This window comes from Hymenobacter sp. M1-2 (genome assembly GCF_057808495.1).
In genome coordinates this window covers 57,672-113,844 of record NZ_JBTYZO010000008.1, presented here as the reverse complement: position 1 = coordinate 113,844, position 56,173 = coordinate 57,672, and the positions used below count along the sequence as shown (strand labels likewise).

The following is a 56,173-nucleotide window of genomic DNA, read 5'->3' as shown; positions in this document are numbered from 1 at the left end:
CAACTCCGGATTTCGGGAGCTGGACGGCAGCGGCTACGTGGGCCTCAATAAGAGCTGGGGCTTTTCTCATCTCACCGTCAGCAGTTTCAACCAGCAGCTCGGCTTGATTGAGGGCGAGCGGGACTCGCTCACGGGCCGCTTCGTGAAGCCAGCTTTGTCTATCAGTAACGGCTTGGGTGAGCAGCTTGTCACCGATGAAGACCTGCGCGGCTACGACTTGGCCGTGCCGCAGCAGCAGATCAATCACCTGCGCATTGGCACCGACAACAACTTTATTCTGGGCCAGCACCGCCTCACGCTGAACGTGGGCTGGCAGCAGAACATGCGCCGCGAGTTCGGCAACCCCTTCGACGCCGACGAAACCTCGCTCTTCTTCCAGCTGCGCACCGTAGATTACGCCGTACGCTGGTTTCTGCCCGAAATGGCTGGCTGGAACACCACGCTGGGCGTGAGCGGGATGCAGCAGCAAAACCGCAACAAGGGCGTTGAATTCCTGATTCCGGCTTACTCGCTGCTCGATGGCGGCGTATTTGGCGTCACGAAGAAAAGCTTCGGCAAGCTGGACCTGAGCGGCGGGCTGCGCTACGATTTGCGCCACATTGAAGCCGATGCGCTGTACCTGAACGAAGAAGACCAGCCCGTACCGAACAACCAGGGGGAAGTCAAATTTCCGGGGTTCGAAAGCACGTTTCGGAACGTGAGCGGCAGCGTAGGTGGGGCATACAACCTGAGCGAGAAGTGGCTGCTGAAGGCCAACGTGGCGCGTGGATTCCGAGCCCCCAACATTGCCGAGCTGGGCTCCAACGGCAAGCACGAAGGCACGGTGCGCTACGAAATCGGGGAGCCGGACCTGAAGGCTGAAACCAGCTTGCAGCTCGATGGCGGCCTAAGCTTCACCTCCGAGCACGTGAGCCTCTCGGCCGACGTATTCCGCAACCAAATCAGCAACTACATCTTCCCGCGCAGCCTCGCCACGCCCGCCGGCACCGATTCACTTTCCGAGGAAGGCGACCGGGTGTTCCGCTACGGCCAGGGCGACGCCCGCCTCGCCGGTGGCGAAATCAGCCTCGACCTGCACCCCCACCCGCTCGACTGGCTGCACTTCGAAAACTCTTTCTCGATGGTGCGGGCCATCGAATTCGACCAGCCGGCCGGCCAGCGCAATCTGCCCTTTATCCCCGCCGACCGGCTACAGTCGGAGCTGCGGGTGAACTTGCGGCAGCTGGGAACTTCGCGCTTGCACAACTTCTACGCCCGCGGCACGGTGGAGCACAACTTCGCCCAGAACCGCATTTTCTCTGCCTTCGACACCGAAACCAGCACGCCCGGCTACACGCTCGTCAACCTCGGCCTGGGTTCCGACTTGACGAACAGTAAAAACGCAACCCTGTTTTCACTCTATTTAACTCTAAACAATGTGTTTGACGTGGCGTATCAAAACCACCTGAGCCGCCTCAAGTATACCGCCGTAAACTACGCCACCGGCCGCACCGGCGTCTACAACATGGGCCGCAACCTAAGTGTGAAATTGATTGTCCCACTTTCCTTTAAATGAATAAAGAATTGAGAATGAGGAATTATTATGAGTGGTTTCCCTATTCTTTGAATGCGGGTTCTGTTCATTGCTGAAGACCTTTCACTCTCGTTCTGCCCTGCGCATTCTCAACTCTTCATTCCTAATTCCTCATTGGCAATGTCTCACGACCATGCGCACCACCATCACCACGGCCCGCCGGCTGATGGTCATTTTGGACGGGCGTTTGGCTGGGGCATTGCGCTGAACCTGCTGTTCGTAGCGGGCGAAGTGGCAGGCGGGCTGTGGGCCAATTCCTCGGCACTGCTTTCCGATGCGGGGCATAATTTGAGTGATGTGCTGAGTCTGGCCTTGGCTTGGGGCGCGGCATTGCTGGCGCGGCGGCGGGCTACGGAGCGTTACACTTACGGCTACAAAGGCGCCACTATTCAAGCAGCATTACTGAACGCGGCGCTGCTGTATCTGGCGCTGGGCTTCATTCTCTGGGACACCATCGACCATCTGCGCCACCCGGCCCCCGTCAATGGCCCCGTGGTAATGGCGCTGGCCGGCCTCGGCATCCTTGTGAATGGCTTTACGGCCTGGCTGTTTCGGCGCGGGCAGAAGGGCGACTTGAACGTGCGCGGCGCCTACCTGCACATGCTGACCGATGCGCTGGTGTCGGTGGGCGTGGTGGTGGGCGGCGCGCTGGTATACTACACCGGCTGGCAGTGGCTCGATCCGGTCATTGGTTTCGCTATTCTGATGGTGGTGGCCGTGGGCTCCTGGGGCTTGCTGCGCGAAACGGTGCAGCTCAGCCTGCAAGCCGCGCCAGAAAGCATTGATGTCAGCGCTGTGCGGCAGTTTCTATTGGCCCGCCCCGGCGTCACGCAGGTCCACGACCTGCACGTGTGGCCCCTCAGCACCCGCGATACGGCCCTTACCGCCCACCTCGTCAGGCCCGGCCTGCTCGGCGACAATACCTTCCTACAAACTCTCCAGCACGACTTAGAACACCAATTTGGCATCGGCCACTGCACCATTCAGGTAGAAAACGACACGCCCGTAATGGGCGCCCACGGGTGCTGCGACCAAGCACAGGTAGCTTAGGCTGCCGCTTGAATTGAGAGCGAGTAGATAGATGCTGATTGGAGAGTAAGAGTATTCCGGGTGCTGTGTCGCACAAGCTGTAGCTTCTGCTACATTAGTGGCTCACCATTCTGCTCCTCATGTTCGCCTCTACTTCCCCTCCCAAAACCACTGGTTTGTTCAGCGCCATCGTCGTTGTGGCGGCGCTGGGCTATTTCGTCGATATCTACGACCTGATTCTGTTCAGCATCGTGCGAGTGGACAGCCTGAACACGCTCGGCATCACGGCCAAAGATGCCGTAACCAATGAAGGTCTCTACCTCATCAATATGCAGATGGGCGGCATGCTGCTCGGCGGCATCCTGTGGGGCATTCTGGGCGATAAGCGGGGTCGGCTCTCGGTGCTGTTCGGCTCGATTCTACTGTATTCGCTGGCTAACATTGCGAATGGCTTCGTGCAAACCGTGGAGCAGTATGCCTGGCTGCGGCTGGTGGCAGGCATTGGCCTTGCTGGCGAGCTGGGCGCGGGCATCACGCTGGTTTCGGAAACGCTACCCAAAGAAAAGCGCGGCTATGGCACCATGATAGTGGCCACCGTAGGCGTATCGGGGGCCATGCTGGCGTATTGGGTAGGCGAGGCGCTGGGCTGGCGCAACGCCTATTTCGTGGGTGGCGGCCTGGGCCTGGCCTTGCTAGCGTTGCGCGTGGGCGTGTACGAGTCGGGGATGTTCGAGCAAACCAAGAAGAGCGACGTGCAGCGCGGCAACTTTCTGGCGCTGTTCACTGATACCGCGCGGCTGGCTCGCTACGCCAAGTGTCTGCTCATTGGCGTGCCGCTGTGGTTCGTGGTGGGTATCCTTATCACGCTGGCCCCCGAGTTTGGTGCCGAGCTTGGTATTACGGGGCCGGTTACGGCTGGTCTGGGTGTGTTCTGGTGCTATTTCGGGCTGGTGTTCGGCGACTTCGCCAGCGGCACCCTGAGCCAACTGCTGCGCAGCCGCAACCGCGCCTTGCAAGTATTTCTAATTTTCTGCGGCGTGATGGTGGCCGTGTATCTGTTTGCGGTGCGCGGGGCCACGCCCACTGTTTTCTACGTGGTGTGCTTCGTGTTGGGCATTTCGGTGGGTTTCTGGGCATTGTTCGTGACGGTAGCGGCCGAGCAGTTTGGCACCAACCTGCGGGCCACGGTAGCCACCACGGCGCCCAACTTCGCGCGCGGCTCGGTGGTGCTATTGGTGCCGCTGTTTAAAGCTATGCGCGAGCCACTGGGCATTATTGGCAGCGCGGCGGTACTCGGCGCAGTGTCGCTGCTGATTGCTTTTTGGGCCGTAAGCCGTCTGCCGGAAAGCTTCGGCAAAGACCTCGATTACGTGGAATCATAACTCGTAAAAACGAACTCTGCCTCCACTGAGCCGTACCAGAGAGTGAACCTATTCTGTTTCACGTATGAAAAAGACCCTCGCTATAGCATGCTGCGCCTTCTTCGCGCTTAGCACCACGCACGTCCGGGCCCAGACCACCGACTCCACCCAAATTCGCCTCCAACAGCAGCAACAACGCGCCACAGAGGCGCAAGCAGCCCTGGATGCGCAGAAGGAGCAGTCGAAAGCCAACCGTAATGCTGTAAAAGAGAGTAAGGCCCAGGTGAAAGCCCAGGAACAGCAAATGGACGAGCAAAAGCGCCAGCTCAAAGAGCAGCAAACGGCCGCCAAAGAAGCTCGCCGTCAGCAGAAAGAAGCCCAAAGCATAGCGCGTGAAGAAAAGCGCAAAGCCAAGGCTGCTAAAAAGGCTGCCAAAGCAGGCTAACCACGCCTTCGACGCCAATTTTAACGTACACCCTTTTCAAAACTCCAGTCTTTGGCTGGAGTTTTTTACTGTTTTGCCCTCTCCCCTTCCCACTGCTCATGGCCAATCAACCAACCAAAAACACCCTTCGGTTCTATCCGCTGCATCATTTCGTGCTGCTACCGTTGGCCCTCCTTTTGTTGCTTTATAGCATCCGTCGTTACGTATCTGTGGCTGGCGACGACTCCGAAATTTCGCGTCTGTGGTTCACGGTGATGTTGCTGGCGGTGGTAGTGTTCGGCGGGCTTGTGATGCTGCGCCAGCACTATGCTTTGCGGCTACAAGACCGAATCATCCGGTTGGAAGTGCGGCAGCGTTATTTCGAAATAACTGGCCAAAGCCTGCGCCCGCTCGAAAACCAACTACACCTGAGTCAGATCATAGCCCTACGCCTTGCCGGCGATGCTGAGCTGCCCGAACTCGTGCAGGCGGCCATCCAGGAAAAACTCAGCTCCAAAGATATTCAGGCTCGTATCCGCAGCTTCGAATTCGACTCTATGCGGGTGTGACGATACGCTCCCGAAGCTCAGGCGTTGAAGGAGCTGGATTTTTTGGTCGATTTTTGTGTTGTTGTATTCTGTTGCTTCTGCTCCGGCAGCTTTTCTGGTGGTCCGAGCTTCAGCGCCAGACTCCCAACTTCTCAAGACCTTACTTTTATGATTCTTTACAACGTCACGACCAGCCTGGACCCGGAAATTGCCGATGAATGGGTGACTTACATGCGCGACATTCACATGCCTGGCGTAATGGCTACCGGCTTTTTCTTGAAAACTCAGCTGTGTCGGCTGCTCAACGAGGAAGACGACGGTATCACATACGCCGCTCAATACTACTGTGTGAGTCTGGAACAGTTAGAGGAATACCAGCTTGTAGCCGCCCCTGCTCTGCGCCAGGAAATCGAAAAGCACTTCGGTGGACGTTACGCGTCTTTCCGCACCATGCTGGAAGTCGTGGACTAGTAACAGCTGCGTATCAACATTGCAGTAACGCTTTTAGCTCCGCCATTCTCGAAGAAGCAGACTGATTAAAGCAAATACCCACCATCGTTGAAGCAAAAAGGCTACCTCTTCCAGGTAGCCTTTTTGCTTTTACAGCATTTACAGCAGGCCGCTTTATAACTGAGAGAAGCAGAGCACCGACTTACAACAAATGCTAGCACGCTTTCTTGCTTTTATTCTGGTGTCCTAACTTGCGCGGCTTATGAAACGGCTTTGTCTACTTCTTGTGTCAGAAACATAGTTTTGCTCTCCATTTCTGAAGGTCTTTGCTATAGGAGAGCAACCCTAGACCGATGCTGCTCTCCCATACTCTTAATCATCTAAAATTCGAGAGCAAAACAAGCATAATCGCTCTGTACCCATTATTTAAGCGTCTTAAACACCTTAAGCCTTTGTCCGGGCGGAGCGAATTGCGGCGTGTTGGGAGTGCCTTGTTGAACTGTCCTGCCGAGCAAAGCTTCTCACACGCTCCTTTGCTTTGCTGCCGTTCAGAAAGCAATGTGCCAGATGCTTCCTGTAGTCAGCATGCCAGACGGGAGGAAATGTCCATGCACTTTTACCCTTTCACCACGGCTTCTATCGCGGGGTCGCAGGTGTAGGCGTGGAGTTGTTCGGCGGTGAGGTTGCCGTTGTGCCACTCGGGGTCGAGGTTGGCGCCTATCTTTTTGTAGAAGCCGATGGCGGGCTCATTCCACTCCAGCACTTGCCATTTCAACCGATTGGCGCCCGTGTGGCGAGCTTCCGCTACTACGGCATCGAAAAGCCGCTTGCCGAGGCCAGTGCCGCGGGCAGCTTCCGTTACTACCAGATCCTCCAGGTACAACATCCGGCCTTTCCAGGTGGAATAAGCAGTATAGTAAAGCGCGATGCCGATGATAGGTCCATCAGCCTCTTGCTCGGCCACGAAAAATTTGAAGATGGAATCTGGGCCAAAACCGTCGCGCTGCATGTCTGCCAGCGTGTTCGTGACTTCCTGCGGCGCCCGCTCATACTCGGCCAACTCCTGAATTAGAGCCAGCACCTGCGGCAAATCGGCCTCGCGGCCCCGACGAATGGTCATTGCCAATGAAGAATAAAGAGTGAGAATTTGTGTTGGGTGACGTGTGGCACGGACTTTAGTCCGTAGCCCTCATGCTCTCCTAGCTGGCACGGCTACGGACTAAAGTCCGTGCCACATGGGTTTATTGATTGGCAAGCTACTTTGGAATTCACTTCAATGAAGTAAAAGATTCCTACATCTGCCAAAAAAGAATGAGCAACGACCTAAAGTCATTGCTCATTCATCATTTCTGATATTTCCTACCGTTTACATTACGGGCTGCATCTTCTTGATGTCTTCCGTGGCGTTTACGGAGTTGATTTCGCGGGTAGCTGCGTTTTCAGGAGCTTTTTTACCACCAGTCGTGTCGGGAGCGGCCGGGATGGGAGGCAAGGCTTGGGTGACCACATCTTCATCCGTTTTGTACTCGGGGTTGCTGCACGAAGTAGCGGACAGCATCAGCGAACCGGCCAGCAGACCGAACAGGAGCGTTTTTTTCATATAAGAAAGCAAGAGACAGAGGCAATTACGGGAGTTGCGGCCGCGAAGATACGGGAAGTAGAGCTTTGTGCCTACTGGGTAGTGCTTAGTGCGTGGTGCCTAGTGCTTAGGTGAAACCGGCCACCCATTACTCACTACTTGAAATTCTATCTCCCACTTCCCAACAACTAAGCACTAGGCACCCTGCACTAAGCACTACTTATATGGATTTACGCCCATGCTCTGGTAAGCGAAGGACCAGATATCGGCCCACTCCTCGATTTGGAGCTTGGTGCTTTTGCCGGCGCCATGGCCCGCATTAACGTCCACCCGAATTAGCTGGGGCCTTGGGCCAGCGTCGGCAGCTTGCAGGGCGGCGGCAAACTTGAACGAGTGCGCCGGCACCACCCGGTCGTCGTGGTCGGCGGTGGTAATCATAGTAGCCGGGTAGCTGGTGCCGGGCTTCAGGTTGTGCAGGGGTGAGAATTTGTAGAGGTTGAAGAATTGCTCCTTGTTGTCGGAGGTGCCGTATTCGGGGGCCCAGTTCCAGCCGATGGTGAACTTCTGGTAGCGCAGCATGTCCATTACGCCTACGGCTGGGAAAGCCACGCCGCAGAGGTCGGGACGCTGCGTCATGGTGGCGCCCACGAGCAGGCCGCCGTTGGAGCCGCCCGCTATAGCCAGCTTTTCGGTGCTGGTGTAGCCTTGCACTTTCAGGTATTCGGCGGCCGCGATGAAGTCGTCGAATACGTTTTGTTTGTTGGGCGTCATGCCCGCTTTGTGCCAGGCTTCGCCGTACTCGCCGCCGCCGCGCAGGTTGGGAATGGCCAGCACGCCGCCGTTTTCCAGCCACAGCATACGCGCCACCGAGAAGCTCGGCGTGAGAGAAACGTCGAAGCCGCCGTAAGCATAGAGGTAGGTGGGGTTCTGCCCGTCCAGCTTCAGCCCTTTCTTGTGGGTGATGAACATGGGCACCTTCGTCCCGTCCTTGCTCTTGTAGAACACCTGCGTGGTCACGTAGTCGTTGGGCTGCACGTCTACTTTCGGCGCCCGGAATACGGTGCTGGTGTTGGTGGCGAGGTCGTACTTGTAGATGGTGGTGGGGTAGGTAAACGACGTGAAAGCGTAATACACCGTTTTAGAGTCGCGCCGGCCACCGAAGCCAGAGGCCGTGCCAATGGCCGGCAGCGCCACGTCGTGCTTGAACTCGCCCTTCTCCGTGTACACTTTGATGAGGCTGCTGGCATCTTTGAGGTAGGACGCCACGAGGTAGCCGCCCACGTGGTCGACGCCTTCCAGCTTCTGCTCGGTCTGCGGCAATACGTCCTTCCAGTTGGTTTCTTCGGGCTTTTTGGGGTCGATGAGCACCACGCGGTAGTTGGGAGCCTTGTAGTTGGTGAGCACCAGCAGTTGGCCGCCCACGTTGCCCACCACGGAGTTATTGTGCTCGTAGCTGCTGATGAGCGGCGTGAAGCTGTTGGCCTGCTTGGGGTCGGTGAGGTCGCGCACGGAAAGGCGGTTGCCGTCGGCCTTGCCATCGGTGAGATAGAGCACCAGGAACCGTTCGCCTTCGGTGGTGCCCGCCATGCGGAAACCCAGGGCCATTTTCGCGTCCTCGTACACCAACTTGTCGGTGCTTTGGGGCTTACCGAGCTGGTGGTAGTAGACTTTGTGGTACTCGTTTTTGCCAGAAAGCTGGTTTTCGCCGGCTTTGGGGGCATCGTAGCGGCTGTAGAAGAAACCGTCCTTGTACCAGGCCGCCCCCGACACTTTCACCCATTGCAGCTCATCGGTGGTGGGTTTGCGGGTTTTGAGGTCCAGCACCTTCATCTGCTGCCAATCGGAGCCGCCGCCGGAAGTGGCGTACGCCATGTAGCGGTGGTCGTTGGAGAAGTAGGTCCCGGCCAGGGCCGTGGTACCGTCGGCGGAGAACTTGTTAGGGTCGAGCAGCACTTCGGGCTGGCTTTCTTTGCCGGCGGGCTGCGCGTAGAGTACAGCTTGGTTTTGCAGGCCGTCGTTTTTGCTGAAGTACAGACGGTCGCCTTCCTGCTGGGGAATGCCGAACCGCTCGTAATTCCAAATTTTGGTGAGCCGCTCTCGGATTTGCGCCCGGAACGGAATCTTGTCCAGATAGCCGAAGGTGACCTTATTTTCGGCTTCCACCCAGGCTTTGGTGTCGGGTGAGTCGAGGTCTTCGAGCCAGCGGTACGGGTCGGCGACGGAAGTGCCGAAATAGTCGTCTTTGTGGTCGACTTTCTTGGTTTGGGGGTATTGCACGGGAGCAGAAGATGAAGGAACAGCGCCGCCCGCTACGACAGTAGCCGAAGCGGAAGCAGAGGAAACGCCCGACGGCACCGACCGGCACGAAGCCAGCGCAACCAGGGCTAGGACGGGAATAGAAAGTTTGTGCATCGTCATCAGTAGGGTGGAAAGCGCCGAAGATAAAGCACAGATCGGAACCGATCAGACGGGTTGTTTGATTCTTCCGGCCGTGGCACGGCCAGCTGTTCCGCCTTACGTGAGGCGAATTCTTGCGCGTTAGTGCAAGTGGCGCGGAACTGCCTACTCGCTTTGCTCATGCACAGAACAGATTTCCGCGCTACTTCATGCGGCCGATTTTCGGGATTACCTGAATCAGAAACCTTTTATTGTCGCCTTCGCGGCGGGTGGGGTAGCGGCCGGTACCGTAGAATCCGCTGCCCCCGATAATGAGCTCAATGCTTTTATCCTCGCTGAAATTGAGGCCGTTTTGCCGCCAAAAGTTCAGCAGATTCAGGGCGCGGCGGTAGCTGAGCTGGTAGGTCGTCTGCTCTTCGCGGGTGTTGCGGGGGTCGCCGGGCGGGTAGCGAGCGGCCATGCCTTCCACTATCACGAGGTAGCGCACAGGCTGGTCGGTTTTAATGCTTTTGAGCACCGAGCGGAGCGTGCGGCCGGCTTGCAGCAGAGCAGGTTTATAGGCTTCCTGAATTTCGTCGCGGCCGGCTTTGAACTGCACGGGCACCAGCAATTCGTGCCGCTCGTTGGCCGGGTCGTACTTGAAATAGCGGCCTTCGAGCTGCTGCAAGGAGCGGCGAATTTTGGTGATTTGCTCCAGCTCGGCGGCTTTCACTTTCAGCTCGCCATTGGCCCGCTTCAGCTCCCCTTCCCGGTCCTTGAACAACTTGAAACTATACACGAACAGCACCAGCATCACCACGAACAAAGACGTCATCAGGTCCACGTAGCTGGGCCAGAAGAAGTCGTTGGCTTGGCGGTTGTTGGAGGCGTTATTCATTGAAAGTAACTGTAGCGCGAAGCTCCCGCTTCGCGCATCGTTGAACGACAATCGTTGTGGCAGAGCAGCCGTCAGCAACGATACGCGAAGCTGGAGCTTCGCGCTACTCCCGTTCTGAATTTAGCAGCGCCGACCTTTACTGCGGCCGTACGCCGCCGAACAGCTTGTCCATGAATCGCTGAAAACGGTTTTTGGAAGTGGCTTTCACCAGCACCATGTTCAGGTTGGAAAGCTCCAACAGCAGCTTGGCTTGCACCTGCGAATCCAACTCTATTTTGCGCATTAGCTCGCGCTGAGTGGCGGTTACGTCGCGGCTGAGGGCGTCTTGCTGGGCGTTGAGATTCTGAAAAGGCTCCAACTGTTTCAGCAGCTTCTCGAAGACGTTATCGGCGTTGAGTTTTTCGAAGTACTGCTGCCACTTCTCGTAGGCCAACTGGGCCTGGCGCTCATTCTGGGCCTGGCGCTGGGTCATGATGTCGGCCAACGAAATCCCGGCCTGGTCGATGTGCTGCTCGGCGCGGTCTTTCAGGTTGCGTAGGTCTACCTGATGCTTCTGGAAGAAATCCAGCATGAGCTGCACCGAGTTGTTGTTGCCGCCGACGTACTCCCCCAGGTCGTTGATGCCTTTCTCGAAGCCGCGCAAACGATCCAAGATGCTGCTCACGCTCTGAGCCGAGTGGTAGCCGTTTTCCAGCATCTCGTTCAGCTTCTGCTGGTAGCCCGTAAACTGCCCAAACATCTCCGCCGACTCGCGCACCTTCTCGAACACCGCAATATTGGCCGCCGCCATCTTGTCGTAGCCGATGGTATCAAGTCGTTCCAGAAAGTCGCTCTGCACCCGGATGTTCTGCGTCACCTTCTCCATCAACGGATTGAACAACTCCACCTGCCCCACAAACTGCTGATTGAAGGCGTCCAGCACCGATTTTAGGTTGGTGAGGGAGCTGGCCATATCGGCGTGCAGTACCGGCAGCAGACGAGTTTGCAGGAAGGTGTAGTACTGATTCTGAAGCCGGTCGAGCTGCTGGCGGGCCTGGCGCAGCACGCCATTGCCGAGCAGCGTGAGCAGCAGCCCCACGAAGGAACCAGTCATGGCAATGAGCACGCCGGTCAGGAACGGCGTCAGCGCCTCATCGTCGGATACGCCGTTGCGGGCGATGCCCACGAGCCCTAGTATCACGCCTAGGAACGTGCCTAGCAGGCCCAGATACAGCGGCGTTGCTACATTGGCTTGCACCTCGTTGTCGAGCACTTCGCTCTGACGCTCCGAAATGTCTTTGAGGATGCCGAAGTCGGCCGCCGCGCCTTTGTTGTGGCGCAGGTAGTCGTTGGTATCGAGCAGAATGGCCTGAAACTCGGGGGAGGCGTTTTCGGCCTTGATGAGGCTGGAAGCGAAAGAATCGGGCGGCGCATCGGCGGCGTAATCGGGCAGGTCGCGGCCGTCGGGCAGCACAATGCGGTGCTCCACCCGCAGGGCTTCTCTAGGCGGATAAAGTTGGCTTAGGCGCAGCGCATTGGCCCGCGTCCGCAGAAACGTACGAATCTGCAAGCCCACCACCACCGCCACGACAGCAACTTCAAGAATGATTTCAAGCATACAGCTACGAAGCTAAGGCTATAATCTAGCTATTCGAACCGAATAGCAGCCTTTTGCTCGATCTGCCAAATGCTGCCCATCTTGCGCAACAACCCATCCTTCTCATTCACGATGCGCGACACGGAACTAGCGGGCTGCTGGTAAACGCAGGCTTCACGCAACGAATACTGCGCGCTCTGAATGGCGTAAGCGTGTACCTGCGGGTTCTGCGTGACCCGAAACGTAGCCGAATCGGGCTGCTGCGGGTTCAGACGAATCTCGTAGATGCTGTCGTGCTGCGGCTCGTCGGACAGGTCGTACTCGCTGAACGCGCCATTGACGGGTACCTTCACGTAGCGGACGTGGCTGATGGGCGCGGGCGTAGTATAGGGCTCCGGGGCCGGTAAGTGTACGGGCGGCAAGAGGCTTTCAAAATCATCGTGAGACGAAGCCACTTGTGACGTGGCGGGCGGCGTGGCAGTCACTTCAGGCTGCTGGACTGGGGCCGCGTACACGGTTGGCGCAACCGTAGCAGCTGGAGGCGCGGCGGGCGCGGGCTGCCGCAACTCTTGGCTCGGTGCCGGGGCGGCTGGCCGATTTATGAGCGGAGCGGCGGGAGCAATTGAGGCCACAGGAGCAGCCGGATCGGCAGCTTGCAACTGGCTCCGTAGCTTGTTTACCGCTTCCTCTACTCGCTGCTGCACCAACTTTTCCACTTCGCGTTGCTGGGCTGGTGTCAGCTGCTCAGAAGTAGCGACCGTGCCCGCAACGGGGCTACTCAAGGCAGCGGCTTTCACGGAGTCAATATCGGAGCGGTGCCGGCCCAAACGGTCGGCGAGGGCGCCAATGCTACGGCGCAGCAATACGTAGAGCACCAGGCTCAGCAGGGACAAGATGAGAGCTAGCGGCCCGAAGAACTTGTTCATTAGACTATCTCCCGCCCCAGTGCTGGTGGGCGTGGCAGGACCCGCGACGCCTGCTTCGGCCGGCCCAGCATCGGCGGGCGCATTGGCTGTCGCCTCGTCCAGAGGGACGGCAGTGTCGGTTGTTTCCTCCGCCGCTTCAGTGGTGCTCAGGTCGCCGATGGGAGTGCCGCTGGTTACGTAATTCTGGAGGGCGGTTTCGAGAGTGGCCAGGCGCTGCATCCGGCCCGCATCGGCGCGGCGCGCCGGAGAAGATTTCAGCCGGTTGATGATTTCGGTGGTCAGCTTTTGCAGGCGGGACGTATTCGTGCCCAAGCCTTTGTACATCGTGCCCCGGCCTTCCAACGGTTGGTAAAGCGCACTGTATACCAGTTGGCTATCTGCCTTGATGCTGGCTTCAAAAGCCTTTAGCGAGCTACCACATTGCAGTTGGTTCTTGAGATTGGAACGCCCGTTGTCGTCGTATACATAACGCACGGTGGCGCACCAGATTTGTACCTTTTGCTCGTCGAGCGTGGGCTGGCCAAGGGGCGTTTGAGCGTGGCTGCCCGCCGCCAGAAGCAGTAGGCCGGTGAGCAAAGAAGCGGCGCGGGGGAAAATGTGCATAGGGTTTGGCAGCGGGCTGGTGGGGGCTCGGCTAACGAAAACGTTTCATAGCCCAGGGTTTCAACCCTGGGCTACGTGTTGTCTACGCTTGCAGCTCCCGGCTCAAGTTGTACAAGGCTTGCTTCAGCGGCAGGAAGAACAGCGTTTCCGGCAGGGTTTCGTCGCTGGAGAGCTGGCGCTGGAACTGGTGCAGGCCCAGGCTCAGGCTGTCCTCGATTTCGCGTTGCAGAATGTCTTTCACGCGCTGACGGTCCACGTCGACGCCCACTTCGCGCAGGTAGGGAGCTACTTCGTCGCCTTCTAGGACTAGGGTCAAATACTGTCGTACGTTTTCGAGCACGGTGTCTTTCAGGCTGGCGTCTACCTGGTTCAGCTTGAGACGCTGCTGGTTGAGCTCGGTGCCTTCCAGGGCGCCGCTCAGCTTCACCGGCTTGATGTTGTCGTAGTCGGCGGTGTTGGTTTTCTCCTCGAACAGCACGCCGCCGTTGGTGGTGGCTTCCTTAGGATTATCGGCCAAGATGACGCGGAAGTTGTGGGGCGGCTCAGTGCCCGTAACAGCCTGGAAAATGGCTTTCGTGATTTTCTCGATGGATGCCAACGAGCTGCCGCCGGCCAGCAAGCGAAGATATCTGCTACCATTTCCACTGAAACATAAGTACCTAGGTGTCTTTATTTCAAGGTACTTAACAAGTTGAGCAAGATGATATATGATGGCTGTATAATGCAGATAAAAAAGTATTCTCACTCTCCTGCTCTCCCCAATAACAAATGCCTTGGAGAAACTTAATTCCTGATCGTACCGAAATAGTAAACTAATAACATCTGCTGATCCGAAGTCGCCCTCAAATAATGCGGATTGTAACCTTCCTCTAGCCTCGCTATTTTCTTCACTTTCAGGAATATTTTGTACGTGCTTAAGTCCTGCTTTCAACAATCCGTTTTGCTTGGGCGCACCTTGTACCCGCGCGTACCCATCACCCCATAGATCGTCACCAGCAAAACGAAACGATGTTCCAAAAGAAGGCTTATTCTCTGAGAAGATAAGCAGATCTGTAGTTCCCCCTCCTATATCTATATTGACAATACTATCGCCTAAGCTTGGTACTACTTGATTAGTGGCTGTTAGATAATAATAAGGTGCTTCTGATTCTGTCAGGCTCTGGGTCGAGCGATTTGTGCGAAATACTTTTTGAAATGCATCATCCCATACCTGCTGAAACTGATTGCGCAAGAAAGCATCAAAGCTCAACGGATAGAACCATATTACTCTAGTTTCATCTAGAATACCACCATTCAAAGCAGCTTTGTGGCGTAGTATTAGCAAAAGCTCCCTAAAAAAAACTTCTACTCTTGTAGCTCCTGATGGATCTAATTCAGTAGACCATTTTAGGTTTGTGACGAATCTATTATTGGGAAGTTCACTAACTATTTCTGTAATAAGACTAAATCCGATATTAATATTAGACAGCATCTTAGCCGGTTCGTTTGTAAAAGATTTTATTTCACAAACCGCTGTACGGATTGGAAATGCATAAATACTCTTCTCTGCTCCTATAAAGCTTGGTATGAATTCTCTGCTTTGTAGAGCTGCTATGTCTGAGTGTAGAGAGCCAGCACCAAAGCGGTAGCGTTGCGCTAAAGACCAACCTGTATCAGCTAAAGGAGCGTGTAACCATTCCACTTGCACATCTTCCTCGCCAATGGTGAGCGGGCGTGGGTGGGCCGTGGGCGAATCAGCGTAGGCAATATGGGTGTTGGTGGTGCCAAAGTCCACGGCGAAGGTGAAGCGCCGGGTGCCCCGATCCAGCTCGCGCCAGCGCGGCACGAACAAGCCCCGGGCCGGGTCCGCGCCGATGGTGACGGGCGGGCACGTCAGCTCAGCAATGTCGAAGTGGGTGCCAGTGACTTCGTAGTAGGTGCTGCCGGCCGTGGCCATGCTTTTCTGGGTACGCTCGTAGCGGGTGGCCCGGCGGGCGGCGCCCTGGTCCGTGATTCGCTCCCCGCTCACGAAGAATTGCAGGTCGTAGCGGCGGCTGAGCATGGTGGGCGCGTTGTCGGCATCCACCAGCATCACTTTATATAAGTCGTTGAATTCGGGCTGGTAGCGCACCTTGTAGAACGGGAACACGCCCACGCCTACATTGGCCTTCACAATGCGGCCTTTTTCGAGAATCTCGCGGCCCTGCGCGTCCTTGGGGTTCTGCGGATTGGTGTAGTAGCTGCGCTCGAAGGTGATAAAGCGCCCGGCCTGCACCGGCACTCGCAGCTGCACGCGCACGTGGCTTAGGTCGATGGTGAAGGTGAGCAGCTCGGCCAGCTCGGTTTCCGTGAAATACTCGAAGAAAGCCTGTTTCAGCGGTAGCAGGTAAGGAAAACGGGCGCGGCCTTGCCCATCGGCGCCGTACTGGAACGTGACTTTGCCGGTGTGAAAGCGCTGCGTATTCAGCTCGTAGGGCAACTCCACCAGCGAGTCCTCCAGCAAGTCGCCTACTGTCAGATAGGGGTACTTGAAGCCTTTGCCTGGCAGTACGCGGTTTTCGAGGGCCACTTCGTCGTGATAGGGCACCGGTGTACGGTCGTCCCAAGGCTGGCCGTTGAGATAGTTGGCGCCGGGCATGGTCAGGTTGGGACGCAGCACCAGGGGGCGCGGCCGGCCATTTGTCGATTCGCGGGTGGGCTGGATGAACAGGTCAGAGCTGGTCACGGCCGACTGGTCGGCGCGGCCGGGCAGGGGCACATTTTTGATGCTCACCAAGTTACCGTGCACGTCTACCAGCGCCGGGTAGCGGCTGGCAAACTGCTGCGCCGACCGGTCGCCCTGCATCTGAAGCTGGTTGATTTTGGCGCGGTCGAGGCCGGCGTACACGCTACCGGCAAACTCGCGGCGCTGGAGCTGTGGGTAGGCCAGGAACAGCTCGTACACAAACTCCCGGAACTGCGGGTCACGGTCTTCGAGCAGCACGGTTTGCTTGTCGAAGTAATGGCCGCGGGCCTGAGGACGCTCCAGATCCAGAGGCGTTATGGCCGGACCGGTGAAGAGAATGGTCAGCGGCGAAGTGCCACCCAGCAGGCGCGTACCGCCCGGCAGCTCCGGCGACTCATAGTACACGAGGTACATGTCGGTGAAGTCGCGGAACCGTTCGTCCTGCATGTATAGCTGCAAGGTTTCGCCCAGCAGGCGCGTGCCTTCATCCTGCCGCATTCGGCGGATTTCGGCCTCGGCATTCCAACGGCGCAGCGTGATTTTGCGGCCGGCCTGGGTGTAGAGGTGGTAGTTATAGAGCAACTCCAACAAGTCCCAGAAGTGGGTAGTCAGCTCATGGTACACCGAACCGGGATTGCGCTGCCCTTCGCGGGCCAGGAAGTCGAAAGCCGTTTCAAAAAGATGCATCCGCGCAAACGGCGTCGGAATGCTCACCGCCAAGTTGCGCGATTTGCCGCCCGCCGGGTCCGTGACGGTGTTGATTTCGGTGCTCGTAACCGGCGCCGTTTTCTGCCAGCCTTGTACTTGCTGGGAGCCGTTATTATGTAAGCGAAGGACTTTAGCCATGTCGATTTCCAGGGTTCCCAGGGTTGAAACCCTGGGCTAGTTAGCGATTCTGTTCTTTGATGTGTGTGAGCGGGCGGGTGGGGCAGAATTCCCAGGACTGAAGCCCTGGGCTAGGTAGCGGAGACGTCATAACGCGGTTAGGGAAACGCTACGTAGCCCAGGGTTTCAACCCTGGGAATTCGCGCCGTCCGTGGCGTTTGGGCTATCCGTGTGTTATGACACTCGTGCTAGTTTCTCCAACATTTCCATTTCCTGCCAGTAGTCCTGCTCTTTGTGGTGTTTCTCCTGGTTGCGGATGTAGCTGCGAACCCGCTCTACGTGAGAGGGGCTTACAGAAAAAGCGCCGTAGCCATTTTGCCAGCCAAAGACGAAATCCGTCAGTTTCTGCTCATTGACCCAACGAGCACTTTTGCCTTTGAGCTGTTGCATTATGAGGTCTATCCGGTCAGTGGTTCGCAACGAGAGCAAGCAATGCACATGGTCGTAAACGCCATTTAGAAAATTGAGATGAATGTTATCCGTTTCGGCGATGTGCCGAATTTGTTTGAATAACACTGGCTTCAACTCTGCCGTGAGCCACGGCTGCCGGTTTTTCGTGGCCCAAGTAACATGGACCCAAAGGGATTGAAAAACGTGGCTCATGTGTGTTGTTTTAATGGCTCGTTCGGAATCCCAGGGCTGAAGCCCTGGGCTACGTAGCGAAAAAGGCTGCCGCTAACTAGCCCAGGGCTTCAGCCCTGGGAGCCTCGTGCCGTTACACCACCTTCACCTTTTCCTCAAACGCCTTATCCGTCACGTCATAGAACAGCTCCAGCATCTTGCGGAAGCTGTCGGGCTCTTGGATGGACTTTTCGGTTTTGTTGAGGTTGTCGAGCAGGTAGTTGTGGCTGAGGCCTTTGTTGAAGAAGTCGCTCCACTTCTTTTCCACCGGCTTGCCGAGAATCATGGCGTTGAAGTCGTCGGTTTGGAGGTCGAAGGGACGGAAGGCGCGGCGGTTCTGGGCTAGCTCCTGCAACCACTGGTCCACGCCCGATTCCTGGCTGTGCAAGAAGGTGTTTAGCTCCCGGAAGATAGGCTCGTTACGCATGGCATAGTCCAGCTTCAGGTTGTCGTGGTAGGGCGCCTTGTCGGTGGGCAGGTGCTGCTTGTGGTAGCGCGTGAAGTAAAGCAGCTGCGTGAGGTGCTTGGCAATGATTTCGCGCGACTCGTCGGGCAGGTGGCTGAACTGGATTTCCGGCGCATCGGCCGCCAGCCCAAACTCGTGAAAGTGCGGGCCACCCGTACGCAGTTCCGTGGGCGAGTAGCGCATAAAATCCACGATGCTCAGAGCAGCCAGCAGCTCGATTACGTGCGCCTTGTTCTTCTGCTGGGTGCCGCCGGGCTGGTTTTCGTAGGGCGTATCGGGCGTATCGGCGAGGTAGTAAAGCGCGTCGAGGCCCTGGAGGTTGTGCTCGTAGTAGCTGAGCGCCGCCTTGGTTTTGGTGAGGAAGTTATTGGAGTCGATAACGGCGTTGTCCTCGCTCTGCAGGGCGAAGTAGGGCATCACCGTCACGGCGCCGGTGGGCGCGTCGCGCAGGTAGCGGGCATTGCTGAGGCGCGTGTTGCTGTCCTTCAGGTTCTTGAGCATGAGCGGAAAGCCCGCCGCGCCCGTACCGCCAAAGATGCTCGACACGAAAAACACCCGGTCACCATCCTGGAAGTTGTCAGCAAAAAACCGCATTTCTGGTGATTCCACTAGCTTGTTCAGCACGATGCTGCCCACGTTCGGTGAGCCACGGAAGCCAATGGTGAGCGGGCTTTCCAGGTTGTCCTGCGTGAAAAGCAAGTCCACTAAGCCCTTTGAGTCCACCGACAGTCCATCGTAGTGCAGGTACTGCCGAAAGCTTTGGTTGATGCCCCCGAAGTCGAAGATGAACGTGTCCTTTACCGAGCCGTTCACGTCCTGCGAAATGCCACTCAGGGTGCTGATATCGGTCTTGAAGAAACCTTCTTCGCGCGGACCGAGGCGCCGGTAGATCTGCTGGTAGCTTTGCAGCAGCTGCACCGTGCGGTTCATGTCGCCGTTGTGGGCGTCGGGGTCGATGATAATGGGCACTACCCGGTCGCAGTTAGGTAGTTCTACGCCGGCGGCCAGCAGCATGGTGAGCGAGCGAATCACACGGGAGCCCGTGCCACCAATGCCGAATAAAAAGAGTTTAGCCATGAGTGGTAGTGAGTAGGTAGTATTAAGTAGTTAGATAGGGATTGGGTAAGAAATTAGGGCTTGGTCAGCCTACTCATTACTCAATACCCACTACTCAATACTAGAAAGGCGTGGTGCTCGCGTTGGTCGAGCCTTTGCGCAGGATGAGGGAGAAGAGGAAGAACCAGAGCAGGCCCAAAATAGCATTCCAAGTAGCCAGCCAGTAGATGTAGCTGTGGTCGGTGACTTGCTGGGCGCTGGTTTGCCACACGGTCACGCCGAAGGCAATCAGCGCGTTGAGTACCAGAAACAGCACCCAATGGCCGGTGCCATTGAACGTGGCCACGCGCATGGCGCGGTTGATGAGGTAATAGAAAATCAGCACTAGTGCCAACGAAATGCCCAAGTTCAGCAGGCCAATGTTGGGGAAGATGACGTCACGGTAAACGGGCGTGTCGGCGGGTGGCTGCGGCGCCCCGATGAGTTCGTAGATGGAGCGGAAGAGTGCTTTCATGGAGAAATATAACGCGAAGTTCCGCTTCGCGACTCGTTGAACGTTGAGAGTGTTTTGAAATTGTACGCAACCACGAGAAGGTATGGGCCGCCTTGGCCTCTCACCCCTTCTTTTTCGTCTTAAACGACTATCGTGCCAAGCCAGTAACGGCCTTTGGCTACAATGCGCGAAAACCGAGGCTTAGCTTCGCTTTCCTTCGGTTCGCGCTACGGCTACTCGCCGGGTTGCAACGTCAGGGGCAGCTCGAATACCGGGCGCTTCTCCCCTGCCGAGCCCGGTTCCAAGCCATCGAGTAGAGAGCTTAGGGCGAAGGTTTTAGCGGCGGGCGTGGCGTCGTTTTTGGTAGTCCACTGCGCCACCCAGGCCGGGCGTTGGTCTTGCAGTTTCAGTACCAGTGGGCGGGCGGCGCGGGGGCGCTTGGTGAGGCGAATTTTGGCGAAGTGGGTGAATTTATTTTCCGGGCCGCTGCTGGCGCGGTTCTGGTCGGTGGCGGCAAATACGTCGAGCAGCGTGGCATCGGTGTCTACGCCTTGCAACTTTAGATTTTGCTTGAGGTAGGCTACGTCGCGGTACTGGCCGGGCAGCTTGCTTAGGTCCACTCCTACCACAAATTCCACGGGCTGCTGCGCCGATGCTTCGCTCACGGCGGCTACGCGGTAGGTTTCGGCGTTGCGCTTGCTAGCTCCGGCGTCGCCGTAGTACCAGCTGCCCTTGTTCTGAAACTTGTTGAGCAGCGAGTACATTGGCTGTGGATACGTGACGCCGAAATGGGCCTGTTTGGCGGGTTCCTGCTCCAGCAGCGCGGCATCGAAGCGGCGCACGGCATCGGCCGGCCCAATCACCCAGAAGTAGTAGGGAACTTCTGTGTCGCAGCAGTTGGTCTTCTTGCCCGCCGATTTCAGGGCCGGATAATACGTGCCGCGGAAGTCCGACGTGTAGCCGTACACCGATACGGCCAGTTCGGGCCGGCTGCCGTTACGGGTGAGGGCGTCAGTAATGTCGGTTTTGATGTAGGGAATAGAACCGGCGTTTTTCGGCGAGTAGATGAAGTCCGAAATCAACACGCTCACGGTACCGGGTTGGTAGTAGCGGCTCATCAACGTGTCCAGCACCGACGGAATATCGGTGCTCTTGGCCGGCTGCTGAATACCGCCGCGCACCGTACCGGAAATGCCTTGGTAGGTGTCTGTGTACGGTTTTTCTTTGATGCGGAAAAACACCTTCCGCCGCGCCGCCGGCGTACGGTTCACCTCCGAGAGAAACTGCGCCACGTGCTGCTGAAACTTGGTATTCTCACCGCTGGCGCCGGTTTTTGGCATGAAGCCTTCCATGGAGCCCGACACTTCCAAGAACACGTTCACGGCTTGCAGCGGCTGCGTATCCGTAGCGCCAACTTCGGGGGCAGCTGGTTTTGTGGCGTTTGCCGGAGTTTCGGGCGCTTCTTCGGTAGAGGTGGCAGTGGGCGTTGCGGTGCCGGTTTCCGACTTCATGTCGGAGCGGGAGTAACAGCCGGGGAGCAATAGAAGCGTTAGGCCCAGGGCGGGCAGCAGGCGGGAGAGGCAGGAAGTTCTTCGCATCGGGTCAAAGTAAAGCATATGGCCGGAAGCCACAAGCCTGCGTACTGTCGGGCGGCGGAACAGGTTGTACCAACAGCACGGCAGGAGGTAGAAAATTTCGGATTACAGCATTCCTCTCCACCCCGTCGTAGCGCGGAAATATGTTCGACGACGAGCGAGTTCCTACACGGTTAGGCAGTAGCGCGAAGCCGGAGCTTCGCGCTACGGGTGCGGTAGCGGGCACTTGCTCCGCTTCCGCTCGTTGCGGAATAGATTCCGCGCTACAGAACAACTTAGCTGTAGTCGATTTCAGTATTGTCGCCGATGTTGAGGCTGTGGCGGGTGCCTTTAAATAGCGCGTCGGAGCCCACAATACAATCGTGCATCACGGCGGAGCGCAATTCGCTGTAGGAGCCGATGATGGACTCGCTCAGGATGGTGTTTTTGACGATGGTCCGGTCGCCGATGGCCACGTTGGGGCCGATGATGGAGCCGGCAATCTGGCAGTCGCGGCCAATGCTCACGGGCGGGATGATGATGGTATCGGGAAACTCGGGATAATCGCGACGACTGAGGAATTCCGGGCGGTTCAGCAGGCGGGCGTTGGCTTCGAGTAAGCTGTCTTTGCGGCCGCAGTCAAACCAGTTATCAACGGAAGAAGTTGTCATCTCGGCACCATCCTGGATCATGAGCATCAGGGCATCGGTGAGTTGAAACTCGCCGTGCGTGCGCTGGTCCTGGTCGATGATCCGCTCCAGAGCCGAAGCCAGCCAGTCGGCATTAGCAATCTTATAGAGCCCCACCAGCGCGTAGTTCGACTTCGGAATGCGCGGCTTTTCCACCACTTTCGTGACACGCCCACTAGCCCCAGTTTCAACCAAGCCAAACAGCGAAGGCGTTTTCACCTCCTTCACGGCCAGAATATTACCGGGCGCGCGCATCATGGCGGGCAGATCAATGTCGACGATGGTATCGCCGAGCATAATCAGAATACCATCCTGATCGTGGCGGAACTGGTCGCGGGCCAGCCACAGGGCGTGGGCGATGCCTTCGCGCGGTTCCTGCACCACAAACGTGACTCGCAGCTGCGGATACTGGCGGCGCACGTAGCTTTCTATTTTCTCACCGAGGTAGCCAATGATGAAGACAAACTCCTCAACGCCAGCCGAGCTTAACCGGTCGATAATATGGCCCAAAATGGTGTTGCCGGCAACGGGCACCAGGGATTTGGGCTGCGTGTGTGTGTGCGGGCGCAGGCGGGAGCCAATGCCCGCGACGGGAATAACTGCTTTCATGAACAACAGGCGTGGCGTAAGTCCGCAAAATAGTGAATAACAGCCGGAGCCGCTCGTTATACAACCGCTGCGTCTCGAATTCGTACTTTGCCACAGCGAAATAGTGGAGCACAGACGTAGCGCCATTGTCGCGCCTATGATTGCGCTTCCTCTTCTCGGCACCTGTTGCACTCCTATTTCTTACTCGTCTCCCTTTCATTTCTTCACTCTCCCTACTCCCATGAAACGTTTTCTGCTCTACTTCGCCGGTCTGATACTCTTGCTTTCGCAATCGTCGTGCGGCTACAATGGCATGGTAAGCCGCGACCAAGCCGTGAAAGCCCAGCTAGCTAATGTGCAGAGCGCCTACCAGCGTCGCGCCGACCTAATTCCGAACCTGGTAAACACGGTAAAGGGCGCTGCCAACTTCGAGAAGTCCACGCTGACGGATGTTATCAACGCCCGTGCCAAAGCTACCAGCGTGCAACTCAACGCCGACCAGCTTACGCCCGAAAACTTACAGCGTTTTCAGGAAGCCCAGAGCCAAGTGGGTGCCAGCCTCGGCCGCTTGCTGGCTGTATCGGAAAACTATCCCGAACTGAAAGCCAACGCCAACTTCCAAGAGTTGCAATCTCAGATTGAAGGCACCGAAAACCGCATCAACGTGGAGCGCAACAAGTTCAATAGCATTACCAACGACTATAACGGCTTCATCAAATCTTTCCCTAATAACCTCTTTGCGAACATGTTTGGCTTCAAAGAGAAGGAATACTTCCAGGCCGCCGCAGGATCGGAGAAAGCGCCAACGGTACAGTTTTAATGGTAGTGCTTAGCGCTTGGTGCCTAGTGCTTAGGCTTTGAGATCCTCGTGATTATCAAGAGTAAAGCCCTAAGCGCTAGGCACCAAGCACTAAGCACCAAGCACTGACAATGACCAATCCTCTTACTTCTGAGCAGGAAGCGGCGCTGGTAGAGGCCATCCGCAAGGCGGAAATCAGAACTTCCGGCGAAATCCGGGTGCACCTGGAAGACCACTGCCCCACGCCCGAGCCGCTGGACCGCGCCGCGCAGGTATTTGCGGAGCTAAACATGCACCGCACGGCCCAGCGCAACGGCGTGCTGTTTTACCTGGCCTGGAAAAGCCGGCAGTTTGCCGTCATCGGCGACGCGGGCATCAACGCGGCCGTCCCCGACGACTTCTGGGAAACCACCAAGGAGACGGTGCTTTCGCAGTTTCGGTCGGAGAAATACGTGGTTGGGCTGGAGCAGGGCATTCAAATGGTGGGGGAACAGTTACGTCGCTATTTTCCCTACAACGCCACAACCGACCAAAACGAACTCGACGACTCTATTTCGTTTGGCGGCGACACGCCACGGCCTTCCCGCCCATGATAGCGCACTCCTCTTTCCGGTTCCAGACCTGGCTCCGGCCGTTGATGCTCGCGCTGCTGCTACTGGTCCACGGTATTGGTTGGGCTCAGCAGGTGCCCTCACGTCCTTCGCCGCCACGCCTCGTCAATGACCTGGCGGGTATGCTGCGGCCCGACGAAGCGCAGGCCCTGGAGCAGAAGCTCGTAGCCTACAACGACTCCACTTCGTCGCAGATTGCGGTGGTAACAGTACCGACTCTGGGGGACAATGAAATTGCGGACTACGCGCAGCAGCTCTACGAGAGCTGGGGCATTGGCCAGAAAGGCACCAACAACGGGGTGTTACTGCTCATCGCGCAGAAGGAGCGTAAGGCTCGTATTCAGACCGGCTACGGGTTGGAAGGTGCTATTCCCGACGCGCTGGCGAAGCGCATCATCTCCAACACCATTGTGCCTGCGTTTCGTGAGAATCAATACTACGCGGGCATCGACCGGGCTACCGACCAACTCATTGCGCTGGCCAAAGGCGAGTACAAGGCTGACCAAACCACCACTCGCTCCCGGCAGCGCAGCAACGATAGTAGCGGCTCCGGCTGGACCTTCTGGCTCATCATCGGGGTGCTGGTACTGTTCATGCTGTTCCGCTCCCGAGGCGGCGGAGGCGGACGAAACAACCGCGGCTTCGGTGGCGGCATGATCCCGCCCGTCATCTTCGGCGACTTCTCGGGCGGCCGCGGCATATTCGGCGGCGGGGGCGGCTTCGGTGGTGGCGGAGGCGGTGGTTTTGGCGGCTTCGGCGGCGGCAGCTCCGGCGGCGGCGGCGCCAGCGGCGACTGGTGAGATTTGAATGAGGAATTGGGAATGAAGAATTATCGTGCGGCCCGGTCTGCCCACCGTTACAATGAACAATTATCAATGAACAATGAGCAATTGCCATACGCTCCGGTCTGCCCGCTTTTTCGGCGGGCTGACCGGTCGCCGCGAGCTGACGTTATTCCGACTGCTCATTCACCGCAATTCAGAATTTCTAATTCCTCATTCAGAATTAACCGGTGGCGCGCCCTTCGACCGTTCAGCCCGCCGAAAAAGCGGGCCGACCGGAGCGTATGGCAATGAGCAATTGACAATGATCAATGAGCAGTTGCCGGGCTAGACGTTCAACGAAGCTTCATTGTTTATTCTTCATTGTATACACCGGCAGCTCATAAAACGGGCGCAGCAGTTGTATCACATCAAGGGCGTCGGCTAGGGCTTCGTGGGCTACTTCAATGTCGGCAAAGCCGGCGCGGGCCTTGCAGATGCTCATGGTGGGCAGGCGGGTGTCTTTGCGCCAGTTGAGGTAGAAGGCGGCCGGGTCGAGCATGGCGGGTTCGGCTCTGACTAGGGTGCCGTAGCCGGGTAGCTCCCGCAAAAACCCTAGGTCGAAGGAGGCAATGTTCTTGCCCGCCATCGTCACGGTTACGCAGTCTTTCGCGTCGGCTTTGAAGCCTTGAGCCAGTAGGAATTCTCGCAGCTGAGGAAGCAACTCGGCGGGCGTACACAACTCGGGATTAGGCTCTTTGCGGGCCAGTTCTTGTAACAGGCGAGCATTTAACGCTAGTGCGCCGGCACTGCCTACGTATTCAGGATGGCGCACGACGCGCCGAAAAGCTGGCAACTCCACCAGCGGCAATAACTGCTTGGTGTTTTCTACAACAGCGGCCAGTTCCAGTATCTGATGACGCTGGGGCTGGCCGCCGCTGGTTTCAAGGTCGAGGGAGATGTAGCGCATACGCACAAGTGTACGCAACGAGCAGCGAATAGTGGAGAGATAAGTGCGCTCCGCTATAACTTCAATGGTCACTCATCACACCGGCCTGAATGGCAACTGGCAACTGGTTTTCGGCGGGTGGCACCGGGCAGGAGTACGTGGAATTGTAAGCGCAAAACGGGTTGTAGGCCCGGTTGAAATCGAGCAGCAGCCGGCCCTGCTGAATCTGGCCGAAACGCAGGTCGAGGTAGCGGCCTCCGCCGTAGCTGTTGTGGCCGTTGGTGAGGTCCGTGAATGGCACGAACAGGTAGTCTTTGTACCCGGCCTTTCGCTGCAAATCCAGACTTTGGTAAACGGTTAGTTTCAGGGCCTGTCCTTCCAGCGTGAAGTGTAGCTCCCCGTATTTGCGGTAGAGCGGGCGGCGGGCAGTGCTGGTTGGCATAGCAAACGCGGCCTGCGAAGAGTCGCGCACGAAGCGCGCTTCCACACAGGCCGCGTAATTGACCGGAAAAAAGAGCAGCCCCGTAAAAGCCTCGCGCACCTTAACCGGCAGCGGCGATTCGGCCGGATTGCGGTACTCCGCGTTCAGTTCCTGCTGAAAAGCAGCCACCAACCGAGCGTGTTCTTGAGCCGTAGGCCGGGCAGCAGGTGTTGTCTGAGCTGAGACTTTAAAGCTCCAAGTGAGGAGTAATAGCAAGAGCGGATGGAACCGAGTCATGCCGCAAAATACACCGCTTCGCTACACCACAGCTACTTGCTCTACCGCTACCTGCCGAGCTACGGAGCCCAATGCGTCTTCCACTCGCAGCAGATACACGCCAGCTGGCAGGCCATTGAGCGGCAACGTCAGCGAAGCCAGCGGCGCTGGCTGCTTCAGGATGGTGCGACCCACGGCATCCAGCAGCGTAACGCGCCGTTGCGAGTCAGTTCCTTGCAACTTCACATGCAGTACTGTGCGGGCTGGGTTGGGATATACCTCCAGTTGCGGCTGGCTTCCGGGCGAAGCGGTAGACAACGCAGTGCTGCTTAGCGCAAAACGACCGAGCAGGGCGCTGACATTTTGAGGCGTGGCAACTCCCCAGGCGGGAACCGCCGTTACTGGCACCGGATTTCCGGCCGCGGTGCCAGTGCTGCCGCTTTCATCGTGCCGGCCCACTGCTAATATGCTGGTGCTCGTCAAGCTCAACGCTTCAAGCGTAGTGTTGCTACCGCCCGCGCCGGTGTTGGGGTCCCAGGTACCGGAGAGCAGGGAGCTATAACGCACGGAGCTTAAATCGGGAGTATAGACGCGCACGAACTGGCTCCAAGCCGAAGAAGCGGGGCGCTTGAGCATTTTCTGGTGCGCATCGGCAGTGGTAATCACGCGTCGGCCTACGCCCACAATGCCAACCGAACCATCGGGCGCTACTTCTACGTCACTCACGCGGGTCGTATTGACGTTAGCCCAACCTGCATTGGGGCTCGGCCAGCCGTCGAGGTTGGGGTCGGGATGAGCGGCGCCGGTGCCGCCCATATCGTCTACATATTCGGCCACGTAGGTGCTACGGCGCAATGTGCCATTGGTCAGCTGTAGCTTGCCCAGCCACGAAACGTGGATGTTGCCGTTGGTGCCGGTAAACTGGTTCTGGAAGCCCGCTGCGCCCGAAGTAGCCGCAATCTGGTTGCCGCGCCACAGGTTTTCGGAGTTGTTGCCGTGGCAGCGAGCCAGCACCACCAGGTCGGCGGTAGCAGCAGGCTGCGAGTAGTCGATGGCCAGGCCATCCACGTACTGGTCTGGTGTGGAATTGACGACTTGACCAGCGGCATTGCGCTCGTGATACAAACGGCTCCACCATTTCCCGCTTCTAACGCCGTTACAAAGGCTTGGTCCACGCTGACATCGGCGTTTAGCCGCACCAGATTATTGGTATTCACCCCGTTGAAGCGGGAGAAGTTTCCGCCAGTCAGAATCTTACCGTCGGCCTGCGCTGCCACTGTTAGAATCCGTGCGCCCCATTTGTACTGCCTGGTCCGCTGCCCACCGAGAAATCGTTTGCTACGCTGCCATCGGAGGTCAGCTTGGCTAGCGAGTTGAACGTACGGCCGCCTACTACGATGTTGCCGAAAGCCTGTAGCAAAATCTGCCCGTTAGTGAGCAGCCGAATTTTTTAGATAGTAGATTGACAGGCCGCCGTGCTGGTGAAAGCTTGGTCGAGCGAACCATCTGCGTTCAGGCGCGCCAACCCCACGACTGGGCTGCCGTTTACTTGCGTAAAGGATCCGCCCACCAAGTATTTTCCATCGGGTTGTTGTAAAGCATTGTACACCTTCCCGGACTGCTGAATGTTGATGGCCGCGAATGTGGGGTCCAGTGCTTGCGCCTGTACCTGATGCGCGACCAAGCAATTTGCTACTGCAAAGAAAACTGCGCGTAATAGTGTTTTCATCCTTTAGATGTTCTGTTTACATAAGTTGATCAATAAAGCTACCCCTAATTTCTCCGGTAGCTAGCAGCAACTGTTCCGTACTTTCGCCTTCCTATGACCGACTCCGCCAACCAGCCCCACAAGCTCTTCCTGCTCGACGCTTTCGCCCTGATTTACCGCGCCCATTTCGCCTTCAGCAAGAATCCGCGCGTCAACTCCAAGGGCCTCAACACCGGCGCCATTCTTGGCTTCACTAACACGCTAGTGGAAGTGTTGCAGAAGGAAAAGCCCACCCACATCGGCGTGGCGTTTGACGCCCAGAAGAAAACCTTCCGCCACGAGCAGTTTGCCGACTATAAGGCGCAGCGCCAAGCCATGCCCGAAGACATTGGCTTGGCTATTCCCTACATCAAGAAGATCATCAAAGCCTTCAACATTCCCATTCTAATGGTGGATGGCTTCGAGGCCGATGACGTGATAGGTACGCTGGCCCGCCGCGCCGAGCAGCAGGGCTTTGGGGAGGTATTCATGATGACACCCGACAAGGATTACTGCCAGCTCGTGACGGACTGCGTTAAAATTTACCGCCCCGCCTTCATGGGCAACGCCGCCGAAATCTTGGACGTGCAGCACGTGCTGCAACGCTTCGAGATTGAGCGAGTGGAGCAAGTAATCGACATTCTGGGCTTGCAGGGCGACGCCTCCGACAACATTCCGGGCATTCCGGGCATCGGGGAGAAAACGGCCAAGAAGCTGATTCAGGAGTTCGGCTCGGTTGAGAACCTAATTGCCAACGTGGACCAGCTCAAGGGCAAGCAGCAGGACAACGTGCGCGAGTTTGCCGAGCAGGGTCTCATGAGCAAGGAGTTGGCAACCATTCATCTGGATGTGCCCATTGAGTTTCACGAAGAAAACCTGCGTCTGGAACAGCCCGACGCCGACCAGCTCCGGCAACTCTTCGACGAGCTGGAATTCCGGCAGTTGGCCGCCCGCGTGCTCGGCGGTGGCAGCCCAGCCGGCCCTAGCGCCGCACCTACCCCGCGCGGCGCGCGGCGTCCGAAAGTCACAGAAGGCCAGGGCAGCCTGTTCGGCAGCTCCGCCGACGCGGCCGTAGCCACAGCCACCGAAGAAGGTGAAACTGGCCGTTTTGGCGCGCCCGCCGGGCCGCGCCGCACGCTCCAGGACGTGGCCTACCAGTATCACCTTATCGATACGCCGGAGCGACGGAAGTCGCTGCTGGAATTTCTGTTGCAGCAAACTGAAGTCAGCTTCGACACCGAAACCACCGGCCTCGACACCATGACGGCCCGGCTGGTGGGTTTGTCGTTCTGCTGGTTGCCCGGCGAGGCCTATTACGTACCCGTGCCGCACGATGACCAAACCGCCGCGCAGACGCTGGTAGATGAGTTTCGGCCGTTCTTCGGTGCCGAGCACATTCTCAAAATCGGGCAGAACATCAAGTACGACCTCACTATTCTCAAGCACTACGGCGTGCAGATGCGCGGCCGGCTCTTCGACACCATGCTGGCTCACTACCTGCTGGAACCGGATATGCGCCACAACATGGACGTGCTGGCTGAAACCTATCTGCACTACACACCCATCAGTATTCTGGAGCTAATCGGCCCAAAAGGCAAAAACCAGAAAACCATGGCTGACATTGCACCAGCGGAAGTATCTGACTACGCCTGCGAGGACGCCGACGTGACACTGCAACTCAAAGACATATTTGAGCCGCTGCTGAAGGAGGTGGGCCTGCTGGATTTGCTCAACGAAGTGGAAAATCCGTTGGTGCCGGTACTGGCTGACATCGAGTACGAAGGGGTGAAAATTGATGCCGCCGCCATGGGCGAGTACTCGGCGGAGCTGCAAGGCTACGTGCAGGAGATTGAGCGGCAGATTTTCACGGAAGCAGGGCAGGAGTTCAACATTGGTTCGCCGAAGCAGCTTGGGGAAGTGCTGTTTGATAAGCTAGGCCTCGGGGGCGGCAAAATCAAGAAAACCAAAACGGGCCAGTACGCCACCGGCGAAGAAATCTTGAGTCAGCTTGCTGCCGATTCGCCCATTGCCGGCCTCATTCTAGAACACCGCCAGCTTACCAAGCTGCGTAGCACCTACGTAGAGGCGCTGCCCCAGCTGGTGTGCGAATTGGATGGCCGCGTGCACACTAGCTTCAACCAAGCCGTAACAGCCACTGGGCGTTTGTCCAGCACCAACCCCAACCTCCAAAACATTCCCATCCGCACCGAGAAAGGCCGGGAAATCCGCAAAGCCTTCGTGCCGCGCGACGCAAACCACGTGCTGCTGGCCGCCGACTACTCCCAGGTGGAACTGCGCATCATGGCCGACTTTTCGGGCGACAAAACCATGATTGAGGCCTTTCGGCAAGGGCTCGACATTCATACGAGCACGGCCAGCAAGGTGTTTCACGTGCCGTTAGAGGAAGTGGACAGCGAGATGCGCCGCAAGGCCAAAACGGTCAATTTTGGTATCATCTACGGCATTTCGGCCTTCGGCTTGGCGCAACGTATTGGCATTAGCCGCAAGGAAGCCACCGAAATCATCGAGACCTACTTCCAGGAATTCTCATCGGTGAAGCAATTCATGGATGAGAGCATCAACAAGGCGCGGGAACTGGAATACGCCACTACGCTGCTCGGCCGCCGCCGCTACCTGCGCGACATCAACTCGCGCAACGCCACGCTCCGCGGCTACACCGAGCGTAACGCCATCAACGCCCCCATCCAAGGCACAGCCGCCGACATCATTAAGAAAGCCATGATCAATATTCATGACTGGCTGATCCAGGAAAAGCTCGGTACCAAGATGATTCTGCAAGTGCACGACGAACTCGTGTTTGACGCCGTACAGGAAGAAGTAGACCACATCACGCCCAAAATCAAGGAACTGATGGCTACGGCCCTGCTCCTGCCCCACGGCGTGCCGCTGGAAGTGGAAGTCGGCACCGGTAAGAATTGGTTGCAGGCTCACTAGATCACGGATTAGCGCGGATTTTAGCAGATTTCACGGATTTTGTGGACGGCGCGCGTGTTCTACGAGTGGCTTGCGGGACTTTTGTAGAGCAACCGCCCGTAGGCCTAAAACATCCTCACTACTACCTATGCAACTCCTTGAATCTGCTTTTGACGTCGTTGTCATCGGAGCCGGGCCAGTGGGGCTGGCGTGTGCCATCGAGGTGCAGCGCCGTGGCCTCAGCGCTTGCGTGCTAGATAAAGGAGCGCTGGTGAATTCCATCATCGGCTATCCTACTAACATGGAGTTTTTCTCTACGCCGGAACTGCTCGAAATTGGCGACCATCCGTTTCCGACGCTGCATTACAAGCCTCTGCGCGAAGACGCCCTCGACTATTACCGCCGCGTGGCCTTCGCCGAAAAGCTTACGCTGCGCCTCTACGAGCGGGTAACCGGCCTGGAAGGCGAGCAGGGCGGCTACGAAGTCGTGACTGAGAAAGGGCGCATTCGGGCTCGTTTCGTGATTGTCGCCACGGGCTTCTATGATGTGCCCAACTACCTCAACGTGCCTGGCGAAGACCTACCCCATGTGACGCACTACTACAAAGAGCCTTACCACCATGCCGACCAGGACGTCGTTGTTGTGGGAGCCAAGAATTCCTCGGCCAAAGCCGCTTTGCAGCTACTGCGCGCGGGCGCCCGGCCGGTGTTAGTAGTACGAGGCTCGGATATCAGCGAATCCGTGAAGTATTGGATTCGGCCCGACCTCATGAATCGCATCAAAGAAGGCCGTATTGGGGCATTGTTCAATACCACCGTGCAGCGCATCACGGCCACCGGTGTGGAAGTTCTAACGCCGGAAGGACCACGCACCCTACCCGCCCAGCACGTGTACGCCCTCACTGGCTACCACCCCGATTTCGCGTTTCTCGCAACCCTAGGCATCACCTGCCAAACGGACCTCGCCCAAACCCCCACCCACGATGCCGACACGCTGGAAACCAACCGCCCTGGCCTGTACCTGGCCGGCACTGTCTGCGGCGGCCTCAACACCAGCCGCTGGTTTATTGAGAACGGCCGCTACCACGCGCAAGTCATTGCCGCGCGGCTGGCGGGCGAAGCCGCGCCGCAATTGCCGGAGGTGGTGCAGCCGGTGCAGATATCACTTTGATGCAGTAGAGCTTCATACCAAAGCAAAAAAAACTCCTCTGGTGACCAAAGGAGTTTTTTTATGATAAGATGTGCCGCTACCGCGGAAACTGCACGCCGCGGTAGTTGTTGGGGTTCAGCTGTGGTACATTGGAGCCGTAGGCTTGGTTGATAGCCTTGATCATTTCGTTGGTCACAATGGCGTAGCCACGAGGAGTAGGATGCACGCCGTCCAATGAAAACAGGTTGCCACTAACGAAGGCCGCCGTATTGGTTACTCCATTCGTCACCACTCCCGACCGCGCTATAGTGTTGAAGTACGCATTGGCATCGAATACCGCCAAACCTTTACGAGCTGCTGCTGCCTGAATTACAGCATTCAGCTCTGTCGTACGGGTGGCTACCGCCGCAGCTTCCGCATTGTCGAGAACTAGGTTGTTTGGCAACGCGTTGGCGGAAGCGGCGAGAGCAGTAGCTACCTGAGGAGAGGCGCCCGGAATAACTAAGCCAATGCCATTAGGGAACGGACTGGTTGCGGAAGGTGTGTTGATGACGCTACGTGCTGGCAAGAGCAGCAGGTCCGTTGCCACAGCCTCGCGCACAGCTCCCGCGCCGGTAGCGCTGGTGCGGATGTAGAGGCCAAAACGGGTGCCCGTGGGAAGCGGCGAACCAGCGGGCAGACCCAGTTGGGCTACGATAGAAGGAACCAGTGCCGCCGGAATGGGAGTGGCGTTGACCTGTGCAATTACGGCGGCCGTCGGTATGGTCGTGAAAAGCGGTACGCTTGTCACATTCGGAATCGTTACCAGTACGCCTTCCGCTTCCTCAACGGTCAGGGCGTCTACTACCTGGTTGTATTTGGTGGTAAACTCTGCCACCGGAGTAAGTGGCGCGGCCGTTCCGCCAGAACCCGCAAAGCCCAGCACGTCATTGTTGCCGAGCCAATTGGTAAAGAACGTAGGCTTTATCGTGCTTACTCTTTCCTGCACGTACTGTAAGTAAGACAACGCACTACCAGCGGGCAGCAGACGCTCAAAATACGGGTTAAATCCAACGGGATTATTCAATCCGTAACCTGGCGTCGTGACATCCGCAACGCGAATGCCTGGTACTCCCAGGTTTTGGTTGTTGGTTTCCGTGTAGCGAGTGAGCAAGCGAGTACGCCCGTCAGCCCCCAGGCCACGTTCCGTAGCCAGACCAGTGGTTTCACGGCCAATTGTTGGGTTACCGTTGCTGAAAGCGGTGATCCTCAGAAAGCCGCTACCATTGGCTTTATCGGCCGGAAACAGAGGCTGGATAAACTCTCCGCCCCCAGTGGCCTGAAATTGCTGTGCTAACAGAGCAGGATAGGAACTGTGCTGTCCTTCCAGATACAAACCATCATCGGAGAAACCCGCCGTGAGCGAGTTGCCGACGGCGATGTAACGGGAGAAATCGGCGGTGCCGGCGCTGGACTTAATGTCGCCCTCCAGGTCGGGCTGGCAGGCGGTGAGGCTGAGGCCGAGCAGCGCCAGAAAGGGCGCAAACTTGCGAAACGCGGGAGTTTTCATGGGAGTAAAGGCGAGACGCGGTTAGAAGTTGTAGTTCAGGCCGATGCCTGGAATGACGATGTTGGTCTTGTAGGTACCGGCAATCCGGTCGGTGGTGCCGTTATTGACAAGATCCGCCTGGGTTTGCGTGCGCTTCTTGATCGCAACGTATTGCGTTGATACATCTACTCCAAATTTGCCGAATGAGTAAGAAGCTCCCAGCGTCCCACAGACACGGTCATTGTCGGGCGTTTCGGGCGTCACGTAGCCATTTTTAATGGGAGTGATATCGTAAAACCCACCTGCCCGCACTACCAAACCGCTAGTGAGTTTGTACTGCCCACCTAGACGGAAAGTAAGCGCATCTTCATAGAAGCGCTTCGACTCGCTCCGGTTGCTAGGACCTACGTTCTGGTCGAAGTCAAACACGAGTGTGCGGTACTGGCTCCAATGCGCAAAGTTTGCATCGAGGCCGATGGTCAGGTTTTCATTGGGCGTGATACCAATACCAATGCTAGTGGTAGCTATCAGCGGTAGCGTAGCGTTGAACTTGGTGGCTTGGAAGTTCCCGGCAAAAGACGGCGCGATGTCGGTAAATGTCACATCACCGTCTTTCACTTGGGCGTCGATCTTAGAGCGGTAACTGATACCTACGCTAAGTTTTTCGGAGGGCTTAAAGAAAATGCCTGCGTTGAAGCCAATTTTATTCTCGGCTTTTCCATCCAGCTCAATATGCCCAAAAGAGTCGGGCAGCGGAATGTCGCGCTGCAAGTTCACTGAACCATAGGCCAATATGGTCAGGCCGGCACCTATGCTCAGCTGATCGGTGAGAGCATAGCTAACGGTAGGCTGCACGTAGATGGACTCCAGCGTAATGTCCGTTAGGGAAGTGCGGCCTTCCCAGTTATCTGCGTATTGCAACTTGCTGCCGAAAGGTGTGTACACAGCAATACCTGCCCGAAACTTGCCTTCAGCCGGGCCGAAGCCCGCATATAAGTTGAAGGGTGTTACGGTGCTGTTCCGCAGTTCGCGCTGGGTGTTGCTGCCTTCCGCCACAAAAGCCAGACGCGCTAGTGTGGCGTTTACCCCTAGCTGCACGCCTCGGTCTTTTACCATAGCCAGCGCGCCAGGATTATAAAACATGGCAGCTTGGTCGAGGGAGAGCCCTACGCCTACGCCACCCATGCCGTTGTTCTTCTGGCCGGCCAGCGTTACCTGGTAGCCGCCCGCCGAAGCAGCCGTACCCGTGAGCAGCGTACCACTCACTAGGAGTAGAGTTTTTAAAGTCATATGAGAGAGTGGGAAAAGTGAGAATTTGGGGTTGATGCGACTAAATGTAGGGAGAAAAACGGTTTTTAGTAGGCGTGCCGAGTATTTTTCAGCCGTCGGCGGGCCACAAAAATGCTCATAAGCCGAGACTATTTCGCTGGGCCGCAAAATTTGGTGAGTCAGGGCTCACTTTGCCGCTGCCTCGTCGTTGATTACCTTCCGGCTTTGCAGGTTGAGGCGCTGCCCGGCCACGAGCAAATGCACGCGCATATCCTGCCCACTTATCGGCTCGCCGCGGCCCGTACGGCCCAGGTTGATATCGTGCAGTTGGCGGCCATCCACGGCCATTACTACCCCATCGCCGAACACCTCGGCCTCTTTGCCGCCCCGAATGATGACGCCAGTTTCTTCGGACAACCCTAGCCCCAAAGACATGGGATGGGCCAGTACGGCATGCGCCAGCCGTCCGAAGCGGCCACGCTCCACAAAATGCTGGTCGATGAGCAGGTTAGGAAGCAAGCTCAGGCCGCGCATGGTCTCGATGCCACCTTTGCGTACGGCCCGCCAACCGTAACCTTCTATCAGCATATAGTCGGGCAGGGCGGCGGCCCCGGCGCTGGTACCGGCTATGATAAAGTTGGGCTCGGTGTGGAAACGATGCTGGAGCTGTTCTAGAAACTTGGTTCCGTGGAGGCGCTCGGCAATGAGCTGCTGGTCGCCGCCGGTGAAGAAGACGAGGCCGGCGCGACTAAGGCGGCGCAGGGTCATGGGCGCATCGGCGGGGTGGCGTTCGTTGAGCGGTAGGTGGCGCGCGGTAATGCAGCCAAGGTCGCTCAGAGCTTTTTCGTAGGCGGCACCCGTCTTGGCTCCGTCGCGCGAGGCAGTGGTCAGGATTTCGACGGGCGTGTCCAGCGAAGGCAGCAGGTCGGTGAGCAGGGCGAGCATCGCGTCATCGTCGCCGCCACCGAGGGCAACGAGGGTTCCGAGCGGCAGCGCGGCAGGCGTTGATGAAGGCATAGGAAGCGCGAGGGGAACGATTCAAATGTACGTGCGTGGCTTCTATTTGGTACGGCATGCGGAGTTCAAACGGCGAAAGTCCTCTTAGCAAGGTGTTTTGGCGGGTGGCCGATGGGAACCAGATGCCTGGCACCTAATGTCCGGCTTACGGCGCTTTATTTTTTCGTGAACTACCGCAGCATAGTGCTGAGAAAACCAACGGATTCCGGCTACTTTTGCGCGCCGTTCGTGCCACCAACCCCATTTGCCTAGCGAGACACGCCCCCTCTTCTTGTTTCATGAATCAGCACCCGACCACCGACCAGATTACGTCCCTGATTCAGGAGGGCGAGTTTTTCAAGCTCAAAGAGATTCTTAAGAATTTCGAACCAGGCGAGCTAGTGGAGTTGATTCAGGAAGAAGAGGAGCGAGAGCAGCTCATTATTTTTCGGCTGTTGCCCCTCAAGCTGGCTACGCAGGTGTTCGAATACCTGGATCTGGAAGTACAGAAGCACTTTCTGGCCAACCTCTCGCAGGAAAAAATATCCGACATCCTCAATGAAATGTCGCCCGACGACCGGACGGCGCTGCTGGAATTTCTGCCCGACGACTTCGTAAAGGAATTGATCCAGACACTTTCGGAGCCGGAGCGCAAGGTGACGTTGGAGCTGCTGGGCTACCCGGAGTACTCGGTGGGCCGCTTAATGACGCCCGACTACATTGCCATCCGCGAAAACTGGACCGTGCAGCAGGTGCTCGATTATATCCGGCGGCACGGCGGGCAGTCGGAAACGCTGAGCGTGCTGTACGTGACGGACCCGCGCGGCGTGCTCATCGATGACATTCGCATCCGGGAGTTTCTGCTCTCCGACCCCGAGCGGCGCGTGAGCGAGCTGATGGACCGGCGCTACGTGAAGCTCAATGCCATGCAGGACCAGGAAGCTGCCATCGACGTGTTTCGCAAAAACGACCGAGTGGCCCTGCCCGTCGTCAACGATGATGGCGTCCTATTCGGCATCGTCACGATTGACGACATTCTGGACATCCGGGAGGAAGAAGACACCGAGGACATTCAGAAGTTGGGCGGCTCCGAAGCGTTGGACGAGCCTTACCTGTCCACGTCTATCTGGGGCATGGTGAAGAAGCGGGCCGGCTGGCTGGTTATCCTGCTCATCGGCGAAATGCTGACCACCTCCGCCATGCACCATTTCGAGGACGATTTGCAGAAGGCGGCCGTACTCGGGCTGTTCATTCCGCTCATTATTTCGGCCGGCGGCAATGCGGGCTCGCAGGCTACGTCCCTCATCATCCGGGCCATGAGCCTGGGCGAGTTCACGCTCAGCGACTGGTGGCTGGTGATGCGGCGCGAAATTCTGTCGGGGTTGCTGCTGGGCTTGATTCTGGGCGTGGTGGGCTCGTTGCGCATCGTGCTGTGGGCCACTACCATCGACCCGGGTTATTTCGGACCTTACTGGCAACTGATTGCCATAACGGTGGGATTTTCATTGTTGGGCATTGTGCTCTGGGGGGCGCTGTCGGGCGCTATGCTGCCCATGCTACTCAAGCGCCTCGGTTTGGACCCGGCTACCGCCTCGGCACCTTTCGTGGCTACGCTCGTGGACGTGACGGGGCTTATTATCTACTTCTCGGTGGCTACCGCCGTGCTGAGTGGCACCTTGCTCTGAGTTGAAGCCGTATGTAGAAGCCTGACATCGGTGCCCACAACAGTTCAGTAAACTGACCGAGTGGGTGCCGGTGGATGCTTCTCTTCCGCTTCGCTCATGACCGAGAAACTTCTCACGCAGCAAGACTGCCACTTCGCCTGGCTGGACCTCACCAGCCCTTCCACCGCCGAGCTGCAAGCCGTAGCCGAGCAGTACGACCTCCCCGATTCGCTGGTGCGCGACTGTCTGGAGCCCACGCACTTGCCCAAGTTTGAAACTACTAATGGGCTGAACTTTGTGATTCTGCGCGTGCTCAGCCTGCCCGACAACCACCAGGCGGACACGATTCAGGAGCTGAGCACCAAGATTGCCATTTTCTACGCCACCGACTATCTGATTACTGTGCACCGCCGCCCGCACCCGGTGTTGAGCGAACTGAAAAACGTGGCCCGCTCGCCCGGCCAGGAATGCAACTCCCCGGCCGAGGTGGCTATTCATCTGGTGCGCTACGCACTCAATAGCTACGTGCAGCCGGCCCTGCTGCTTACTCGGGAGCTGGATAACTACGAGGCCGAGATATTTCTGAAACGCGAAGTGCCGGATGCCTTGCAGGGACTGTACTTTCTGAAGCGCAAAGCCTCCGCCGCCAAGCAGCTGCTCCTGCTCACGCGCGACATCCTGGCCATGCTGCGGCGGCAAGTAACCAAAGCCACCGCCGGTACCGAAGCGGCCGAGGCCGACGCGACGCTGCTTCAAGACACGCAGGATTTGCAGGTGAAAGTGGAAACGCTGTACCAGCAGCTCGATGGAGGCGCCACCAACCTGATGAACCTGTACCTATCGTTGTCGTCGCAGCGCACCAACGAGACCATGCGCGTGCTGACAGTGTTTTCGGCCTTTTTCCTGCCGCTGACGTTTATTGCCGGCGTCTACGGCATGAACTTTCAGTACATGCCCGAACTCACCTGGAAGTATGGCTACCCAGCCGCTATGGTGGCTATGGTGCTCATATCGGTGGGCATTTACTCGTGGTTCAAGCGTAAAGGCTGGATTTGAATTGTTGAATGGCTGCATTGTGTATTAGAAGCCTCAAACAAGTACGCTGTTCTGAACATTGCTTTACACAAGCGAGCCTTCCCTATGCCATTTTTCTATCCTACGCTTCCAAAGACTGTGCTCCGTTTCTGGCGGCTGGGTGGGCTGGTGAGCAGTGGGCTGCTGGCGGGCTGCGTCGCGGTGGGGCACGTGCCGACGCTCGAGCCCGGCGACTATCAATTTTATCGAACCAATGACGCTGCTCTGGCGGCTACCGTGGGTAAGGACCGCGCCTTTTACATGGAGCAGGTGCAGGACTCGTTGCACTTTCTTTCGCAACCCGAAGCCAATATGGTTCCTCGCCGCTTCAGCTACCCAGTGCGCCGCGGCCAACACGTTATTCTAGTACAGCGTAGGTTCGACCTTGACGTCTTCACTATTCCCTTCAAAGCCCGGCCCCCTCAGGGCTCGGTCCCGGTACAGCTCAACACCAACTTCAACGCTGCGCTGTATTTCGGCCGGCGCCTGGACTTCTACCACGTCAATAGCCGAGTGCTGCCCGGGGGCCGGCAGACGCCGCACATCCGCACCGTCGGTCTGGGCTACGGCTTGTTTACAGGGCTGGGCTCTACGGCCATCAACGCGGATGTGACGCAGCACCGAAACACGGCCGAATACGAAGGCTTCGTGGTGCACGCCGGTGGGGCCGTGATTTACGATGCCCGCATCTTCAACCTAGGTTTAGCCGTGGGAGCCGACCAGTTGCTGGGGCCCGACGGCAGCAACTGGCTTTACCAACGCAAGCCGTGGTTCGGGGTGCTGTTCGGGTTGGATTTAAACTAGGCAGTATGTGCATTGCTGCCACAGCTGTTTTTCAGTTGCTTTATCGTCATCGCATCACTTAGCAAGAACTTCTATTTAAAGCTTAGTATGTGCTTGCATAACTGTATACTCCGTTTTCACACGTTGTAGCGTAGCAATTAAATGGCTGTAATCCGAAGGGCTCATCCACCCGAACCCGTCCTGAATAGCTTGCTCAATAGCCGCTTCTACCTGTGGCTTGATAGCATTAGCAGCGGGAGCGAGCCGGATAATTTTCTCGCGCCGACTGTTAGGGTGCGGCGTACGATAAACGAACTGCTTTTGCTCCAACTGGTCGATTAACCGCGAGGTTCGGGCCCGATCTTTACCGATTACCGCCGCGAGTTCCTGTTGGTTTTTGCTGTCTTCGTGCCAAAGACTATTCAGAATAGGATACTCCTCCATACTCAAGGCAATACCAGCGGCGGCGAGACGCACATCCACCTGCTTCTTCAGCAGCACATGAATTCCATAAATGAGGTGCCCCGGCGAGACGGCTAGATTTTCAGCTTTGTAGCGATGCATGATTCAGGGAACAAAAGGCCGAAGTTACGGTCCATCATGATGGCTGTTTGCGGCCAGAGTGTTATTTGCTGGGTAGGCTCCCGTCACTTCGTAAAGATGCGCATCAAATGACGTAGCTAGTTCGGCCACCCGCCGCCCAAAACTCGCAACAGCCGGATGCTGCCACGCCGCTGCTACCGCTTCCCGAGATTTATATTGTGCGTAGTTGGTGACCCGCACACCGTCCAAGCTTTTATGAATACTAGCTGAAACGAAGCCCGGCACGTGGCTATAAATGCTGTCAACTGCCTCAGTAAGTAGATCAACAAGTTGCTGCTGGTTTTCAGGCAGGCAGATGTGTACATTAATAAGCGTCACTACGGGTTGCGTTTGGCTGATTGCAATGGTCATACCGAATGCTATTGAGTTATTTTGAAAAAGAACCGGCAGCCAAACGCGTGTCGGTTAGCCAGCGCCACACGGCTTCCTGCATTGTAGTTGGTGCCCCAAACAGTTGGCCTTGCGCCTCAGTGTTGGCTACGTATTGGCCCGATGCCAAGTAGTGTATTGTCGCTCCAATTTCGCCGGTGGGCGTAGGAAACTGCTGCACTTCTAGTGGAAATGCTAAAGCGCGGGAAAGCTCGGCGGCAATGTCGCGGAAGGAGGCGGGCTCCGCCATACCCAAGTCAATGCGGCGGCCTTCTATGCCGGGCGTAGCAATGGCTTGCACTGCATAACGGGCAACGTCTTTGGAGAGCACAAAGCTCAGAGTAGCGTCCGGATCCATCATCACGGGCAACTTGCCTGCCTGGATAGCGGCAGTGCTTTGGTTGAGCAACTGATCCAAAAATCCCCCGGGCCGTAGCGCCACAAACGGCACCTTCAATTGCTCAAATACATTTTCGGACCGAAATTTTTGGTGAAAGTGCGGTACTACAACGGCTTTGTCGGCAGTGAGGACACTCACAAAAATCAGGCGTTTAAGCCCAACCTGTTGCGCTGCTTTGGCCAGATTTCGATTACCCACATCATCCACGGTATCTAAGCTATCCTCGGGCCTCCGTCCTACGTAGCCAGCTGCGCTGGTCACTACGGCATCTACCTTGCTGAGCGCCGCCAGCAAAGAAGCTCTATCGGTCAAGTCGCCCTGCACGATTTCTGCGCCTAAAGCTTCGAGGGCAGTGCTTGAGCTTCCCTCCCGAACCAAGGCGACTACCTCATACCCAGCAGCTTTAACTTCCTGGGCAATTTGGTAGCCTAAATACCCCGTTCCGCCAATGACAAGTACCCGTTGCGGCCTACTGGTCGTGTCTGTTTCCTTCTTGTCCATGATCCTGCGATTGTTTTTAACTGTTGTAGGCAACAACAATTAAGACAAAAGGTTCTGCCCGCCTCGGAACCAACCTCTAGCAGTGAATCAAAAATCTAGCTTCCCTCGGTTGGCCTTCTTCTCAGCGTGCTTTTTTTTGGATTCCAAGCGTTGGCGCACGGCTCCTTTACTCGGCTTGGTGGCTTTGCGGGGTTTGGGTTTGTGCAGGGCTTTGGTGAGTAGCTCGTGAAACTTGCGGAGCGCGGTTTCGCGGTTGCGCAGCTGGCTCCGGTCTTCCTGCGCTACTACCAGCATGTCGCCTTCGGTGGTGAGCTTGGAGGCCAGCTTTTGCAGCAGCGTCTGCTTCTGCTCGTCGGTGAGCAGCTGGGAGTCCGGCAGGCGGAAACGCAGCTCCACGCGGCTTTCCACCTTGTTCACGTTCTGCCCGCCCGGCCCGCTGCTGCGGCTGGTTTGAAACTGAAGTTCGGGCAGGAAGTCTTCGGCGGGCGGCAGCATGGTGCGTTTGCGTTGGTGTTGATGGGTTACGTATCGTTGTCTATTTTGATGGGTTTGCGTACTAAGTCGATGAGCCGCAGGTTTCTCGCTGCGCTTACTTCATCATCTTCCAAAGCAGCCACCCCAACAACGCAAAGCGGCTTGTCCAGGCCAGAGTGCGGACCCAATTGGTGCGCACCAGCCCGTCGATGGCTACGTAATCGTACCCTTGGGCGAGGCGGTTGTGGAAAGGCACGGAGATAAAGAAGGTAGCCGCCCAGATGAGCAGCACCAAGCCCAGGCTCCACCATGCGGCGGCCCCTAGCGCTCGGCCCTGCCACGCCAACCCAGCGGCCAGCCCAAGCTCTAGCACCATCGGAGCCATCACCACCCAACTAATACCACGCGAATGCGCTTGGTGGAAGGCCACGAACTTATCGGGGGCCACTTGCGCGAAACCCGGATAGTGCACGAGTTGTACAGTCCAGATAAGGCCAGTGAGGTAAGCAGCCACGGCGAAGTTGAGCAGGAGGAGAAGCTTGAGAGACATAGGCAGCCCAAGGTAACGCCAGGTTACGAGAATGAGTTAGCTGGGTGAAATAGGCCCGTGCGCCCACCCAAGCTAGGCCAGAAAAATATTCCGAACCTTATGGATAAGAACCTACTCTTTTACAAACCGGCGCGTCTGCCGCTCACCCCGCACGAAGTACACGCCCCTGGGCAATGCGCTAACGTCGTTCAGTCCCGTTATCAGCGTCCCGACCTGTTGACCGAGCGTATTGAATAGCAACCACGGCGTGTTGGCAGCGCCACTACTGCGCACGGTTAGGGTGGCGGTAGCTGGCGAAGGAAAAACGTCGAGCATTCCGGCAGCCAACGCGGGCACTTCCACCGCCACCACCGGACTGTAGGTCGTTTGAAGGTCCTGGTCAACTTGGCGCAGGCGGTAGTAGTTCAGCCCGCTGGAAGGCGCGGTATCGGTCCAGGTATAGGCGGTGAGCCGGGCGGTGGTACCCGCGGCGGCCACCTGGCTTAGCTCGGCGAAGGCGCCATCGGGCAATCGTCTTTCCAGAGCAAAGTAGGCGCTGTTGACTTCCTGGGCAGTTGCCCAAGTCAGGACAACCTGGCCAGCCCGTTCTTTCCCAGTGAAGCTCAGCAGCTCGACTGGCAGCGGATTGGTGCCATAGCCAACCGTGAGCTGCGACAATTCACGGAGTTGCTTGCTGACTACTACGGGCGAGGAAGCGTTACCGGTATTGGTACCCGCCACGCCGGCCAAACCCCAAGGTCCACCCGCCAAAGGGCGCTGCAACACTCGTAGCTGGTTGAGGGGAGTGGTGGGCAGGCCCTCGCTGGTGAGGGCGACGGTGTAGGTGCCCCCGCTCAGGCCGTTTTGGGCTTCAGTCCGCCAGTAAAACGGCGCCGTAGCCGTGAGCGTCAGCGAGCCATCGGTCAGCGGCAAGCCCGCATTATCGGGTGGCGTCGGAAACTGTTCAACCAGCAAGATACCAGGCGCAGTGGGGGGACTGGTATAAGTCAGGGCCAGTTCGCGGTTGCCGGGCACCTGCTCAACGGCAAACGGAAAGCGGCGGATGCCGGCGCTGGTCCCGATAGTGCGGGCGATGCGCCCTACCACGTAGCCCAACGTGCGCTCAATGGCGGGGTCGGTGCCACCCGCGCCTCCGGTCGGGTTGGTCAGTTGCAGCGTGTGCGCAGCGGTGAACAACGGGCCCGCCACCAAGTTTAGCTGGCCGTTCACGGTGGCGTCGGTGGCTAATTCCAGGCCGCTAAGGGCCGTTACGGTCAGGTTGCGCAGCACGGCGGGGCTGGTGGGCAGTTCCGGGCCAGTGATGTCCCTCAGCAGATTGGTGTACACCAAATCCACTTGCCCGGCGAAGGTGGGCGTGCCACGCAGCTTGCCAGCAGCGCGCGTCAGCACGACGTTGTTGTCGAGCAGCAGGCTGCCTCCGGCGTTGAGGCGCAGCTCATCCAGCAGCAACGCAAGCGACTTTTGCACCCGCACCGGGCCGGTTATGGTTTTCACCCCGGAGCCGACGCCGGCCACCACGAGGTTGTGGTAGACGAAGGGCGCTACGGCTTGCTCGAAATTGGGCACCCCCGGCAGCCCCACGTACACCACCGTACCAGTCCCCGCCGTGAACCCCGCCGCGTTAGGAAAAACCAGGACGCCGCCCAGAGTAAGCGTGCCCTCGGCCATGAAACGAAGGTTGGAATTGACGAAGTTGGCGGTGATAACGCCGTAAAGATTCACGAGACTCTGCCCGATGCGCAGCTCAGCAGTGCCAAAGCCACCCAACAGAGACGTGCCTCCCGCGCAGCTGAACACCCCGCCGTCGGCTTGCAACACCGTTTGGCCCCCGAACAAGGCTTCCACCACCGTCAGGCCCAGTACCGACGTGGCGCCGCCTTGCGTTCGGAGCCGGCTACCCTCGCTCAAGGTCAGGCTGCCCGTGGTGGTCAGTAGTCCGTCCAGGACCGTTAGCCGCGAGCTTTGAGCGACGGTGATGCTGCCCGCCACGAGCAGGTTGCTCTGGGGGGTGGTCAGCGTCAGGTCGGCGTTGCCGCGCACCGTGAGCGAAGCGCATTGGTTCGAGCCCAAACCACCATTTTGCCCCGACACTACCACGGCGTGGCCGTTACCAATTACTACGGCGTCGCCGGCTAGCGGGTAGCCCGCCACAGTGGCGCCGTTGACCAGGGTCCACGTGGCGGGGTTTGTCCAGTCGCCGCTGGCCCGGCTGCTAAAGCTGGCTTGTCCCCAAGCACTGAAGGCCAAGACTTCAAACAGAATCGCCAGTAGATATTTCATACTCCATACGATACTTGAAACAAGGCAACAGCTCCCGGCGAAAGGGCATACGTACGCGGAATGCTACCTACTCCCAGCTTCTTCTCGCCCCTTTATGGACTTACCTAAAAAGGCAATGAAGGTTACACCATTTGAAGGCCTGAGGGTTTGTGCACGCAACGTGGCATCCAGCAGTTCCTGTTTGTTGGATTTACTGCGCAGCTGTGCAATTGAGGCTGGCTAATTTGCGGCCCAAGGCGCGTAGCCAGCGGGCCTGTTGGCGGTTGCCGAGACATTTGCCGCGGGTGCTGGTTGATGCCTAGAGAAAACGCTACCCTATGCAATTTGAATTCATTCCCAGCGGTGCCACACGTTTCCTGACTGATTTTGCAGCCACACTCGGCATTCAGCCCGAAAACAACGGCCTGCGCTTGCCCGCCGCTTGGGGCCAGGGATTTTTACACGTACAGGAATTGCAGGAGGATTTCGATGTGGTGGTTCAACAATACCGCTTCAACGCTGACTGCACCTTTAAGCGGCTGCCAGCTCCGCAGGGGTGCGACATGATGACGGTAGTCTTTTACAACACCGAAAGCCCCGTGTCGCACTCCACCCAAGGCCACGAGCTCCAGATGTCGCGCCATTCCGTTTCGGGCATCACCATTTCCTCCGATGACATTGGCTCCGTAATTCGGTTTCCGCGCCACACCACGGTGTCCATCGTGGTGGTCAACATCAGCCTGGACCTGCTCAAAACCTACGCTGCTTCGGCCGACGCCCCGAATCTAATTCAAAGCCTTGTGCCGGGCGACCAATCCTATTTCCTGTATGAAAGCATTGATCTGCCCGTTTTGTCGGTGCTAAAAAGCTTGGGCGACGAGCTAAACCCTGACCCGCTACGGCCATTTTACTTGCGCATCAAAGCTCAGGAACTGCTTTACTTGTTGCTAACTAAGCTCCTGCGGCGCCGGCGCTTGGCACCGGCTGCACTCAGCCGCCCCGAGGTAGAAAAGGCTTTCCGGGCCCGCGAGTTGTTGCTGGCTGACTTAGCCCAGCCACCTACCGTGCAAGCGCTAGCGCGCGCCACGGCCCTAAGCGAAACGCGCCTCAAACAGTTGTTTCGCCAGATTTTTGGCGACAGTTTGTTTCATTACTTCCAGCGCGCCCGCATGGCCGAAGCCCAACGCCTGCTGCTCGACCCCACGCTCACCGTCACCGATGTGGGCTACCGTCTCGGCTTCAGCAACCTGGGGCACTTTGCTCGCACGTTTCACCGCGCCACTGGCCTGAATCCTAAGCAATTTACTCTGACCCACCGCATACCGGATAGCGCCATTCTTATGCCGTAATGAGCTAGTTTCTCCCCTTGGCCGAGGCTTGCTTTGCCCAAACAAAACAAGCTCCAGTATGCAAACCACCAACCGTACCATGCTCATCACCGGCGGCGCCACCGGCATTGGCCTAGCCCTGGCCGAAGCCTTTTTGCAGGAAGCCGGCACCCAAGTCATCGTCTGCGGCCGGCGCGCCAGCGTGCTGGACCAAGCCCAAGCTCGCTTTCCGCAGCTTCACACCAAAGTCTGTGACCTGGCCGATGCTGACCAGCGCCGGGAGCTGGCCGCGTGGGTGCAACAGCATTTTCCGGGTCTGGACGTGCTCATCAACAACGCCGGCATTCAGCAGCAGCTCGATCTGACTCAGGGAGCCGCAACGCTTGAAATGCTCGCCGAAATCGAAACCAACCTGACGGCTCCCATCCACCTGACGGCTTTGCTGCTGCCCCACCTGCTGGCCCAACCCGCAGCGGCCGTCGTCAACATCACCTCGGGCTTGGGCTTCATTCCGCGGGCCGTTACGCCCATTTATAGCGCTACCAAAGCGGCGTTGCACTCCTACACCCAGTCCTTGCGGCACCAGCTTCGCGCCACGGCCGTGCAAGTGTTTGAAATAGCCCCGCCCATCGTGGACACGGCCATGAACGCCGGCTCCAGCACCGAACAAAACCGGCAGTACGCCGGCATGGCGCCCGCCGAGTTTGCCACGGCGGCTCTACACGCCTTGCGCGAGGATCAGCTCCTAGCTCCCATTGGCCTAGCCGCCGACCTCTACCACGCCTCCCGCAGCGACAAAGCCGAGTTTGTGTTCGGACAGATCAACTCATTTTAAAGAGTGTTTGGGAGTTTAGCAACACACCATTTAGGTTTTGGGTCATGCTCATACTCTCGAATGCCTTGGTTGTAACGCTCCGAGCCCAGTGCCGCCGGCCTCAACCACCAGCCACCCCTGTTTCGTATTGCACCTCCACGATGCCGCGCTTGGCCATTTGGCGAGCGCCCCATTCTTTGAGCAGGTCGATGAAGGGCAGCAGTTCGTGGCCGCTGGCCGTGAGGGTGTATTCCACGCGGGGCGGCACTTCTAGGTACACGGTGCGGACAAGCAACTCATCGGCCTCCATTTCGCGCAGCACCTGAGTGAGCATTTTGGGCGTGATGCCGTCGATGGCCCTGCGCAACTGGCCGTAGCGGAGCGTGCCAAAGCGCAGGTGCCACAAGATGCGGCCCTTGTGCTTGCCGCCGATGCGCTGAAAGGCATAATCGACGGAGCAGGCGGTGGATTCAGCGGACGGAGCTTTCTTTTTCATGCAACAGGCAGAATTTATTGAATTGATTATCAGCAATGATACCTATTTGGTGCATAGATTCCCAAAAGGTGTATACTTGATCTTCGGAACCTAGCACTTCTACCTTCGGGCCGTTCTTATTAACTCTCAAGAAACGGTCATGAAAGCATTGCAACTGAGCCAGTTTGGGCTCGAATACCTCGGCCTGTCTGAAGTGGAAAAACCTACGGCTGGCCCCGGCCAAGTGCTGGTGAAAGTGGAAGCCATTTCCCTGAACTATCTGGATTTGATGGTCGCCAAGGGCCATTACAACCCCAGCCTGTCCTTACCCCACGTGCCCGGCTCCGACGCCGCTGGCGTGGTGGAAGCCGTGGGCGCTGGCGTCACGGAGTGGCAGCCCGGTGACCGGGTCACGACCACCTTCGTGCAGGACTGGCTCGACGGCGCCGTAACGGCCGCGCAGCTGGCTTCGCGGTTGGGCTGCGAGCAGGCGGGAGTGTTTGCGGAATATGTGGTGCTGCCTGCCCACGGTTTGGTGCGCACGCCGGCTCACTTGTCGTCGGTGGAAAGCGCGGCGCTGCCCATTGCGGGGCTCACGGCCTGGGCGGGCTTGTTTGAGCACGGCCGCTTACAGCCCGGCCAAACGGTGCTGGCCCAGGGTACGGGCGGCGTGTCGGTGTTTGCGCTGCAACTGGCCAAGGCGGCCGGGGCTCGCGTCATCATCACGTCCAGCTCCGACGAAAAACTGGAACGGGCCCGGGCCCTGGGCGCCGACGCCACCATCAACTACAAAACCACTTCTGACTGGCCCGCCCAGGTGCGCGCCCTCACCGGCGGCCTCGGCGCCGACCTGACCTTGGACGTGGCCGGCACTACCATCAACGACTCTATGCGGGCGGTAAAACTGAATGGCTTCGTGGGGTTGGTCGGCTTTGTGGATGGGCTGAAACTTGATTTCAACGTGTTCGGGCCCATCGTAGGCAACCTCACGCTCAAAGGATATTCGGTGGCCTCACGGGCGTCGTTTACGGCGCTGAATGCGGCGTTGGAACACAGCCAGCTGAAGCCGGTAGTCGACAAAGTGTTTCCAGCTTCTGACATCCAGCAAGCTTTGCACTACCTGGAGCAGGGGCAGCATTTCGGCAAAATTGTTTTGGCCTTCTGACAGCGGAGCGCATGAGTAGTGGATGAGAAACGGCTAGTGCACGTTAGCGGCGGAATGCAACGGTGGGCCGGTTGGAAGCGTCGGTAGACAATTGTCCATTCGGTGAGCAACCTGTTGACGGGTGCTTCTAACGTCTTTTTCATGCTCTTTTCTGCTGTCCTCAAACTCAAATGGGCTTTTGCCCTACCTCTGGCGCTACTGGCCCTCGGCAGCTGCCAGCCCTCGGGCAAATCCGGCACCGGCCAGCCCGATTTGCTGCAAGCCAACCTCGACACCACCGTGCGCCCCGGCGACGATTTTTTCACGTACGCCAACGGTGGCTGGCTGAAGAAGCACCCCATTCCAGCTTCAGAAAGCTCCTGGGGCATCGGTAAGGAAGTGGAGAATGAGGTGTACGCCCGCCTGCGCGCCCTGAACGAAGAAGCCGCCAAAGCGAAGGCCGCGGCCGGCAGCAGCCAACAGAAAATCGGTGATTTCTGGGCCACTGGCATGGATTCCGTTACCATCGACAAGCAAGGTCTCGCACCGCTGAAGTCAGAGCTGGACCGCCTCGCAGCCCTGCACACGCCGGCCGATGTGCAAGCCGCCATTGCCCACCTCATTCCACTAGGCGTCAATGCCTTGATAGGGCCCTACGTGACGCAGGACGCTAAAAACAGCGACGTGATGGCGTTGTATTTGTACCAGGCCGGTCTGGGGCTGCCCAACCGCGACTACTATTTCAATAAGGACGCGCGCACCAGCGGCATCCGCAAAAAATACGTGCGGCACGTGGCCCGTATGCTTGCGCTTATGGGCCAGGATTCGAGCCAGGCCAAGACCAACAGCGACCGGGTGATGCGCCTGGAAACGGCCCTAGCGGCCTCGTCGCGCAAGCTCGAAGCTCTGCGCGACCCGTATGCCAACTACAACAAAATGGCCGTCGCCGACCTTGGCAAGCTCACGCCCGGCCTCGACTGGAAAGCCTGGCTCGCCCAGCTGGAAGTGAGCAAGGTAGACAGTGTGATTGTGGGCCAACCGGAGTTTTACAAAAAGGCCAGCCAGCTGCTCCAAACCGCTGCTATCGACGATTGGAAGGCGTATTTGCAGTGGCACCTGGTGAACGCCTACGCTTCCAACCTGAGCCGGCTTATCGACAACGAGCATTTCCGCTTCTACGGCACCGTGCTGCAAGGCCAAAAAGAGCAGCGCCCCCGCTGGAAGCGGGTGCTGGACGAAGAAGAAGATGCGATGGGTGAAATCCTGGGCCAGCAATTCGTGAAGGAATATTTCACGGCCGAAACCAAGGACCGCTACGTCAAGCTCACCGCCAACGTGGTGGCCGCCTTCCGGGAACATATTCAGGCCCTGAGCTGGATGAGCGACTCCACCAAGCAGAAGGCTCTGGTTAAGCTCACCAAAATTGCCCCCAAAGTAGGTTACCCCAATAAGTGGCGCGACTACTCGGCCCTGAACATCAGCCGCGACTCCTACGCCCAGAACGTGATGCGTGCCAACCAGTGGAGCTACCGCTACCGGCTCAACAAGCTCGGCAAACCCGTAGACCGGACCGAGTGGGAGATGACGCCCCAGACTTACAACGCCTACTACAACCCTTCAAACAACGAAATCGTGTTGCCGGCGGCCATTTTTGCCATCCCGGGTCTGGAAGATAAAAACGCCGACGACGCCATCATTTACGGTTACGCCGGTGCCAGCACCATCGGCCACGAACTCACCCACGGCTTCGACGACGAAGGCAGCCAGTTCGATGCCCAAGGCAATCTGCGCAATTGGTGGAGCAAGAAAGACCGCGCCGCGTTTCAGCAGCGCGTGGGCCAGATCGTGCGCCAGTTCAACGGCTACACGGTTCTGGACTCGCTGCATATCAACGGCAAAGCCACGGCTGGGGAAAACATTGCTGATCTGGGCGGCATCGTCATTGCTTTCGACGCGTTCAAGAAAACCGAGCAGTACAAGAAAGGCGAGAAGATTGGCGGCCTCACGCCCACGCAGCGCTACTTCCTGGGCTACGCGCTCGGCTGGCAAAGCCACCAGCGCGACGAAGTGCTGGCCCAGCGCATCCTCACCGACGTACACTCGCCCGCCAGCTACCGCGTCAACGGCCCCTTCGCCGACGTGCCCGCGTTCTACGAAGCCTTCAACGTGAAGCCCGGCGACAAGCTCTACCGCCCCGACTCCGCCCGTGTCACGATCTGGTAGCCCAAGGACCTATGCAAGCCAAATAATGACCAATCCAATGGCGGCACGTCGGCAGAAGCAGTGTCAGTAAAGCCGCTTAGAGCCCCAGCTTGGCGACATATCGGTAAAAACATCAACCACAAGATTACCTAAAACCCCATCAGGCCGACACCAATCGTTGGACGGTTGGTGTCGGCCTAATGGGGCTTGGTCTCTTTATGCGCTGGTTGAGTTCTACCGATATGCCACCCCTCCGGGGCTGGTTTTCGTTGCCAACTCTAATTGGTTGTTCACCCTGCCGTTGGCGCGAAAGCACCCATTTGCAGCAACGCGCTAAACCAATCTTCTACGTGCCAGGATTCGGCAATTTGACCATCCTGAATTCGGTGCACATCGTGAGCGGCGATGCTGATGTGCCGGCCCGAGGCGGGCACGCCTAGCCATTCGCCTTGTTGGGTGCCGCTGATGGTGATGCGCGTAGCCACGAAGTCGCCTTCGGCAATGAGCTGTTCTACGTGCATTGCCAAGTCTGGAAAGGCGGCAAGTAGGGCTTCAGCCCGCGGCAGATATTTCTCCAGATCCGACTGCTCGCCGGGAATTTCCGGGTGAATGCGCCACTGCGCATGCAGCGCCGCCGTTAGGCCAGTCAAGTCGCGTTGATTGAAAGGCTCGTAGAAGCGTGCGGCGGCGGTTTTGGCGGCTTGCGTATCCATCGGTTGGGGTTTTGAATAAGGAATCAACTACGAGCCAGCGGCTCTATTCTGCGTCCACGAATACACTATCGTCGGGGCCGACGCCGGGGTATTGCAGAAACATGAGCGTGCAGCCGGTTTGGGTGGTGTGGGGGCCGTGCGCAACGCCCGGCCCGTGCGTCGTTATGGAGCCGGCTTCCAGCACCTGACCATCATTGATCATTTGCCCTTCCAGCACATACACCGCCTCGATGGCCTGCGGATGGTAGTGACGAGCCAGCACGGCGCCGGGCTCCAGCTTGAGCAGGGCCACAAATGGGGCGCGCGTGGTGTCGGTGTTCAGAAAAGCCGCGTGGGTGCCGCCGCTAAAGCCCGGCAGAGCAAACGGCGCAAAGGTTACTTGGCTGGCAGCCAGCACCACATCTTCGGTGGCGGGCGTTGCTTGGTCGGTGGACATGGCGAGGTAGCGTAAAATGCCTCTTAAATAAGCTCCCCGCTAGGCTTGATTCACCGCTTCGCCTTCGGCGATGAAAAAGTCGGTGGCATCCACTTCCTGCGACTGAAACACGAGCAGCGTGGCGCCATTACGAGTTTCGTGGGGCCCATGCACGGTGCCGGGCGTGCAGGCGAAGAAAGTGCCCGGTTGGTATTCCGTCCCGTTGTCGATGAAGTCGCCCTCCACGAAGTAGAAGGTTTCGGTGGCTTTGTTATGGTAGTGCGCCGGGATGCGCGAGCCAGGCGCGAACTTGAGCAAGTAGGTGATGGGGCCGTGGGCAAGGTCGGCGTTGAGCATGTTGAGGGTGAATGCTCCCGGGGTGGCGCCAGGAATATTCAGGGGCAGGCTCGGTAAATCGGCGGCGTGGGCAATGGTCTGGTACATAGCTAGGAGGTTGGGGGTGAAAGACAAACAAAGGTGCCTTTCCGACCTCGCCCGACGCTAATCCGTTTCTCGGGAAAGCTGGCGCATTTCTCCGCTGCTCGGCTTGGCCAATCGATGCCGAAACTCACTCGGGCTCATGCCTTTGTGTTTCTTGAAAAACTTGCCCAGGTTGGTTGGCTCCGAGAAGTTGAATTTGAAGGCAATCTGGGCCACGTCGTAGTCGGTGTACAGCAGCAGGTTCTGAATTTCCAGCAACAGCCGCTCATCAATGAAGCTTTTGGGTGTGCGGCCCGCTACGGCCTTCGTGACTTCCCAGAGGTAGCCGGTACTGATGTGCAGCAGCGCCGCGTATTCTTCCACGCTGCGGTGGCTGTGGTACAGATTGTTGATGAGGGCGCGGTAGCGCCGGAGCAGAGCCGCCGGACCATCGTGCGCAGCCTGGACGGTGAGGCCGGCGCGGCGTCCGTAAATCTCCTTGCAATGGCAAAGCAGCGCCGTCAAATAGCCCCGCACGGCTGCCAAACGCAGCTCCCGCCCGCTTCGATATTCGGTCAGAATTAGCTCGAAATCCTGGTGCAGCAAGGCGCTTTCGGCTTCGTCCAGCTCAAACGAATTCAGCTCTAACGGGTCGAAAAATGGCAGTTCTTCCCGGCGGCTCGCCGGGCCTTGCGCCAGAAAATCTTCCTTAAAATTAACCACGAAGCCTCCCATGCATTCGTTGCGCTGCCAGGAATGAATATGGTCGGGCGAGTGGCAGAGCAGAATATTGCGCTGCGGCTCAAATGAGCTGGCGTTCAGCTGGAATTGCAGGCCCTGGGTGTGATAAATGAATGCCAGGTGGTAGAAGCTCTTGCGAAACGGCTCCATGAACTGCACCACATCGGGGTGGGTTTCCTCGATGCGGAACACGTAAAACTCCGGGGTGGAAGTGCGCTGCCCAAACCCCACTCCGGCGTAGAAGTCGTTGATTTCTTGGAAGTGCGGCAAAGCCTGTTTGGGCATGGCACCAATGAGTTATGTACGGGCAGAACCTTTTTCTTTGCGGCTTAAACAGTCGAGGAAGAGAATATCTTTTTCTGCTCGCTCACTTCAATCAACTCTCGCTCATGTCTTCCGGCCAAACCAACCTCGACACGTTACTGAGCACCATGCAGCCGGTGCTGCACCCCACCGAATACGTGTTCTGTACGCTGCCGCTCGGCCAAGCCGTGCCGCCACAGTTGGCACCCGTAGCCACTTTCCGCGAAACCGAGGGCCTGACGCTTATCATCACGACGGAAGAGGCCGCCCAAGCCGGCTTAGCTGCCATCTATCCTTGCCGCTGGATTACGCTCAACGTCCATTCCAGCCTCGAAGCCGTGGGTTTTCTGGCGCGCATCACCACCAAGCTCGCCGCGCACGGCCTCAGTGCCAACCCCCTGTCCGGCTACTACCACGATCATCTATTCGTCCCGGCTGACCGCGCCGAGGAGGCGTTGCGGTTGTTGAAAGAAATGCAGGGTTGAGGTGCCGCTGCTGTCAAAAAAGCTTTTCTCCGAAGATTAGGGCCTCTTGCCAGCTTCGTCCGCGCGGTGTGGGGTTATCACTTTGTATTTCGCTAGTCCTTCGGCGGCCGTGGCGCGCACCTTGTTCTGCAACCAGTCCGACCAGCCCAGTAACCAGCCCATCGGCCCCAACGCCTGCCTCGACCAGCGCCAGAAGTTGAACTCGTCGTGGTGGGTGCGGATGAGGCCATTTTCGAACGTGAACCGCGCCCGAATGTGGTTGTGTACTGGGCGGCGCGTCTGGGAAAAAGTGTAGCGGGCGTCCCAGGTGGCGGAGCCATGCTGTTCGTCGGCCTGGATGTCGTTGTAGGCGAGGCGCAAATCCTGGCCCCGCTCGCAGAGCATGCGCCACATCTTCCCAATTTCGGGGCCCCGCAACTCAAAAACAGCATCCTCAAAGGTGGCTTCAGGGTGGTAGCAGGCAGCCATACCAGCGTAGTCGCGGCGCTGGAAGGCTTGGTAGAAGCGGTGGAGCAGTTGTTCGTGCGGGTGCATGGCAGGCATAAAAGGCGGCCCGAAGGCCGGGCCTTCATCGGAAACCTAAAGCTGCACAAAAAACAATGCCCACCGGACTTCCGGTGGGCATTGTTTTTTGCGATGGATGTCGTTTTGAGCAGGCAGCCACGAGTAAACACTCGTGCCGTAAGACGTTACAGTTGGAAGCTAGTCCATCTTCTCGCCTCGCAGATCTAGACTCTTACCACTTAGGCGGGCTGCCCAGCCGTGGCACCTTTGAAAATGGGCGCGAATACGGTTTGCGCAAACTCTTCGAGCGTGGTGGGCGTGGTGCTGGCGGCGGTGCGCTCTTCCTTCACCATCACCTTTTCCTCGTTCATGTTGCGGGTCATTTCGTCGTAGAGGTTGGCCATGCTCTCGGAGAGGCCCGCGCCTACCATGCCCTTCTTGGCATCTTCGTACGGGAACTGCACGTAGGGCAATTCCGGCTTACCAATGGCCTGCCCAATGGCCTGGGCGGCGTCCTGCTGGCTGTAGTTCTGCGGCCCCAGCAAGTAGTGCACCGAGCCAGCCTCGAAGCCTTGGCTGAGCAGTTCGGCAGCTTTGGCGGCAATGTCCTTGGTAGCCACCATCGGGAACGACAAATCCGGGCGCATGCCGGAACCTACGATGCCCATGTGCTGAATCATACCGACGTTGGCCAGCAGGTTTTCCATGAAGTACGCGGGGCGCAGGTGAGCCACTCGTAGACCTTCAATGGCGTTGAGCCGCGCTTCCTGATGATGCAGCCCCACCACCGGACCCGTGCCGGCGGGCTCGTCGGCCCCGATGCTGCTCAGGTGCACCGCCTGCTTGAGGCCGGCTGCCCGCACTGCTTGCACAATAGCTTCGCCTACCTCCTCTTGATAAGCGAGGAAGTCGGCAGCTGTTGGGTTTGGCGGAATCATGAGAAAGGCCGCGTCGGCACCGCGTAGAGCTTCGGTAAGGAACGCCACGTCGTGCAGGTTACCCGCTTTGATTTCGGCGCCAGCGTCGCGCAAGGCGTCGAGGCGGCTACTTTGGCGCGCAACGGCCGTTACGCGGTGGCCTTGCTGGAGGAGGGCATGAACGATGCCAGTGCCGATGTTGCCGGTGGCGCCGGTGATGACAATGTGCTGGGACATGATGGACTATGAGTTGAGGATGTAGTGAAATAGGAGCTGAAAACTCTACCGTCTTCAAGGTCTGTTGTTTTCGTGACAAAGGAAACGTGCTACCTTCGCTTTTCGCAAGTACCTACGAAAAAGTCAGGCACCTACTTTTTCGTCAGAATTACTGATAATCAGGCACAATAATTTCGATGCAGAAGCAAACTAAACAGCAAGCCGCTGAAGCTGAGTGGCGTCTTTCCACGGCCAGCGGTATTCCGGCGCCCAGTTCTCTCGCGTATTGCCCCGTTCGCACCACTCTCAATGTACTCGGCGGCAAGTGGAAGCTGCTGATTTTATCGTACCTGCTCGATGGGCCGCAGCGGTACGGAGAGCTGCGCCGTCTCGCGCCCGACATCACCGAGAAAATGCTCATTCAGGAGCTGCGGGAGTTGGAAGTGGATGGCATCGTGACGCGCCTCGTGTACCAGCAGGTGCCGCCCAAAGTGGAATACATGCTCACGGAGCACGGCCGCGCCGTGCTGCCCGTTATGCAGGCCCTGGTGGATTGGGGTAACAACTACCTCGCCCGCGACAGTAGCACCGCGCAATTCGTGACGCAGGGCAACTTAGTGGAAACGGCGAGCTAGCCCCTCTATAAGGTTCTGCTTGGACATTTATTTTCAATGTTTTGCGGCGCCCAGGCAACGGGTAGCAGCTGGCTTTCATCTTTCCAGCCGGATGTTCCACCTTCAACGCTTGACTGCCCATGAAAACGCTACGCTTCTTTTCTCTGACTCTGCTGCTGGCTCTGCTGGCACCCGTACTACGTCTGGCCGCCGCGCCCGGCCGCGAAGTGCGCAACGTGGCCGATTTCACCAAGCTGGGCTTGGCTAACTCAGTCCGGGTAGTGCTCCGCCAAGGCAGCCCGCAAAAAGTAGAGGTAGAAGCTTCCACCGCCGACTTGGCCCGCC

54 protein-coding genes and 1 pseudogene (2 of these 55 only partly in view) are annotated in these 56,173 nt (G+C 57.8%); 21 read left to right on the top strand and 34 right to left on the bottom strand.

Annotation, left to right across the window (positions count from 1 at the left end; genetic code table 11):
• The 6 genes from ACYSMN_RS09790 to ACYSMN_RS09765 all read left to right on the top strand — a co-directional run.
• Window positions 1-1,555: the 3' portion of a TonB-dependent receptor gene (locus tag ACYSMN_RS09790; protein ID WP_488923689.1), read on the top strand. 851 nt of this gene lie to the left of the window's left edge; only the last 1,555 of its 2,406 coding nucleotides appear in the window; its start codon lies beyond the left edge, outside the window; its stop codon occupies window positions 1,553-1,555.
• 138 nt (window positions 1,556-1,693) lie between these two features.
• On the top strand, window positions 1,694-2,623 hold the full coding sequence (locus tag ACYSMN_RS09785) for a cation diffusion facilitator family transporter (protein WP_488923688.1): 930 nt from the start codon (window positions 1,694-1,696) through the stop codon (window positions 2,621-2,623).
• A gap of 119 nt (window positions 2,624-2,742) precedes the next feature.
• Window positions 2,743-3,984 carry an MFS transporter gene (locus tag ACYSMN_RS09780; protein WP_488923687.1) on the top strand — a complete coding sequence of 414 codons (1,242 nt, stop codon included), beginning with the start codon at window positions 2,743-2,745 and terminating at the stop codon, window positions 3,982-3,984.
• A 64-nt stretch (window positions 3,985-4,048) separates the two neighbouring features.
• Window positions 4,049-4,408: a hypothetical protein gene (locus ACYSMN_RS09775; RefSeq protein WP_488923686.1), complete on the top strand. Its 360-nt coding sequence runs from the start codon at window positions 4,049-4,051 to the stop codon at window positions 4,406-4,408.
• A 98-nt stretch (window positions 4,409-4,506) separates the two neighbouring features.
• Window positions 4,507-4,956 (top strand): DUF6526 family protein, encoded by a 450-nt coding sequence (locus ACYSMN_RS09770; protein ID WP_488923685.1) that lies wholly within the window; start codon window positions 4,507-4,509, stop codon window positions 4,954-4,956.
• A 147-nt stretch (window positions 4,957-5,103) separates the two neighbouring features.
• Window positions 5,104-5,406 (top strand): DUF4286 family protein, encoded by a 303-nt coding sequence (locus ACYSMN_RS09765; RefSeq protein WP_488923684.1) that lies wholly within the window; start codon window positions 5,104-5,106, stop codon window positions 5,404-5,406.
• Between the two features lie 595 nt (window positions 5,407-6,001).
• Here the strand turns inward: ACYSMN_RS09765 and ACYSMN_RS09760 are convergent.
• From ACYSMN_RS09760 to ACYSMN_RS09705, 12 genes are all read right to left on the bottom strand, one after another.
• Entirely contained in the window at window positions 6,002-6,505 is a 504-nt protein-coding gene (locus ACYSMN_RS09760; RefSeq protein WP_488923683.1) for a GNAT family N-acetyltransferase, read from the bottom strand.
• Between the two features lie 246 nt (window positions 6,506-6,751).
• Window positions 6,752-6,985, bottom strand: a complete 234-nt coding sequence (locus ACYSMN_RS09755; RefSeq protein WP_488923682.1) for a hypothetical protein — start codon at window positions 6,983-6,985, stop codon at window positions 6,752-6,754.
• Between the two features lie 195 nt (window positions 6,986-7,180).
• A complete protein-coding gene (locus tag ACYSMN_RS09750) occupies window positions 7,181-9,376 on the bottom strand; it encodes a prolyl oligopeptidase family serine peptidase (RefSeq protein ID WP_488923681.1) in 2,196 nt (731 codons plus the stop codon).
• 187 nt (window positions 9,377-9,563) lie between these two features.
• Entirely contained in the window at window positions 9,564-10,238 is a 675-nt protein-coding gene (locus ACYSMN_RS09745) for a hypothetical protein (protein ID WP_488923680.1), read from the bottom strand.
• 136 nt (window positions 10,239-10,374) lie between these two features.
• Window positions 10,375-11,835 (bottom strand): hypothetical protein, encoded by a 1,461-nt coding sequence (locus ACYSMN_RS09740; protein ID WP_488923679.1) that lies wholly within the window; start codon window positions 11,833-11,835, stop codon window positions 10,375-10,377.
• A gap of 29 nt (window positions 11,836-11,864) precedes the next feature.
• The gene (locus ACYSMN_RS09735; protein WP_488923678.1) at window positions 11,865-13,343 is read right to left on the bottom strand and encodes a hypothetical protein; all 1,479 of its coding nucleotides are present in this window, start codon (window positions 13,341-13,343) and stop codon (window positions 11,865-11,867) included.
• Between the two features lie 82 nt (window positions 13,344-13,425).
• Window positions 13,426-16,893 (bottom strand): hypothetical protein, encoded by a 3,468-nt coding sequence (locus ACYSMN_RS09730; protein ID WP_488923677.1) that lies wholly within the window; start codon window positions 16,891-16,893, stop codon window positions 13,426-13,428.
• Between the two features lie 213 nt (window positions 16,894-17,106).
• Window positions 17,107-17,535, bottom strand: coding sequence for an IS200/IS605 family transposase (gene tnpA, locus ACYSMN_RS09725; RefSeq protein WP_488923676.1), 429 nt, complete (start codon window positions 17,533-17,535; stop codon window positions 17,107-17,109).
• Window positions 17,536-17,647: 112 nt separating this feature from the next.
• Complete coding sequence (locus ACYSMN_RS09720) at window positions 17,648-19,096, bottom strand: hypothetical protein (protein ID WP_488923675.1); 1,449 nt, start codon at window positions 19,094-19,096, stop codon at window positions 17,648-17,650.
• A 100-nt stretch (window positions 19,097-19,196) separates the two neighbouring features.
• The gene (locus tag ACYSMN_RS09715) at window positions 19,197-19,589 is read right to left on the bottom strand and encodes a hypothetical protein (RefSeq protein WP_488923674.1); all 393 of its coding nucleotides are present in this window, start codon (window positions 19,587-19,589) and stop codon (window positions 19,197-19,199) included.
• Between the two features lie 212 nt (window positions 19,590-19,801).
• Window positions 19,802-21,166 carry a hypothetical protein gene (locus ACYSMN_RS09710; RefSeq protein ID WP_488923673.1) on the bottom strand — a complete coding sequence of 455 codons (1,365 nt, stop codon included), beginning with the start codon at window positions 21,164-21,166 and terminating at the stop codon, window positions 19,802-19,804.
• 272 nt (window positions 21,167-21,438) lie between these two features.
• Entirely contained in the window at window positions 21,439-22,440 is a 1,002-nt protein-coding gene (locus ACYSMN_RS09705) for a sugar phosphate nucleotidyltransferase (RefSeq protein WP_488923672.1), read from the bottom strand.
• A 220-nt stretch (window positions 22,441-22,660) separates the two neighbouring features.
• On the opposite strand from ACYSMN_RS09705, the gene ACYSMN_RS09700 reads away from it, so the two are divergent.
• From ACYSMN_RS09700 to ACYSMN_RS09690, 3 genes are all read left to right on the top strand, one after another.
• Complete coding sequence (locus ACYSMN_RS09700; protein ID WP_488923671.1) at window positions 22,661-23,239, top strand: LemA family protein; 579 nt, start codon at window positions 22,661-22,663, stop codon at window positions 23,237-23,239.
• Between the two features lie 110 nt (window positions 23,240-23,349).
• Entirely contained in the window at window positions 23,350-23,811 is a 462-nt protein-coding gene (locus ACYSMN_RS09695; protein WP_488923670.1) for a TPM domain-containing protein, read from the top strand.
• Window positions 23,808-24,629 (top strand): TPM domain-containing protein, encoded by an 822-nt coding sequence (locus ACYSMN_RS09690; RefSeq protein ID WP_488923669.1) that lies wholly within the window; start codon window positions 23,808-23,810, stop codon window positions 24,627-24,629. Before ACYSMN_RS09695 ends, ACYSMN_RS09690 begins: the two co-directional genes overlap by 4 nt.
• Before the next feature lie 328 nt (window positions 24,630-24,957).
• On the opposite strand, the gene ACYSMN_RS09685 is transcribed toward ACYSMN_RS09690, so the two are convergent.
• From ACYSMN_RS09685 to ACYSMN_RS09660, 6 genes and pseudogenes are all read right to left on the bottom strand, one after another.
• Complete coding sequence (locus tag ACYSMN_RS09685; protein WP_488923668.1) at window positions 24,958-25,560, bottom strand: 3'-5' exonuclease family protein; 603 nt, start codon at window positions 25,558-25,560, stop codon at window positions 24,958-24,960.
• Between the two features lie 61 nt (window positions 25,561-25,621).
• Entirely contained in the window at window positions 25,622-26,149 is a 528-nt protein-coding gene (locus tag ACYSMN_RS09680; protein WP_488923667.1) for a DUF1684 domain-containing protein, read from the bottom strand.
• A 129-nt stretch (window positions 26,150-26,278) separates the two neighbouring features.
• On the bottom strand, window positions 26,279-27,361 hold the full coding sequence (locus ACYSMN_RS09675; RefSeq protein ID WP_488923666.1) for a T9SS type A sorting domain-containing protein: 1,083 nt from the start codon (window positions 27,359-27,361) through the stop codon (window positions 26,279-26,281).
• A gap of 47 nt (window positions 27,362-27,408) precedes the next feature.
• A pseudogene (locus tag ACYSMN_RS09670) lies at window positions 27,409-27,513 on the bottom strand (delta-60 repeat domain-containing protein); the annotation flags it as partial.
• A 2-nt stretch (window positions 27,514-27,515) separates the two neighbouring features.
• A complete protein-coding gene (locus tag ACYSMN_RS09665; RefSeq protein WP_488923665.1) occupies window positions 27,516-27,656 on the bottom strand; it encodes a hypothetical protein in 141 nt (46 codons plus the stop codon).
• A gap of 30 nt (window positions 27,657-27,686) precedes the next feature.
• The gene (locus ACYSMN_RS09660; protein WP_488923664.1) at window positions 27,687-27,920 is read right to left on the bottom strand and encodes a delta-60 repeat domain-containing protein; all 234 of its coding nucleotides are present in this window, start codon (window positions 27,918-27,920) and stop codon (window positions 27,687-27,689) included.
• A gap of 138 nt (window positions 27,921-28,058) precedes the next feature.
• On the opposite strand from ACYSMN_RS09660, the gene polA reads away from it, so the two are divergent.
• Both polA and ACYSMN_RS09650 read left to right on the top strand, forming a co-directional pair.
• On the top strand, window positions 28,059-30,938 hold the full coding sequence (gene polA, locus ACYSMN_RS09655; protein WP_488923663.1) for a DNA polymerase I: 2,880 nt from the start codon (window positions 28,059-28,061) through the stop codon (window positions 30,936-30,938).
• Window positions 30,939-31,065: 127 nt separating this feature from the next.
• Entirely contained in the window at window positions 31,066-32,088 is a 1,023-nt protein-coding gene (locus ACYSMN_RS09650; RefSeq protein WP_488923662.1) for a YpdA family putative bacillithiol disulfide reductase, read from the top strand.
• A 76-nt stretch (window positions 32,089-32,164) separates the two neighbouring features.
• On the opposite strand, the gene ACYSMN_RS09645 is transcribed toward ACYSMN_RS09650, so the two are convergent.
• From ACYSMN_RS09645 to ACYSMN_RS09635, 3 genes are all read right to left on the bottom strand, one after another.
• A complete protein-coding gene (locus ACYSMN_RS09645; RefSeq protein ID WP_488923661.1) occupies window positions 32,165-33,616 on the bottom strand; it encodes an SGNH/GDSL hydrolase family protein in 1,452 nt (483 codons plus the stop codon).
• Window positions 33,617-33,637: 21 nt separating this feature from the next.
• The gene (locus ACYSMN_RS09640) at window positions 33,638-34,885 is read right to left on the bottom strand and encodes an OmpP1/FadL family transporter (RefSeq protein ID WP_488923660.1); all 1,248 of its coding nucleotides are present in this window, start codon (window positions 34,883-34,885) and stop codon (window positions 33,638-33,640) included.
• Between the two features lie 165 nt (window positions 34,886-35,050).
• Window positions 35,051-35,881, bottom strand: coding sequence for a cyanophycinase (locus tag ACYSMN_RS09635; protein WP_488923659.1), 831 nt, complete (start codon window positions 35,879-35,881; stop codon window positions 35,051-35,053).
• Window positions 35,882-36,159: 278 nt separating this feature from the next.
• On the opposite strand from ACYSMN_RS09635, the gene mgtE reads away from it, so the two are divergent.
• From mgtE to ACYSMN_RS09620, 3 genes are all read left to right on the top strand, one after another.
• A complete protein-coding gene (gene mgtE, locus ACYSMN_RS09630) occupies window positions 36,160-37,545 on the top strand; it encodes a magnesium transporter (protein WP_488923658.1) in 1,386 nt (461 codons plus the stop codon).
• Between the two features lie 96 nt (window positions 37,546-37,641).
• Entirely contained in the window at window positions 37,642-38,580 is a 939-nt protein-coding gene (locus ACYSMN_RS09625) for a magnesium transporter CorA family protein (RefSeq protein ID WP_488923657.1), read from the top strand.
• 117 nt (window positions 38,581-38,697) lie between these two features.
• Window positions 38,698-39,402, top strand: coding sequence for a hypothetical protein (locus ACYSMN_RS09620; protein ID WP_488923656.1), 705 nt, complete (start codon window positions 38,698-38,700; stop codon window positions 39,400-39,402).
• Window positions 39,403-39,477: 75 nt separating this feature from the next.
• On the opposite strand, the gene ACYSMN_RS09615 is transcribed toward ACYSMN_RS09620, so the two are convergent.
• The 6 genes from ACYSMN_RS09615 to ACYSMN_RS09590 form a co-directional block, all read right to left on the bottom strand.
• Window positions 39,478-39,945 (bottom strand): MarR family winged helix-turn-helix transcriptional regulator, encoded by a 468-nt coding sequence (locus ACYSMN_RS09615; RefSeq protein ID WP_488923655.1) that lies wholly within the window; start codon window positions 39,943-39,945, stop codon window positions 39,478-39,480.
• A 24-nt stretch (window positions 39,946-39,969) separates the two neighbouring features.
• Window positions 39,970-40,335 (bottom strand): antibiotic biosynthesis monooxygenase, encoded by a 366-nt coding sequence (locus ACYSMN_RS09610; RefSeq protein WP_488923654.1) that lies wholly within the window; start codon window positions 40,333-40,335, stop codon window positions 39,970-39,972.
• 16 nt (window positions 40,336-40,351) lie between these two features.
• Entirely contained in the window at window positions 40,352-41,254 is a 903-nt protein-coding gene (locus ACYSMN_RS09605; RefSeq protein WP_488923653.1) for an SDR family oxidoreductase, read from the bottom strand.
• An 87-nt stretch (window positions 41,255-41,341) separates the two neighbouring features.
• Window positions 41,342-41,749: an alternative ribosome rescue aminoacyl-tRNA hydrolase ArfB gene (gene arfB, locus ACYSMN_RS09600; RefSeq protein WP_488923652.1), complete on the bottom strand. Its 408-nt coding sequence runs from the start codon at window positions 41,747-41,749 to the stop codon at window positions 41,342-41,344.
• 94 nt (window positions 41,750-41,843) lie between these two features.
• On the bottom strand, window positions 41,844-42,278 hold the full coding sequence (locus ACYSMN_RS09595; protein ID WP_488923651.1) for a hypothetical protein: 435 nt from the start codon (window positions 42,276-42,278) through the stop codon (window positions 41,844-41,846).
• A 111-nt stretch (window positions 42,279-42,389) separates the two neighbouring features.
• Window positions 42,390-44,558, bottom strand: a complete 2,169-nt coding sequence (locus ACYSMN_RS09590) for a T9SS type A sorting domain-containing protein (protein WP_488923650.1) — start codon at window positions 44,556-44,558, stop codon at window positions 42,390-42,392.
• Between the two features lie 317 nt (window positions 44,559-44,875).
• Here ACYSMN_RS09590 and ACYSMN_RS09585 point away from each other — a divergent pair, with 317 nt between their 5' ends.
• On the top strand, window positions 44,876-45,886 hold the full coding sequence (locus ACYSMN_RS09585; protein WP_488923649.1) for a helix-turn-helix transcriptional regulator: 1,011 nt from the start codon (window positions 44,876-44,878) through the stop codon (window positions 45,884-45,886).
• Window positions 45,887-45,944: 58 nt separating this feature from the next.
• Window positions 45,945-46,700 (top strand): SDR family oxidoreductase, encoded by a 756-nt coding sequence (locus ACYSMN_RS09580; protein ID WP_488923648.1) that lies wholly within the window; start codon window positions 45,945-45,947, stop codon window positions 46,698-46,700.
• A gap of 100 nt (window positions 46,701-46,800) precedes the next feature.
• Here ACYSMN_RS09580 and ACYSMN_RS09575 read toward each other — a convergent pair whose 3' ends face one another.
• Window positions 46,801-47,175: a winged helix-turn-helix transcriptional regulator gene (locus tag ACYSMN_RS09575; protein ID WP_488923647.1), complete on the bottom strand. Its 375-nt coding sequence runs from the start codon at window positions 47,173-47,175 to the stop codon at window positions 46,801-46,803.
• Between the two features lie 139 nt (window positions 47,176-47,314).
• Between ACYSMN_RS09575 and ACYSMN_RS09570 the strand changes: the two genes are divergently transcribed.
• Both ACYSMN_RS09570 and ACYSMN_RS09565 read left to right on the top strand, forming a co-directional pair.
• Complete coding sequence (locus ACYSMN_RS09570) at window positions 47,315-48,319, top strand: zinc-dependent alcohol dehydrogenase family protein (protein ID WP_488923646.1); 1,005 nt, start codon at window positions 47,315-47,317, stop codon at window positions 48,317-48,319.
• A 141-nt stretch (window positions 48,320-48,460) separates the two neighbouring features.
• Window positions 48,461-50,521, top strand: coding sequence for a M13 family metallopeptidase (locus tag ACYSMN_RS09565; protein WP_488923645.1), 2,061 nt, complete (start codon window positions 48,461-48,463; stop codon window positions 50,519-50,521).
• Between the two features lie 269 nt (window positions 50,522-50,790).
• Here ACYSMN_RS09565 and ACYSMN_RS09560 read toward each other — a convergent pair whose 3' ends face one another.
• From ACYSMN_RS09560 to ACYSMN_RS09545, 4 genes are read right to left on the bottom strand one after another with little or no spacing between them, the layout of a single operon-like run.
• Window positions 50,791-51,213 (bottom strand): ester cyclase, encoded by a 423-nt coding sequence (locus ACYSMN_RS09560; protein WP_488923644.1) that lies wholly within the window; start codon window positions 51,211-51,213, stop codon window positions 50,791-50,793.
• A gap of 43 nt (window positions 51,214-51,256) precedes the next feature.
• A complete protein-coding gene (locus ACYSMN_RS09555) occupies window positions 51,257-51,649 on the bottom strand; it encodes a cupin domain-containing protein (RefSeq protein WP_488923643.1) in 393 nt (130 codons plus the stop codon).
• 39 nt (window positions 51,650-51,688) lie between these two features.
• Window positions 51,689-52,072, bottom strand: a complete 384-nt coding sequence (locus tag ACYSMN_RS09550; RefSeq protein WP_488923642.1) for a cupin domain-containing protein — start codon at window positions 52,070-52,072, stop codon at window positions 51,689-51,691.
• A gap of 57 nt (window positions 52,073-52,129) precedes the next feature.
• Window positions 52,130-53,074: a helix-turn-helix domain-containing protein gene (locus ACYSMN_RS09545; RefSeq protein ID WP_488923641.1), complete on the bottom strand. Its 945-nt coding sequence runs from the start codon at window positions 53,072-53,074 to the stop codon at window positions 52,130-52,132.
• Between the two features lie 104 nt (window positions 53,075-53,178).
• Here ACYSMN_RS09545 and ACYSMN_RS09540 point away from each other — a divergent pair, with 104 nt between their 5' ends.
• The gene (locus ACYSMN_RS09540; protein ID WP_488923640.1) at window positions 53,179-53,577 is read left to right on the top strand and encodes an ACT domain-containing protein; all 399 of its coding nucleotides are present in this window, start codon (window positions 53,179-53,181) and stop codon (window positions 53,575-53,577) included.
• Window positions 53,578-53,613: 36 nt separating this feature from the next.
• On the opposite strand, the gene ACYSMN_RS09535 is transcribed toward ACYSMN_RS09540, so the two are convergent.
• Complete coding sequence (locus ACYSMN_RS09535; protein WP_488923639.1) at window positions 53,614-54,111, bottom strand: nuclear transport factor 2 family protein; 498 nt, start codon at window positions 54,109-54,111, stop codon at window positions 53,614-53,616.
• A gap of 209 nt (window positions 54,112-54,320) precedes the next feature.
• Window positions 54,321-55,235 carry an NmrA family NAD(P)-binding protein gene (locus tag ACYSMN_RS09530; RefSeq protein WP_488923638.1) on the bottom strand — a complete coding sequence of 305 codons (915 nt, stop codon included), beginning with the start codon at window positions 55,233-55,235 and terminating at the stop codon, window positions 54,321-54,323.
• A gap of 176 nt (window positions 55,236-55,411) precedes the next feature.
• On the opposite strand from ACYSMN_RS09530, the gene ACYSMN_RS09525 reads away from it, so the two are divergent.
• Window positions 55,412-55,849 (top strand): winged helix-turn-helix transcriptional regulator, encoded by a 438-nt coding sequence (locus ACYSMN_RS09525; protein ID WP_488923637.1) that lies wholly within the window; start codon window positions 55,412-55,414, stop codon window positions 55,847-55,849.
• Window positions 55,850-55,968: 119 nt separating this feature from the next.
• Window positions 55,969-56,173 carry the beginning of a head GIN domain-containing protein gene (locus ACYSMN_RS09520; protein ID WP_488923636.1) on the top strand. Its footprint extends 512 nt past the window's final position, so only the first 205 of its 717 coding nucleotides appear in the window; its start codon is at window positions 55,969-55,971; the stop codon falls past the right edge of the window.

Bases quoted from the DNA above. Each gene is read 5' to 3' on its own strand.
- ACYSMN_RS09785 (WP_488923688.1), top strand. From the start codon at position 1,694: ATGTCTCACGACCATGCGCACCACCATCACCACGGCCCGCCGGCTGAT.
- ACYSMN_RS09780 (WP_488923687.1), top strand. From the start codon at position 2,743: ATGTTCGCCTCTACTTCCCCTCCCAAAACCACTGGTTTGTTCAGCGCC.
- ACYSMN_RS09775 (WP_488923686.1), top strand. From the start codon at position 4,049: ATGAAAAAGACCCTCGCTATAGCATGCTGCGCCTTCTTCGCGCTTAGC.
- ACYSMN_RS09770 (WP_488923685.1), top strand. From the start codon at position 4,507: ATGGCCAATCAACCAACCAAAAACACCCTTCGGTTCTATCCGCTGCAT.
- ACYSMN_RS09765 (WP_488923684.1), top strand. From the start codon at position 5,104: ATGATTCTTTACAACGTCACGACCAGCCTGGACCCGGAAATTGCCGAT.
- ACYSMN_RS09760 (WP_488923683.1), bottom strand. From the start codon at position 6,505: ATGACCATTCGTCGGGGCCGCGAGGCCGATTTGCCGCAGGTGCTGGCT.
- ACYSMN_RS09755 (WP_488923682.1), bottom strand. From the start codon at position 6,985: ATGAAAAAAACGCTCCTGTTCGGTCTGCTGGCCGGTTCGCTGATGCTG.
- ACYSMN_RS09750 (WP_488923681.1), bottom strand. From the start codon at position 9,376: ATGCACAAACTTTCTATTCCCGTCCTAGCCCTGGTTGCGCTGGCTTCG.
- ACYSMN_RS09745 (WP_488923680.1), bottom strand. From the start codon at position 10,238: ATGAATAACGCCTCCAACAACCGCCAAGCCAACGACTTCTTCTGGCCC.
- ACYSMN_RS09740 (WP_488923679.1), bottom strand. From the start codon at position 11,835: ATGCTTGAAATCATTCTTGAAGTTGCTGTCGTGGCGGTGGTGGTGGGC.
- ACYSMN_RS09735 (WP_488923678.1), bottom strand. From the start codon at position 13,343: ATGCACATTTTCCCCCGCGCCGCTTCTTTGCTCACCGGCCTACTGCTT.
- ACYSMN_RS09730 (WP_488923677.1), bottom strand. From the start codon at position 16,893: ATGGCTAAAGTCCTTCGCTTACATAATAACGGCTCCCAGCAAGTACAA.
- tnpA (WP_488923676.1), bottom strand. From the start codon at position 17,535: ATGAGCCACGTTTTTCAATCCCTTTGGGTCCATGTTACTTGGGCCACG.
- ACYSMN_RS09720 (WP_488923675.1), bottom strand. From the start codon at position 19,096: ATGGCTAAACTCTTTTTATTCGGCATTGGTGGCACGGGCTCCCGTGTG.
- ACYSMN_RS09715 (WP_488923674.1), bottom strand. From the start codon at position 19,589: ATGAAAGCACTCTTCCGCTCCATCTACGAACTCATCGGGGCGCCGCAG.
- ACYSMN_RS09710 (WP_488923673.1), bottom strand. From the start codon at position 21,166: ATGCGAAGAACTTCCTGCCTCTCCCGCCTGCTGCCCGCCCTGGGCCTA.
- ACYSMN_RS09705 (WP_488923672.1), bottom strand. From the start codon at position 22,440: ATGAAAGCAGTTATTCCCGTCGCGGGCATTGGCTCCCGCCTGCGCCCG.
- ACYSMN_RS09700 (WP_488923671.1), top strand. From the start codon at position 22,661: ATGAAACGTTTTCTGCTCTACTTCGCCGGTCTGATACTCTTGCTTTCG.
- ACYSMN_RS09695 (WP_488923670.1), top strand. From the start codon at position 23,350: ATGACCAATCCTCTTACTTCTGAGCAGGAAGCGGCGCTGGTAGAGGCC.
- ACYSMN_RS09690 (WP_488923669.1), top strand. From the start codon at position 23,808: ATGATAGCGCACTCCTCTTTCCGGTTCCAGACCTGGCTCCGGCCGTTG.
- ACYSMN_RS09685 (WP_488923668.1), bottom strand. From the start codon at position 25,560: ATGCGCTACATCTCCCTCGACCTTGAAACCAGCGGCGGCCAGCCCCAG.
- polA (WP_488923663.1), top strand. From the start codon at position 28,059: ATGACCGACTCCGCCAACCAGCCCCACAAGCTCTTCCTGCTCGACGCT.
- ACYSMN_RS09650 (WP_488923662.1), top strand. From the start codon at position 31,066: ATGCAACTCCTTGAATCTGCTTTTGACGTCGTTGTCATCGGAGCCGGG.
- ACYSMN_RS09645 (WP_488923661.1), bottom strand. From the start codon at position 33,616: ATGAAAACTCCCGCGTTTCGCAAGTTTGCGCCCTTTCTGGCGCTGCTC.
- ACYSMN_RS09640 (WP_488923660.1), bottom strand. From the start codon at position 34,885: ATGACTTTAAAAACTCTACTCCTAGTGAGTGGTACGCTGCTCACGGGT.
- ACYSMN_RS09635 (WP_488923659.1), bottom strand. From the start codon at position 35,881: ATGCCTTCATCAACGCCTGCCGCGCTGCCGCTCGGAACCCTCGTTGCC.
- mgtE (WP_488923658.1), top strand. From the start codon at position 36,160: ATGAATCAGCACCCGACCACCGACCAGATTACGTCCCTGATTCAGGAG.
- ACYSMN_RS09625 (WP_488923657.1), top strand. From the start codon at position 37,642: ATGACCGAGAAACTTCTCACGCAGCAAGACTGCCACTTCGCCTGGCTG.
- ACYSMN_RS09615 (WP_488923655.1), bottom strand. From the start codon at position 39,945: ATGCATCGCTACAAAGCTGAAAATCTAGCCGTCTCGCCGGGGCACCTC.
- ACYSMN_RS09610 (WP_488923654.1), bottom strand. From the start codon at position 40,335: ATGACCATTGCAATCAGCCAAACGCAACCCGTAGTGACGCTTATTAAT.
- ACYSMN_RS09605 (WP_488923653.1), bottom strand. From the start codon at position 41,254: ATGGACAAGAAGGAAACAGACACGACCAGTAGGCCGCAACGGGTACTT.
- arfB (WP_488923652.1), bottom strand. From the start codon at position 41,749: ATGCTGCCGCCCGCCGAAGACTTCCTGCCCGAACTTCAGTTTCAAACC.
- ACYSMN_RS09595 (WP_488923651.1), bottom strand. From the start codon at position 42,278: ATGTCTCTCAAGCTTCTCCTCCTGCTCAACTTCGCCGTGGCTGCTTAC.
- ACYSMN_RS09590 (WP_488923650.1), bottom strand. From the start codon at position 44,558: ATGAAATATCTACTGGCGATTCTGTTTGAAGTCTTGGCCTTCAGTGCT.
- ACYSMN_RS09585 (WP_488923649.1), top strand. From the start codon at position 44,876: ATGCAATTTGAATTCATTCCCAGCGGTGCCACACGTTTCCTGACTGAT.
- ACYSMN_RS09580 (WP_488923648.1), top strand. From the start codon at position 45,945: ATGCAAACCACCAACCGTACCATGCTCATCACCGGCGGCGCCACCGGC.
- ACYSMN_RS09575 (WP_488923647.1), bottom strand. From the start codon at position 47,175: ATGAAAAAGAAAGCTCCGTCCGCTGAATCCACCGCCTGCTCCGTCGAT.
- ACYSMN_RS09570 (WP_488923646.1), top strand. From the start codon at position 47,315: ATGAAAGCATTGCAACTGAGCCAGTTTGGGCTCGAATACCTCGGCCTG.
- ACYSMN_RS09565 (WP_488923645.1), top strand. From the start codon at position 48,461: ATGCTCTTTTCTGCTGTCCTCAAACTCAAATGGGCTTTTGCCCTACCT.
- ACYSMN_RS09560 (WP_488923644.1), bottom strand. From the start codon at position 51,213: ATGGATACGCAAGCCGCCAAAACCGCCGCCGCACGCTTCTACGAGCCT.
- ACYSMN_RS09555 (WP_488923643.1), bottom strand. From the start codon at position 51,649: ATGTCCACCGACCAAGCAACGCCCGCCACCGAAGATGTGGTGCTGGCT.
- ACYSMN_RS09550 (WP_488923642.1), bottom strand. From the start codon at position 52,072: ATGTACCAGACCATTGCCCACGCCGCCGATTTACCGAGCCTGCCCCTG.
- ACYSMN_RS09545 (WP_488923641.1), bottom strand. From the start codon at position 53,074: ATGCCCAAACAGGCTTTGCCGCACTTCCAAGAAATCAACGACTTCTAC.
- ACYSMN_RS09540 (WP_488923640.1), top strand. From the start codon at position 53,179: ATGTCTTCCGGCCAAACCAACCTCGACACGTTACTGAGCACCATGCAG.
- ACYSMN_RS09535 (WP_488923639.1), bottom strand. From the start codon at position 54,111: ATGCACCCGCACGAACAACTGCTCCACCGCTTCTACCAAGCCTTCCAG.
- ACYSMN_RS09530 (WP_488923638.1), bottom strand. From the start codon at position 55,235: ATGTCCCAGCACATTGTCATCACCGGCGCCACCGGCAACATCGGCACT.
- ACYSMN_RS09525 (WP_488923637.1), top strand. From the start codon at position 55,412: ATGCAGAAGCAAACTAAACAGCAAGCCGCTGAAGCTGAGTGGCGTCTT.